This window comes from Nostoc sp. LEGE 12447, from assembly GCF_015206985.1.
Classification (GTDB): Bacteria; Cyanobacteriota; Cyanobacteriia; order Cyanobacteriales; family Nostocaceae; genus Nostoc.
The window spans coordinates 1-53,878 of the sequence record NZ_JADEXT010000047.1; the positions used below are offsets into that span (position 1 = coordinate 1).

At 42.4% G+C, this 53,878-nt stretch carries 47 protein-coding genes, 3 tRNA genes and 1 pseudogene; 27 read left to right on the forward strand and 24 right to left on the reverse strand.

What is annotated here, in order from left to right:
* The 4 genes and pseudogenes from IQ274_RS30115 to IQ274_RS30130 all read right to left on the reverse strand — a co-directional run.
* Positions 1-117, reverse strand: a pseudogene (locus IQ274_RS30115) (photosystem II q(b) protein); the annotation flags it as partial.
* Positions 118-852: 735 nt separating this feature from the next.
* The gene (locus IQ274_RS30120; protein WP_194144429.1) at positions 853-1,530 is read right to left on the reverse strand and encodes a DUF2834 domain-containing protein; all 678 of its coding nucleotides are present in this window, start codon (positions 1,528-1,530) and stop codon (positions 853-855) included.
* 113 nt (positions 1,531-1,643) lie between these two features.
* Entirely contained in the window at positions 1,644-2,774 is a 1,131-nt protein-coding gene (gene hrcA, locus IQ274_RS30125; protein ID WP_194144430.1) for a heat-inducible transcriptional repressor HrcA, read from the reverse strand.
* A gap of 446 nt (positions 2,775-3,220) precedes the next feature.
* A complete protein-coding gene (locus IQ274_RS30130; protein ID WP_012411996.1) occupies positions 3,221-3,553 on the reverse strand; it encodes a rhodanese-like domain-containing protein in 333 nt (110 codons plus the stop codon).
* 157 nt (positions 3,554-3,710) lie between these two features.
* Here IQ274_RS30130 and IQ274_RS30135 point away from each other — a divergent pair, with 157 nt between their 5' ends.
* From IQ274_RS30135 to cysE, 3 genes are all read left to right on the forward strand, one after another.
* Positions 3,711-5,369 carry a DUF3352 domain-containing protein gene (locus IQ274_RS30135; protein ID WP_194144431.1) on the forward strand — a complete coding sequence of 553 codons (1,659 nt, stop codon included), beginning with the start codon at positions 3,711-3,713 and terminating at the stop codon, positions 5,367-5,369.
* Positions 5,370-5,725: 356 nt separating this feature from the next.
* Positions 5,726-6,220 (forward strand): hypothetical protein, encoded by a 495-nt coding sequence (locus IQ274_RS30140; protein WP_163926625.1) that lies wholly within the window; start codon positions 5,726-5,728, stop codon positions 6,218-6,220.
* A 137-nt stretch (positions 6,221-6,357) separates the two neighbouring features.
* On the forward strand, positions 6,358-7,122 hold the full coding sequence (gene cysE / locus IQ274_RS30145) for a serine O-acetyltransferase (RefSeq protein WP_194144432.1): 765 nt from the start codon (positions 6,358-6,360) through the stop codon (positions 7,120-7,122).
* A gap of 45 nt (positions 7,123-7,167) precedes the next feature.
* Here the strand turns inward: cysE and IQ274_RS30150 are convergent, their stop codons facing one another.
* Positions 7,168-7,752 carry an Npun_F5749 family FMN-dependent PPOX-type flavoprotein gene (locus tag IQ274_RS30150; protein WP_163926623.1) on the reverse strand — a complete coding sequence of 195 codons (585 nt, stop codon included), beginning with the start codon at positions 7,750-7,752 and terminating at the stop codon, positions 7,168-7,170.
* A gap of 206 nt (positions 7,753-7,958) precedes the next feature.
* Between IQ274_RS30150 and IQ274_RS30155 the strand changes: the two genes are divergently transcribed.
* Together IQ274_RS30155 and IQ274_RS30160 are read left to right on the forward strand one after the other, a co-directional pair.
* The gene (locus tag IQ274_RS30155) at positions 7,959-8,285 is read left to right on the forward strand and encodes a hypothetical protein (protein WP_194144433.1); all 327 of its coding nucleotides are present in this window, start codon (positions 7,959-7,961) and stop codon (positions 8,283-8,285) included.
* Positions 8,286-12,743: a tetratricopeptide repeat protein gene (locus IQ274_RS30160; protein ID WP_194144434.1), complete on the forward strand. Its 4,458-nt coding sequence runs from the start codon at positions 8,286-8,288 to the stop codon at positions 12,741-12,743.
* A 376-nt stretch (positions 12,744-13,119) separates the two neighbouring features.
* On the opposite strand, the gene IQ274_RS30165 is transcribed toward IQ274_RS30160, so the two are convergent.
* Together IQ274_RS30165 and IQ274_RS30170 are read right to left on the reverse strand one after the other, a co-directional pair.
* Positions 13,120-13,962 carry a tetratricopeptide repeat protein gene (locus IQ274_RS30165; protein WP_194144435.1) on the reverse strand — a complete coding sequence of 281 codons (843 nt, stop codon included), beginning with the start codon at positions 13,960-13,962 and terminating at the stop codon, positions 13,120-13,122.
* 367 nt (positions 13,963-14,329) lie between these two features.
* Positions 14,330-15,250 (reverse strand): ribonuclease D, encoded by a 921-nt coding sequence (locus tag IQ274_RS30170; RefSeq protein WP_163926617.1) that lies wholly within the window; start codon positions 15,248-15,250, stop codon positions 14,330-14,332.
* Positions 15,251-15,715: 465 nt separating this feature from the next.
* Here IQ274_RS30170 and IQ274_RS30175 point away from each other — a divergent pair, with 465 nt between their 5' ends.
* The 4 genes from IQ274_RS30175 (at position 15,716) to IQ274_RS37545 (ending at position 21,569) form a co-directional block, all read left to right on the forward strand.
* Entirely contained in the window at positions 15,716-16,174 is a 459-nt protein-coding gene (locus tag IQ274_RS30175) for a BON domain-containing protein (protein ID WP_163926616.1), read from the forward strand.
* Positions 16,175-16,508: 334 nt separating this feature from the next.
* Positions 16,509-20,168, forward strand: coding sequence for a chromosome segregation protein SMC (gene smc / locus IQ274_RS30180; RefSeq protein WP_194144436.1), 3,660 nt, complete (start codon positions 16,509-16,511; stop codon positions 20,166-20,168).
* Between the two features lie 58 nt (positions 20,169-20,226).
* A complete protein-coding gene (locus IQ274_RS30185) occupies positions 20,227-21,222 on the forward strand; it encodes a PRC-barrel domain-containing protein (protein ID WP_194144437.1) in 996 nt (331 codons plus the stop codon).
* Positions 21,223-21,440: 218 nt separating this feature from the next.
* Positions 21,441-21,569, forward strand: coding sequence for a hypothetical protein (locus IQ274_RS37545; protein ID WP_265578582.1), 129 nt, complete (start codon positions 21,441-21,443; stop codon positions 21,567-21,569).
* On the opposite strand, the gene IQ274_RS30190 is transcribed toward IQ274_RS37545, so the two are convergent.
* The gene (locus tag IQ274_RS30190) at positions 21,558-21,710 is read right to left on the reverse strand and encodes a hypothetical protein (RefSeq protein ID WP_194144438.1); all 153 of its coding nucleotides are present in this window, start codon (positions 21,708-21,710) and stop codon (positions 21,558-21,560) included. The genes IQ274_RS37545 and IQ274_RS30190 overlap by 12 nt on opposite strands.
* A gap of 81 nt (positions 21,711-21,791) precedes the next feature.
* Here IQ274_RS30190 and IQ274_RS30195 point away from each other — a divergent pair, with 81 nt between their 5' ends.
* Together IQ274_RS30195 and IQ274_RS30200 are read left to right on the forward strand one after the other, a co-directional pair.
* Positions 21,792-23,516 carry an ABC transporter ATP-binding protein gene (locus IQ274_RS30195; RefSeq protein WP_194144439.1) on the forward strand — a complete coding sequence of 575 codons (1,725 nt, stop codon included), beginning with the start codon at positions 21,792-21,794 and terminating at the stop codon, positions 23,514-23,516.
* A gap of 166 nt (positions 23,517-23,682) precedes the next feature.
* On the forward strand, positions 23,683-24,321 hold the full coding sequence (locus IQ274_RS30200) for a histidine phosphatase family protein (protein WP_163926612.1): 639 nt from the start codon (positions 23,683-23,685) through the stop codon (positions 24,319-24,321).
* 237 nt (positions 24,322-24,558) lie between these two features.
* Here the strand turns inward: IQ274_RS30200 and IQ274_RS30205 are convergent, their stop codons facing one another.
* Complete coding sequence (locus IQ274_RS30205; RefSeq protein WP_228058451.1) at positions 24,559-25,389, reverse strand: toll/interleukin-1 receptor domain-containing protein; 831 nt, start codon at positions 25,387-25,389, stop codon at positions 24,559-24,561.
* Between the two features lie 47 nt (positions 25,390-25,436).
* Here IQ274_RS30205 and IQ274_RS30210 point away from each other — a divergent pair, with 47 nt between their 5' ends.
* On the forward strand, positions 25,437-25,589 hold the full coding sequence (locus IQ274_RS30210) for a hypothetical protein (protein ID WP_194144440.1): 153 nt from the start codon (positions 25,437-25,439) through the stop codon (positions 25,587-25,589).
* A gap of 307 nt (positions 25,590-25,896) precedes the next feature.
* On the opposite strand, the gene IQ274_RS30215 is transcribed toward IQ274_RS30210, so the two are convergent.
* On the reverse strand, positions 25,897-27,354 hold the full coding sequence (locus IQ274_RS30215; RefSeq protein ID WP_163926610.1) for a protein adenylyltransferase SelO: 1,458 nt from the start codon (positions 27,352-27,354) through the stop codon (positions 25,897-25,899).
* Positions 27,355-27,476: 122 nt separating this feature from the next.
* Between IQ274_RS30215 and IQ274_RS30220 the strand changes: the two genes are divergently transcribed.
* The gene (locus tag IQ274_RS30220) at positions 27,477-28,136 is read left to right on the forward strand and encodes an SMI1/KNR4 family protein (RefSeq protein ID WP_163926609.1); all 660 of its coding nucleotides are present in this window, start codon (positions 27,477-27,479) and stop codon (positions 28,134-28,136) included.
* A 25-nt stretch (positions 28,137-28,161) separates the two neighbouring features.
* Here IQ274_RS30220 and IQ274_RS30225 read toward each other — a convergent pair whose 3' ends face one another.
* Both IQ274_RS30225 and IQ274_RS30230 read right to left on the reverse strand, forming a co-directional pair.
* On the reverse strand, positions 28,162-28,647 hold the full coding sequence (locus tag IQ274_RS30225; RefSeq protein WP_194144441.1) for a hypothetical protein: 486 nt from the start codon (positions 28,645-28,647) through the stop codon (positions 28,162-28,164).
* A 244-nt stretch (positions 28,648-28,891) separates the two neighbouring features.
* Positions 28,892-29,467 carry a GNAT family N-acetyltransferase gene (locus tag IQ274_RS30230; RefSeq protein WP_179073324.1) on the reverse strand — a complete coding sequence of 192 codons (576 nt, stop codon included), beginning with the start codon at positions 29,465-29,467 and terminating at the stop codon, positions 28,892-28,894.
* Between the two features lie 326 nt (positions 29,468-29,793).
* On the opposite strand from IQ274_RS30230, the gene bioB reads away from it, so the two are divergent.
* Positions 29,794-30,801 (forward strand): biotin synthase BioB, encoded by a 1,008-nt coding sequence (gene bioB / locus IQ274_RS30235; RefSeq protein WP_194144442.1) that lies wholly within the window; start codon positions 29,794-29,796, stop codon positions 30,799-30,801.
* Between the two features lie 77 nt (positions 30,802-30,878).
* Here bioB and IQ274_RS30240 read toward each other — a convergent pair whose 3' ends face one another.
* On the reverse strand, positions 30,879-30,974 hold the full coding sequence (locus tag IQ274_RS30240) for a cytochrome b6-f complex subunit PetL (RefSeq protein ID WP_094332720.1): 96 nt from the start codon (positions 30,972-30,974) through the stop codon (positions 30,879-30,881).
* 164 nt (positions 30,975-31,138) lie between these two features.
* Here IQ274_RS30240 and aroB point away from each other — a divergent pair, with 164 nt between their 5' ends.
* Both aroB and IQ274_RS30250 read left to right on the forward strand, forming a co-directional pair.
* Positions 31,139-32,230 carry a 3-dehydroquinate synthase gene (gene aroB, locus IQ274_RS30245; RefSeq protein WP_163926606.1) on the forward strand — a complete coding sequence of 364 codons (1,092 nt, stop codon included), beginning with the start codon at positions 31,139-31,141 and terminating at the stop codon, positions 32,228-32,230.
* Between the two features lie 87 nt (positions 32,231-32,317).
* Positions 32,318-32,896: a Uma2 family endonuclease gene (locus tag IQ274_RS30250; protein WP_163926605.1), complete on the forward strand. Its 579-nt coding sequence runs from the start codon at positions 32,318-32,320 to the stop codon at positions 32,894-32,896.
* Here the strand turns inward: IQ274_RS30250 and IQ274_RS30255 are convergent.
* The 3 genes from IQ274_RS30255 to IQ274_RS30265 all read right to left on the reverse strand — a co-directional run bounded on the left by IQ274_RS30255 (position 32,882) and on the right by IQ274_RS30265 (position 34,237).
* On the reverse strand, positions 32,882-33,403 hold the full coding sequence (locus IQ274_RS30255) for an NUDIX hydrolase (protein WP_194144453.1): 522 nt from the start codon (positions 33,401-33,403) through the stop codon (positions 32,882-32,884). The two genes, IQ274_RS30250 and IQ274_RS30255, sit on opposite strands and share 15 nt — an antisense overlap.
* Positions 33,404-33,446: 43 nt before the next feature.
* The gene (locus tag IQ274_RS30260) at positions 33,447-33,737 is read right to left on the reverse strand and encodes an S-layer protein (RefSeq protein WP_194144443.1); all 291 of its coding nucleotides are present in this window, start codon (positions 33,735-33,737) and stop codon (positions 33,447-33,449) included.
* Between the two features lie 362 nt (positions 33,738-34,099).
* Positions 34,100-34,237 (reverse strand): hypothetical protein, encoded by a 138-nt coding sequence (locus IQ274_RS30265; protein ID WP_167306164.1) that lies wholly within the window; start codon positions 34,235-34,237, stop codon positions 34,100-34,102.
* Positions 34,238-34,667: 430 nt separating this feature from the next.
* Here IQ274_RS30265 and IQ274_RS30270 point away from each other — a divergent pair, with 430 nt between their 5' ends.
* Together IQ274_RS30270 and IQ274_RS30275 are read left to right on the forward strand one after the other, a co-directional pair.
* On the forward strand, positions 34,668-34,907 hold the full coding sequence (locus IQ274_RS30270; protein ID WP_194144444.1) for a hypothetical protein: 240 nt from the start codon (positions 34,668-34,670) through the stop codon (positions 34,905-34,907).
* 92 nt (positions 34,908-34,999) lie between these two features.
* Positions 35,000-36,403, forward strand: coding sequence for a tyrosine phenol-lyase (locus tag IQ274_RS30275; protein ID WP_194144445.1), 1,404 nt, complete (start codon positions 35,000-35,002; stop codon positions 36,401-36,403).
* Between the two features lie 73 nt (positions 36,404-36,476).
* On the opposite strand, the gene IQ274_RS30280 is transcribed toward IQ274_RS30275, so the two are convergent.
* Both IQ274_RS30280 and IQ274_RS30285 read right to left on the reverse strand, forming a co-directional pair.
* Positions 36,477-37,328 carry a CmcJ/NvfI family oxidoreductase gene (locus tag IQ274_RS30280; RefSeq protein WP_194144446.1) on the reverse strand — a complete coding sequence of 284 codons (852 nt, stop codon included), beginning with the start codon at positions 37,326-37,328 and terminating at the stop codon, positions 36,477-36,479.
* Between the two features lie 66 nt (positions 37,329-37,394).
* A complete protein-coding gene (locus tag IQ274_RS30285) occupies positions 37,395-38,078 on the reverse strand; it encodes a glutathione S-transferase family protein (protein WP_194144447.1) in 684 nt (227 codons plus the stop codon).
* A gap of 53 nt (positions 38,079-38,131) precedes the next feature.
* Here IQ274_RS30285 and IQ274_RS37825 point away from each other — a divergent pair, with 53 nt between their 5' ends.
* Positions 38,132-38,674, forward strand: coding sequence for a hypothetical protein (locus IQ274_RS37825; RefSeq protein ID WP_322745375.1), 543 nt, complete (start codon positions 38,132-38,134; stop codon positions 38,672-38,674).
* 24 nt (positions 38,675-38,698) lie between these two features.
* Here the strand turns inward: IQ274_RS37825 and IQ274_RS30295 are convergent, their stop codons facing one another.
* Positions 38,699-39,487: a TrmH family RNA methyltransferase gene (locus IQ274_RS30295; protein WP_194144448.1), complete on the reverse strand. Its 789-nt coding sequence runs from the start codon at positions 39,485-39,487 to the stop codon at positions 38,699-38,701.
* A gap of 79 nt (positions 39,488-39,566) precedes the next feature.
* Positions 39,567-39,648, reverse strand: a tRNA-Leu gene (locus IQ274_RS30300).
* A 409-nt stretch (positions 39,649-40,057) separates the two neighbouring features.
* Between IQ274_RS30300 and murA the strand changes: the two genes are divergently transcribed.
* The 7 genes from murA (at position 40,058) to IQ274_RS30335 (ending at position 46,355) form a co-directional block, all read left to right on the forward strand.
* Positions 40,058-41,425 (forward strand): UDP-N-acetylglucosamine 1-carboxyvinyltransferase, encoded by a 1,368-nt coding sequence (gene murA / locus IQ274_RS30305; protein ID WP_114084512.1) that lies wholly within the window; start codon positions 40,058-40,060, stop codon positions 41,423-41,425.
* 580 nt (positions 41,426-42,005) lie between these two features.
* Positions 42,006-42,884, forward strand: coding sequence for a M48 family metallopeptidase (locus IQ274_RS30310; protein WP_163926597.1), 879 nt, complete (start codon positions 42,006-42,008; stop codon positions 42,882-42,884).
* A gap of 115 nt (positions 42,885-42,999) precedes the next feature.
* Positions 43,000-44,121: an alpha-hydroxy acid oxidase gene (locus tag IQ274_RS30315; protein WP_194144449.1), complete on the forward strand. Its 1,122-nt coding sequence runs from the start codon at positions 43,000-43,002 to the stop codon at positions 44,119-44,121.
* 109 nt (positions 44,122-44,230) lie between these two features.
* Positions 44,231-44,314: transfer RNA gene (locus IQ274_RS30320), tRNA-Leu, on the forward strand.
* Between the two features lie 39 nt (positions 44,315-44,353).
* Positions 44,354-44,614 (forward strand): hypothetical protein, encoded by a 261-nt coding sequence (locus tag IQ274_RS30325; RefSeq protein ID WP_228058452.1) that lies wholly within the window; start codon positions 44,354-44,356, stop codon positions 44,612-44,614.
* Between the two features lie 350 nt (positions 44,615-44,964).
* Positions 44,965-45,762 carry a WecB/TagA/CpsF family glycosyltransferase gene (locus IQ274_RS30330; RefSeq protein WP_163926595.1) on the forward strand — a complete coding sequence of 266 codons (798 nt, stop codon included), beginning with the start codon at positions 44,965-44,967 and terminating at the stop codon, positions 45,760-45,762.
* A gap of 521 nt (positions 45,763-46,283) precedes the next feature.
* Positions 46,284-46,355: transfer RNA gene (locus IQ274_RS30335), tRNA-Gln, on the forward strand.
* A 90-nt stretch (positions 46,356-46,445) separates the two neighbouring features.
* Here IQ274_RS30335 and IQ274_RS30340 read toward each other — a convergent pair.
* On the reverse strand, positions 46,446-46,925 hold the full coding sequence (locus tag IQ274_RS30340) for a hypothetical protein (RefSeq protein ID WP_012411525.1): 480 nt from the start codon (positions 46,923-46,925) through the stop codon (positions 46,446-46,448).
* Positions 46,926-47,141: 216 nt separating this feature from the next.
* On the opposite strand from IQ274_RS30340, the gene IQ274_RS30345 reads away from it, so the two are divergent.
* On the forward strand, positions 47,142-48,440 hold the full coding sequence (locus tag IQ274_RS30345; RefSeq protein WP_194144450.1) for a hypothetical protein: 1,299 nt from the start codon (positions 47,142-47,144) through the stop codon (positions 48,438-48,440).
* A gap of 83 nt (positions 48,441-48,523) precedes the next feature.
* Here the strand turns inward: IQ274_RS30345 and IQ274_RS30350 are convergent, their stop codons facing one another.
* The 3 genes from IQ274_RS30350 to IQ274_RS30360 form a co-directional block, all read right to left on the reverse strand.
* Positions 48,524-49,669, reverse strand: coding sequence for a SpoIID/LytB domain-containing protein (locus IQ274_RS30350; protein ID WP_163926593.1), 1,146 nt, complete (start codon positions 49,667-49,669; stop codon positions 48,524-48,526).
* A gap of 228 nt (positions 49,670-49,897) precedes the next feature.
* Positions 49,898-52,114 carry a GumC family protein gene (locus IQ274_RS30355; RefSeq protein WP_194144451.1) on the reverse strand — a complete coding sequence of 739 codons (2,217 nt, stop codon included), beginning with the start codon at positions 52,112-52,114 and terminating at the stop codon, positions 49,898-49,900.
* A 561-nt stretch (positions 52,115-52,675) separates the two neighbouring features.
* Positions 52,676-53,635, reverse strand: a complete 960-nt coding sequence (locus tag IQ274_RS30360) for a ribonuclease Z (protein WP_163926592.1) — start codon at positions 53,633-53,635, stop codon at positions 52,676-52,678.
* Positions 53,636-53,878: the final 243 nt, after the last annotated feature.

The following is a 53,878-nucleotide window of genomic DNA, read 5'->3' on the forward strand; positions in this document are numbered from 1 at the left end:
GGGGATCATGACTACGCCGAACCAGCCGATGTAGATACGGTTGTTGGTGCTGGTGATCCACTCACAGAATCGATCCCATACGTTGGCGCTTGAGCGCTGTTGTAAGGTTGTTGTCATTGTTTTATAAATGCGATTATTTGCGGATGAATTAGGTAGGTTTGACTACCTGTTACACATCTTAAAGAATTTATTGCGTTTTGTAAAGTACTTTCAGAAGAAACTTTCTCTTGGAATTAGGACTAACGCAAAATTCACGTAATTGCGTCATTACAAGCGATAGCGACGTATTCACCTAAAACTCTGGCATTGCTTCCCACAATACGTTTCGGTCGCAATGACAAATTTTGCTTGCGTAAGTCCTGAGAATTTACGCGCCCTGCGTGGAAAATCCCTAACTCATTGAAAAATAGCTTGCTTAAAATATTAAGTAAGTTAACGTAAATAATTGTCGTTGGGATAAGGCAATAGGTATAAGGGTTTTAGGCTAGTTCATTTTTCTTTACATAGTTTGATTTTATTGTGCCAACTTACTTAACGCCCTGTGCAACTTTGTCTCAAACCTAACCCCCAACCCCTTGACTTGTGTGTACACCGTAGCCCTGTGGGCGAGAGGAATGGAAATGGGGTTCTAAAAATAAGTTGCACATTGCGTTACTTAGATTAGTCAAAACTAGGCGTAAGCGCCATTGAGAGATTAAGGCTTACACCCAACAAATATGGGCTTTATCTTCTTAAATTGACACTAATGGACAATGCCTACCCCTACGAGAAATCTATATATATCAGGATTTTCGTGAGAATTAGTCTAAATCTCCGGCTGAAACTTTCTTTAATTACGAATTAAAAAGTGGTTTAATTTGCAGCTTGCTGCTGACTGGGTATTGCCTCTATGCCCACTTCTGGTAAAGGTGGACGCACACACAAATAAATCAATGGCCCGAATAGCGGTATCAACGCTATTAACCAGAATATCTGTGGATTTTTCCAACTGCGACGCGCCATATCATCCCCTAGTAATGCAGGAAATAAGAGACAAAGCAGGGAAAAATCTAAACTCATTACATTGATAAAGCGGTTTGTTTGCCACTGTTGCACAAAATTGCCCCAATCTCCTCCTTTTAAACCGTAGGAAACTAGAAGAACTGTAGCTACAGTCAACACAATCCCAGTCACACGAGAATCTAGCAGCTTGAGTAAGATGTTCTTTTTACCAACAAACTGATTATTTGGTTCTCTAAGGGCTAAGTAGGGTAACAAGGCAAATATCCCGACTCCGAAAGAGGCAGTAGCAAATAACCAAGCAGGTATTTTTTGCCTTCTACCATCAATAAATACTACTGCACTGTAGATGAGAGGCCAGATACCCATGAGGTTGAATAGTGCTATTACTAATGGGTTAACGCCTTGCCACTTTCCAGTCGAAAGGTTTTTAATTAAATCGAATGTACCAGGTTGCTCAGGAGGTGCGAGGAAAAAAGCATAAATAACGAATCCTAACCACAGGAAGCCAAAGGCAATTTTTCTAACCATGAAATATTTAAGTAGGATTAATTATTAATTTTGCCACTACAAATTGGGCTATCTACCTGCGATCGCACTATTCATTCGTCTAGACTCGTAGCAGCTTATCCCTAAACCTTACCTTAAGGATTGAAATAACTGAAGGCTTCTGAGAGGTAATCAGCAGCAGATGCCACAACTGCGATCGCACTTTCATAATCTAAGCGCGTTGGCCCCAAAACTCCCACACTTCCTACTGGTATTGAACCTCGGCGATAGGTGGAAGAAATCAAAGTGCAGGTGCGTATCGGTTCTAATGGATTTTCTGCGCCAATGCGAACCGTTACCCTTGACTTACCAGCATCCTCCGGTTCTGGTTCCTCAAATATTAATCGCCATAGTTGGTCTTGTTCTTCTTCCAGCAGGTGGATAATCGTTTGTACCTGCTGTAACTGGGAAAATTCTGGCTGGCGCAAAACTTCTGACACACCCCGAACCATAATTTGTGTGGTAGTCGGCGCAAGAGTGCGACGAGTCAATTCGGCAACTGAATTTTTCAAGAATTCTCCGTAGCGTTGGAATTCCTGATCAAGTTCGCTCCAGTTGAGGTTGGCTAATTCCAACAGACTTCGCCCCCGCAAGTGGGTGTTCAAAAAGTTAGAAACAATCTGCAACTCGCGATCGACTACCTCTGAATCTCGTTGTGTCTCTTCTGGTATTGGCGACAAATCCATTAACTTGGAATGTGTCTCATAACCATCGGTAACAACTATTAACATGATCCGCCCAGCTTCAATTTGCACTAATTGCAGATGTCGCAATAGCGCTGTTGTAGTTTGCGGCATAGTTATCAAGCTAATGCAACCACTCAAGGTTGCTAAAATTTGCGCGGCTCCTTGCAGTAGGGTTTCTAAACTCCGATCTTCCCACTGGAGATGCTTTTGTAATGCCACCTCTATTTCTCGCCCTAAAGTTTCTGTCCGCGTAGCGTCTGTCTGCGACACGCTGCGCGAACGCAGAGAAGGTGTAATTAGCTGGTCAACATAAATGCGATAGCCTGAATCTGAAGGTACACGTCCAGCAGAAGCGTGTGGTTGGTAGAGTAATCCAGATTTTTCTAAAACGCCCATCACATTGCGAATTGTGGCTGAACTTACACCCAGGTCGTACTCTTCGCCCAAAGCCTTTGAACCAACAGGCTCTGCCGTAGCAATGTAGTGACGTACCGTTGCCCAAAGTATATGCTGTTGCCGATTTGTTAACTGGACTTCCATAGGATATGTTTTGCTAGAGGCAAATTTTAATCAAAGTCTGGAGAAATTTCTGGATTTGATTTAAACAAGGAATATTAATAATTTATTAAGATAACAAATTATACAATTATATTGTGATAATTAATTTTAAGGTTCGTGTACACCATTATTGAAAAGTGCGCTCTCAATAGAATCTAGGCTTTGCATCAAAAGCTAAGAGTTTGAATTTACAACATTCTTTTCTGCCTTATTTTTGCATAATTCTACACTTATAAAAGTATTGTTGTATACGTATTTTTGCGGCTATTGCAGCTAAGATTAGGGTCGAAAAGTTGCGTAAGTTGTGTAGCCAGTGGAGAAAGTTACAAACTTTTCTGGCGAGTCCCTAAACTAATTTAGTGCTATTTTCACAATAGCAAAAGCCAGATGGAATTAAGTTCCATCTGAGTAATGCACCCAAACACAAGCTAATATTGGGGAATTGAATGGTCTACTAAGATGGAGTAAGCATCAATACCACCCGAAATATTTTGCACATTTGTAAAACCTTGAGCAATTAACCACTGACACATTTGGGCAGAGCGAATACCGTGGTGGCATAGCACAAGGGTTTCAGCTTGAGGATTGAAGAGGGTAGGTATTTCATGTCCCCATTCGGCAAATTGACTCAAGGGTAGGTTGACAAAGCCCTCAATGTTAGCGATCGCCAATTCTTCTGGTTCTCGGACATCTACTAGCTGTATACTTCCATCACCAGAGGAAAGACGTTGTGCCAGTTCTTCTACACTAATCTGGTTCATGGGTTGACTAAAAGAATTCCCTATAAACAGTCCTAATCTTATTTATGGTGACAGAAAATCTCTGCCTTTGCATGAGTATCGATTCTCAAGAAGGCTGATAAATTCTGGTAGGCTTTCTGCTTAAATGGCTGTAAACCGTCTTTTTTAAAGGTTTAATGTGAATAGGCAACGTTCATTTATTGGTTTTATCGTAGCAGGTGCGATCGCATTGCTAATTGCGATCGCTGGCTTTTACTGGTTTTTCACCAAAAGTCCGGCTAACCTCATTGCTTCTACCTCTGAGCCTGGTGCAGCCATATTCGTATCAAAACTTTCGCCAGCAATGGTTTCACTGCTGACAAATCCCGATCGGTTGCAGGCGTTGGAACGTGAAGAGGAACTATCTAAACTCAAAACCAGTTTATTCGCCAAAAGTGGCATAGATTATAAACAAGACGTTCAACCCTGGTTAGGGAATGAAATTACATTAGCTATCACCACCTTAGATATTGATCGCGATCCAGAAAACGGACAGCAGCCAGGGTATCTGTTAGCACTAGCAACTAAGCAACCTGAGAAAAGCCGCGAGTTTGTTGAATTGTTGTTTTCCAAACGGGCCTTATCTGGAGCAACTTTAGATGTTGAAGAATATAAAGGTGTAAAGCTGATTTATGATAATTCTCAACCAGAGAAGGATTTGCTTGCAGGTGCGGTTGTTGGTGAAGGCTTTGTGTTGTTTGCCAACGATCCGAAAGTGTTGAAAGACGCGATTAATAACGTCCAAGCGCCCGATCTGAATTTGACTAGCTCCCCCGAATACCAAAAAGCTACTAAAGAACTGCCCAAAGGGGGTTTAGCTGTAGCGTTCTTAAATCTTCCTGTTGTAGCAAAATGGCAAGGCTTAGAGTTGTCAGAACAACTTTATAACAGTGAAATTATTTCTCTGGCGTTGAATCCCAAAGGATTGCTAGCAGAAACTACATTTTTGACTTCATCAGAAATTCTCACTCCATCTACAACACTATCTAAACCTGTGGAAGCATTGCAGTATGTTCCAGCATCGGCAGGTTTGGTAATTTCTGGCTCAAATTTGAGTAATTTGGGTGAGAGCGATTTAGCCAAACTCTGGAAACAAGCAACAGCTACTATATATGGTTCTGGGGAAGATGTAGTTTCTCGGTTAGCCAAACCTTTAGTAGATGTTCAAAAACGGTGGGGTATAAACTTACCAGAGGATATTTTTAGTTGGGTACAGGGAGAATATGCGATCGCATTGTTACCTGAGAAAGAGCAAACAACCCCTCATTGGATTTTTGTGGTGGAAAAATCTGAGAGTGTAGAACAAGGTATTGCGCGTTTAGATGCGATCGCATCATCCAATGGACTCAGCATTAATCCTCTGACTATAGATAAGCAAAAAGTCTCTGCTTGGACAGAGTTAACTACGGCGGCTAAAAAAAGTGATGCTAAAGAAGGAGCATCTTTCAGTATTGAAACAAAAGTGCGGGGATTGCATACAACTTTAGGAAATTACGAAATTTTCACTTCTGACTTAGAAACGATAAATGAAATTCTCACAACTAAGGATAATTCCTTAATTGACAATCCCAATTTTCAAGATAGTATTGCTGCAATTCCCTTACCAAACCAAGGCTATATATATCTTGACTGGACAAAGAGTCAGAATTTGTTAGAGCGTCAAGTACCGATTCTCAAACTAGTGGAAGTTTTAGGGAAACCATTTTTTGATAATCTGCGATCGCTCACAGTTAGCAGTTATGGAACTGACACGCGATCGCTCAAAGGTGGCGTTTTCTTCCAACTCAAGAATTCATGAAATTTTCATAAAAGCTCAAGTGCAGAAGGTGAAAAATTATTTTATCTTCTGCCTTTTTCTGTTAAGTAAGATTTTCGTAAATTTACTGTATTATTTGCTATTTAAATCGTCCGTTAAGGGTTTTCTTTAAGAGATAAGATCCTGCGTTCAACAGAGGTAATCACATCCAAATCATCAGTTGAAGAATGGTCGCTGCTGCTTATATCAATAGACAGCCTAGCAATTAGCTGTTTGCTTTCAAAAGCCTTAATTGTGGCACATTTTAATGTGGCACAACCAACTGAAATTTCACTGGAATTTTTTCATTAGAATATGTATATATCATTACTAATTTAACAGCCTGTTGGAGGGCTACTATGAAATTTTGTCGCCCCCGACTTGAGTTTAGCGGCGGCTGGTTGTTGGCTATACTTGCCACCATCACAGCTACACCTGTAATAGCAGAGACAGCAGCGAATTTTGGTACTTTTACCGTGTCAACAAACTCTAATCCAGCACCAGGAACAGTGCAGGGGTTTACAGGTGGTTCTTACTCATTGTCTGCCATAAGTAACCGCGATCGCGATCAAAAAGCCTGTATTGGTTTTGCCGATCCTAATCCAGATCACATTATGGTTTTGGAAAATGACTTTTCTCAGCTAACAATCAAAGTCGATAGCAACAATACCGACACGACTTTACTCATTCAAGGCCCAGATCAAAATACGATTCGCTGCGGCGATGATACTGGCAAAAGAAAAGATGCTAGCGTTAGCGATCGCAACTGGAAAAGAGGTACTTATCGGATTTGGGTAGGTACATTTAATTCTGGGGTCAAGCGTGATTATACTCTGGCAGTAGAGCAGCAGTAATAGAGAGTGGGAAGTTAGGAGTGAAGAATGAATAACTAATTCCCAATTTCCCATTCCCCATTCCCAATTTTTATGTGTAACACCTGAGACGATAATATGGGAGAGTAGCTTGTTGTGCTTTCCGAGGGTGCTATCTCGTGCTATCTATACTGCGTGCTGACTTTCGTATCATATTTGAACGTGACCCAGCTGCCCGTAACTGGTTGGAAGTTTTATTTTGTTACCCTGGTTTGCAAGCCCTGCTATTCCATAGGCTGGCTCACTGGCTGTATACGCTTGGTCTTCCTTTCATTCCTCGCCTGATTTCTCACTTGGCACGGTTTTTGACTGGAATTGAAATCCACCCTGGTGCAGTAATTGGAAAAAGTGTGTTTATTGACCACGGAATGGGTGTAGTAATTGGTGAAACTGCGATCGTGGGAGACTATGCCCTAATTTATCAAGGTGTTACCCTTGGGGGTACTGGTAAAGAATGTGGTAAACGCCATCCAACTGTGGGTGAAAACGTCGTAGTCGGGGCTGGAGCAAAGGTACTGGGCAATATCCAAATTGGTAATAATGTTCGTATTGGCGCTGGGTCTGTTGTTCTAAGGGATGTACCTTCAGACTGTACTGTGGTAGGGGTGCCTGGGCGCATCATGTATCGTTCTGGAGTTCGGGTTTCACCTCTTGAACACAATAACTTACCAGATTCGGAAGCTCAAGTAATTCGTGCTTTAGTAGACCGGATTGAGGCGTTGGAAGAACAAATACAAACTCTTCAGCGCACTAATTCTTCAGAAAAAACTCCTGTTTTAGTGGGTTGTTTAGCCACCAAAGAGGATGAGCCAACCAACGATACTCGCTGGTGCAACCTCAAAGATAAGACCATCCAGCAATTTCTAGATGGTGCTGGCATTTAGTTAAAAGTCAAGGGTTAAGGGTCAATCTTTTGACTCTTGACTAAATCACGGATTAATTGCTTCGCTAGACCACTCTTGCTGTTGATTACGGTGGTAAAGCCATCGATTTTGTGGTTCGCCGCGTAATTCTAAATGGTCTACTTGCACCGGATCGAGTAGCAGGAGACAAAAATTAGGGAGTGGCTCAATAGGATCGGCTGGTGATGGCTCAAAAGCTCCTGCTTCTGTGATTCTGGGTTTACCAGGATAGGGCCAACCAAACTGTAAACGCGCCGCATCACTTAATTCTTGCCACATTGCTATCCGGGCTGGTTGTAAATCTTGGTGAGAATCATCACTGCTGATTAGGGTCAAATCGCCAGCGATGCGGAATTGTTCTCGTGTATTGGGGAAGTACCAGCAAACTTCTGCCCAAGGTTGTTGCTGTATCTGGTCAGCTTTGGCGCTACGAGTATCGGTGATAAATCTTAGCTGGTTTGTATCTTCTAGGAAGCCGCGAAAGACTAGAGTACGATTAGCGGGGCGGCCATTGGGTTGCACTGTTGCTAGTTGCAGGTAGCGGGCATAAACAAGGCTGCGGTTGCGATGGAGTGCATGAGCGATCGCACCTCGCCAAGGAGCAAGAGACATATCAATTAAAAATTAAAAATTAAAAGTTAAAAATGAAGAAAGTCAGATTAAATCTGGGTTTCCAGGTTGGGGTCTGTTGCCTTATTTTAGACAATTGGTACAACACTAAGTAAATAAGTTTGCAATTGTCTCTGTGTCTTTGCGTGAATATTATCCTCAATTCAACGCAGAATATACAGTATGTTGTATAAATTCGCAGATGAGCTATGGCAGAAATTCAAGTTGGAATTGAAGGAGAAGGCGCACCAGCCGCAGCCGAGGCTTTGCTAGAAATTCCTGGAATATCGGGAAGCTATGAAGTTCCGACGCAGAGAGAGGGAACTTTGGCGGCGATCGCTACTATTATTGGCATTGTGGGTGGTGTGGCGGCTTTAGCTGAACAAATTCGCAAATGGTACCAAGAATGGCATAAATCTCATCCAGGGAAGCAATTTGATGTAGTAATTCTTGACCCTGATACTGGAAACAGGATTTTACTCGAAGAGGCTACCATAGAGGAAATCACGGAAATCCTCAAATCTATTAGCAAATAAGTGCAAACTATCCGCATTCAACTTCGGGAAAGTACGCAAGAAACAGTTGAACTCAGGTATTGGCTACCTCAAAAAAATCACTATGAATCACGTCGCCTGAAATTAGCAGAAATCGCTGATTTCCTCAAGCAAGGCGATCGCGATTATTATAAACTGCTGCCCAATTTACCAGGAATCGGGAAGCAGTTATTTTTTTGGTTGGATGGCGATGGACGGTGGTTGAGTCGGGGAATTGCTAACTGTCGCGGTGAGGGGTTGGTAATTGCCATTGATACCGATCAAAAATTGGCACATCTACCTTGGGAAGTGCTGCATGATGATGAGGATTTTTTGGTCAAGCGGGTTAATCCAGTGGTGTTACCTCTGCGCTGGATTGAAAAAGAAACGGAACCGTTTTCTGTGGAAGCACGACAATTGCGAGTATTGTTTATGGCAACCGACCCGGAAGATGTAGAACCAAAGTTAGAGTTTGAACAGGAAGAAGCGAGAATTCTGGCTGATACGCGAGATTTTGCTGTAGATTTGCGGGTGGAAGAAAGCGGTTGCGTTAGCGAGTTGGGTAGGGTGTGGAGTCGCTATCTTGATGACTTTGATGTGTTTCACCTCACAGGACACGCCTCAATTAAAGATGAAGCACCTTACACGCCTTACTTTATTACTGAGACGGAAATCGGCGATCGCCACGAAACCACTGCCGCAGAACTGGCCGAAGTCTTCCGGTTTCGCTTTCCCAAGTTGGTGTTTTTATCTGGGTGTCGGACTGGACAAGCACCAGATAAAGGGGCTGTCCCTTCAATGGCTGAGGCACTTATTGCCCAAGGTGCTAGGGCGGTTTTAAGTTGGGGGCGGCCTGTGGAAGATCGGACAGCTACAGCCGCCGCCGCGCACCTCTACGGGAAATTGGCAGCCGGATATCAATTAGCTGAAGCACTCGCTAGCACTTACCAGCAGTTGTTTAAACAGAATGTGCGTGACTGGCATTTATTGCGGTTATATGTCCAGGGAGAATGTCCCGGTGCGTTGGTGGAAGTTTTGGGAGATTTGCCACCCTCAGCGCCGGAACCTGCTTATCAACAGTTTTTAGATCCCGATACCCAACTGGTGCGGGTGGCGAAACCCTCTGAGTTTGTTGGGAGACGGCGGACTTTGCAACGTTGTCTTAAAGCAATTCGCACTTCATTAGGGGTACTAATTCACGGACTGGGGGGTGTGGGTAAGAGTACTGTGACGGCGCGACTTCTGGAAAGGATGGTTGGCTATGACAGGCTGGTGAACTTTCGGCAACTGGATGAGGACAAACTACTCAAAACCCTTGCTGAACAATGTACCTCAGAACGGGGGCATGAAATTCTCAATGGCAAGTTACCTTTGATGCAGCGCCTCACCAAGTTTTTCACTGAAGGACTGAATACCAAAGAACAGCGCTTTGCCTTTGTGCTGGATGACTTTGAGGCTAATTTGGATTTACGAAATGGGGTTTATGTCTTGCAACCACAAGTTGTGGATGTACTGCTGGCGTTGCTGAAGGCGATGCAAAATTCCCAACTTCCCCACAAGGTAATTATTACCTGTCGCTACAATTTCACCTTGTCGGAACTGAATCATCGTCTGTACCGCGAACCTCTGGGGGCTTTGGGTGGGGCAGATTTAATTAAAAAGTATAATCGTCTGGATTCGTTTAATGGCAGTTGGCAATTTCAGCCAGATTTGCCGGAACGTGCCAAACAAGCAGCAGATGGAAATCCTCGGCTGTTGGAATGGTTAGATAAGATTTTGCAAAATTCCCCGAACCCCACCCCGCCTACGGCACCCTTCCCCGCAAGCGAGGAGGGGTATATGAGGGGAGTTGAGATGATTCTGCAAAAGATGGCAGATAAGGAAAAGGAATTTCGTGAGGATATTTTGGCTGAGGAATTGCTGAAGCAGCAAACTCCAGCTTTGCGTCTTATGCTGGGGAAGTTGTTGGTGTATGAGTTACCTGTTCCTCAAGCTGCTATTTCTCCGATTTGTGAGGATATCTCAAGTTGGGAAAGTCATATTCAACGCGCTGAAATTTTGGGTTTGTTGGAAGTGACACTTACCAACAACACAGAGAGGTTGTATCGTGTTCCCCGGATTTTGTCACCGTTGCTATTTCCAGAAAACCCTAAGGGTGAAGAGTTGTATAAACAAGCTGCACAAATTTTGTATCGCCTGTGGTGGGAAGAGTGGGAAACTGCTACGGAAGCACAAAGTTTAGAAATTCATCGTTTAGCGTTGTTGGGGAAAGATGAAGAAATCGCGGCGAAAATAGCTAGTTTATTGGTTAACTACTTGTTGCATCAAAGTCGATTTCGGGAAGTAATACATCTATGCAAATCAACCTTAGAAATTACTAAAAACCATATTTTTCTCAGAGAAATTGCTTATTGTGAACGCCAAATCGGTGAGGTTGATCAAGCACTAAACCATTACCAACAAGCTTTAAATCTTTGTCCCGCAGAAGACGAACAAGAATTAGCATCAATTTATCATGATTTAGGGGTACTAAAAGCCAGCAAAGGGGAAGTAGATGAAGCGTTCGCACTCTACAATCAGTCTTTGGAAATAACTCAACGCATTGGTGATGTCCAAGGTAAAGCGGCGACGTTGCATGAACTGGCAATTTTCTACGAGAACAAAGGGGAAGTGGATGAAGCGATCGCACTTTTCAATCAGTCTTTGGAAATAAAAGAACGCATTGGAAATGTAGTAGGCAAAGCGGCAACGTTGCACCGACTGGGAATGATCCACACCAATAAAGGGGAAGTGGATGAAGCGATCGCACTCTACAATCAATCTTTGGAAATAAATCAACGCATTGGAAATGTCCAAGGCAAAGCCGCGACGTTGAACAATCTGGGACGTATCCACGCCAATAAAGGGGAAGTAGATGAAGCGATCGCGCTCTACAACCAGTCTTTGGAGATAACTCAACGCATTGGTGATGTCCAAACCAAAGCGGCGACGTTGAACAATCTGGCAGATATCTACGCCGACAAAGGGGAAGTGGATGAAGCGATCGCACTCTATAATCAGTGCTTGGAAGTTTTTGAACGTATTGGTGATGCCTATTGGAAAGCACTAACGTTGAACAAACTGGCAAGTATCTACGCCAAGAAAGGGGAAGTGGATGAAGCGATCGCACTCTACAATCAGTCTTTGGAAATTGATGAGCGCATTAATATCGAAGGTAAAGCGGCAACTTTGAACAAACTGGCAAGTATCTACGCCAAGAAAGGGGAAGTGGATGAAGCGATCGCACTCTACAATCAGTCTTTGGAAATAAATGAACGCATTGGAAATGTTCAAGGCAAAGCAGCGACGTTGGACTTGCTGGGACGTATCTACACCAACCAAGGGGAAGTGGAGCAAGCGATCGCGCTCTACAATCAGTCTTTGGAGATAAATGAACGCATTGGAGATGTTCAAGGTAAAGCGACGACGTTGCACCAGCTGGGAATTCTCTCCGCCAACAAAGGGGAAGTGGATGAAGCGATCGCACTCTACAATATGTCTTTGGAAATAAATGAGCGCATTGGTAATGCCCAAGGCAAAGCGGCGACGTTACACTGTCTGGGATTTATCTACGCCAACAAAGGGAATTTGGAAGAAGCGATCGCGCTCTACAATCAGTCTTTGGAAATAAGTGAACGCACTGGTAATGTCCAAGACAAAGCGACGACGTTGCACAATCTCGCAGATATTTACGCCAACCAAGGGAAAGTAGATGAAGCGATGGTACTCTATAGTCAGTCTTTGTCAATAAAAGAACACATTGGTGATGTCCAAGGCAAAGCGGCGACGTTGCACTCTCTGGGACGTATCTACGCCAACAAAGGGGAAGTCGAGCAAGCGATCGCACTTTTCGAGCAGTCTTTGAAAATAAGTGAACGCGCTGGGAATGTCCAAGGCAAAGCGGCAACGTTGCACGAACTTGCCGGTATATATACCAACAAAGGGGAAGTCGAGCAAGCGATCGCACTCTATAATCGAGTCCTTGAAATTGATGAACGCGCTGGGAATGTCCAAGGCAAAGCGGCAACGTTAAACCAATTGGCAAGTATCTACGCCAACAAAGGGGATGTGGATCAAGCGAGCGCACTTTTCAATCAGTCTTTGGAAATAAAAGAACGCATTGGAGATGTCCAAGGCAAAGCGGGGACGTTGCACCAACTGGGAATTCTCTACGCCAACAAAGGGGAAGTGGATCAAGCGAGCGCACTTTTCAATCAGTCTTTGGAAATAAAAGAACGCATTGGAAATTTCCAAGGCAAAGCAATGACTCTGTGGTGGTTAGGACATTTGGCAGAACAGCAGGGTGAATACACTAAAGCGATATCCTATTTGCAACCAGCTTTAGAGATTTTGCAGCGATTGAAGTCACCGGATGCTGAAGGTGTAAGTGCAAGTCTTGCTAGGGTAATGCGTAATTCGTAATTCGTAATTCGTAATTACTGAAAGATTTTTGTCTCACGCAGAGGAGAATACAAGAGTGGGATTTTAGTAAATGAAAACTGCTGTAATGAGTCTTTGAACTCCATTAATGAGTCTTTGAACTCCATTAATGAGTCTTTGAACTCCATTAATGAGGCTTTGAACTCCATTAATGAACCTCGGAGCTTCGTTAATGAGGCTTTGAACTCCATTAATGAACCTCGGAGCTTCGTTAATGAGTGTTTACGGCAATTCAGGTGAGAGAATCAGGATCTATGCCGAGCGATCGCAACACCTTGTTTGCCTTGCTGGGGTTGTTGAGCTTATTTCATCTTTGCTTTTGGTGTTAAAAACCTACACCTGCCCCCTGTCTTTTTACCTACTGTCTCAGTTCTTTGATGTTTTTCATCACTTGTTGGTATAAATCGTTGTTACCCTGACTTTGAAAAATGCTCGCTGCTTTTTCTAAATCCTTGAGTGCCCCCTGTCTATCTCCATTGGTGGCGCGGGCATTTCCTCGGTTATTGTAGGCAGGGGCAAAGTTAGGGTTGAGGCGAATGGCTTGATTGTAATCTGCGATCGCACCCGTTGGATCTCCATTGGCAGCACGGGCATTTCCTCGGTTATTATAGGCGATCGCATATCTGGGGTTAAGGCGAATCGCTTGACTGAGATCGTCTATCGCCCCTTTTCTGTCTCCATTGGCGGCGCGGGCATTTCCCCGGTTGTTGTAGGCTTCGGCGTAATTGGGATTAAGGCGAATCGCTTCACTGTAATCTTTAACCGCTTCTCTGTTACCTTCTAGTGAGGCGCGGGCATTGCCCAGGTTATTGTAAGCTTCAGCGTCGTTAGGGTTGATGCGGAGGGCTTGATTGTAATCTGCGATCGCTTTTTCCTTGTCTCCCAAATCAAAATAGGCTAATCCCCGGCCGTTATAAGCAGCGCCATATTGAGAGTTTTGACTAATTGCCTTACTATAGGAAGCGATCGCAGCTTGTAAATCGCCGTTTAAATGCTGATTCTTTCCCTGAAGATAGAATTCTCCACCTCTCGATGCTGTAGCTGAACGACGGCTAGGTGTACTAACTCCTATTTCTGTCACCAAAACACTGTCATTCTTGCTACAAGAAACACTGCTAATTGCTGTCAATGTAGTAAAAATAGCTATAGTAAATACTTGATTTACCTTTGTTCGCTTTTGTCTAAATAAACGCGGTCTCATAATTTAATATAAACTGCCATAACACCTGAACGTAATTAGTACCAAAATCTAGATTTTAATTCTTTAACTCAATGGTTATTCTAACTTTTGATAGACGTTTCAAGTCAATTAACAAATTTACCAGATATTCAATATATTTATTTAATAGTTATATTAAGGGAAAAACATGAATTATAAAGTATAAAAATTGTCAATTCGGCTCTTTGTTATTGTCATCTCTTTACTTCTTGACAATGGATTTCTGAGCAGAAAGCTACTGTAGCTCATGTTTTTTAAGATACTTTTTGAAAAAAATATATTTGAAATCTTAAGATTTGCTATAAACAATAACTCCATAAATTCTGACATTGGTAGCCTTATGGACAATTTACTCATCTTCTTTTTCACTCTCTTGAGCTTTCGGAGTTAGCCGCCAAGAGGTAGTTTTTTCAATATCTACAGACAGTTGTTCTAGATTTGGGCCTAAATCTTTTTGGAGTTTCTGAGTTAGTGTGATGGGAAAATCTAAATCAATATCTTGGGTTTGTGCTAGCCTGGCCAATTCTGAAAAAGTAGCTTTGACTGTAGTGCGATCGTAACTAGTCAGCTTATGATAATAAGTTTCAGATATATTCTGAGCTTGCATCGCTTTTTTCATACGTTCTTGCAAATGCTCAAATTCTGAATTCAACAACTTCCATTGTTGCTCAAGTTGTGAGTATCTAGTACTTAGTGATATTAAATCTTCCGTTGTGGGTTCTGGGTTGGCTTTGGCTTGTAAACCTAATAAATTTGAGTGGATTTGAGCAAGATAAATACAATCTAGATAAGCATACTCTATCTGTTCTTCAGTCAGGGGGCGTTTTCCCCAATCGCTGGTTTGCTCTTGTTTATCGATATTGTTAAAGCTACAAAGTGCTGTAGCTATGGTTTTGAGTTGATAGTTAGGTAATGGCAAAATATGGTAGGGAATTTTTTTTGCCATTTCTAAAGTGCAAGTAATATTTTTAGCTTTCTTGTTACCGAGAAATTTTAGATCATAACTGGCATTGTGAAAAACTTTTTCAATGGCAGAATTTATCATAATTTTTTCAATAAACTCAGCTATGATATTAGGTTTATCTAGCACATCTAAAAGATAGACGCGATCGCCACTCATATCTTGGGGATTATCTAACACCTGAATCAGCGATAATCTAGGATTACGACTTTTATAGTCAGCTACTTCTGTATCTATCCACAGTGTTTTGACATTGGTGTATTCAGCGACAATAGCACTAATTTCGCTGGCAGAAGTGAGGTAGGGCATTGGCTGATATTTCCTGAATATTTAGGGCATTTTAAGTAAGCCATAGTTTTCTAAAGTAACATTTTGTTGGTAATTTTGCTGGCACAGTATTGCAAAAAGATGAAGTTTTGAGCTGCATAGGCGTAGACATCGCCAAACTGACCCAAATCTGATAACATCGATTCACTACTTTAAGGCTGCATAGTTTATCATTGGAAAAGTTCCTCAGCATCTACATTAAATTCATAGGAGCTACAGGCCGTATAAAGAGGTATCTTGGTAAGCAACCGTCAATAAAATTGAATTGGTGCTTCTCAAAATGGCTGCAAAATCTTAGCCTAAACAAATCGTTCAAGTTCCAATTTCCAGTAACCTGAGTAATTGCTTGGACACTTTTGCTACTTCACATTTAATTGCTTTTTAACATCTGCTCCTCACCATGACACACAAATTAATTGCTTCCAGTAATCAATTCGGAGATAGATAATGAAAAAGCTAATTCTATTAATCGTTAGTAGCATTTTGGTAGTTGGTACTTTTGGCTGCCAAGAGGCTCCTAAAACTGGTTCGGAAACTCCTAGCACTACTAATGAAGCTGCTCAAGTACCAGCAAAACCTGCTTCTCAGACAAATGAAACTGCCAAAGTTCCAGGAATACAAACAACTCCTTTAGCAACTAGCACAGATACTAAAGTTAAAACCGATTCTGAAAAAACGGCAGCAACAAAAGTTAAAAGCGACTTAAAAACTGAAGTTAGCGCCAAGTTGAACAAAGGCTTACCAGGCAATAAGTTACAGGTTGAGAACAAAGAGGGTGAAATTATCCTCAAAGGCACAGCGACTTCTGCTGAAGAACTCAAGAAAGCTGAAACTTTGGCTAAGGAAGTTCAAGGTGTGAAGACTGTGAAGGTGGAAGCAAAAGTTGAAACTGTGAAAAAGCCATAAAAGAATAACTGGAGTTCTCAGTTAACATCGGCATGAAAGCCAAACAGGGACTTACACAAATGTAAGTCCCTGTTTTTTATTTGCTCAATTTTAAGTCACACCACTCTATTAGTTTGTCAAGGAAGTTCGTAGTAAAGACTAAACTCCTTCGAATATTGTGCTTTTCTTTGAAATAAGATTTTCCTTACCCCCTCTGCGTTCTTTGCGGCTCTGTGGTAGCCTTGCAACAAGCTGTTACGCGTCTACGATAATCCTGAATTCTCTCCCCTACCCTCTTGCGAATTTTTAATTAGTTGATACACTTGTTCTTCATTAGCCCAGTTAACCAGCGCCTATGGTTCATATCAAGCGCGTGGAACTTACCAACTTCAAATCCTTCGGCGGTACTACTTCAGTCCCTTTGCTGCCGGGGTGTACTGTCATATCTGGGCCAAATGGTTCAGGTAAATCTAATATTCTCGATGCACTGCTATTTTGCCTCGGACTCTCCAGTTCTAAGGGAATGCGAGCCGATCGCTTACCAGATTTGGTAAATAACACCCAAACGTCTAAAGGACGCGCTTCTATTGAAGCTAGTGTCACTGTGACGTTTGATTTGTCAGATGAAATCTCACACAAAGACACAAAGGCGCAAAGGGAGGAAGTAGAGGAGGCAGGGGAGGCAGAGGGAGCAGGGGAAGCAGGGGAAGCAGGGGAAGAAAATCCAAAATCCAAAATCCAAAATCCAAAATCGGCAGAGTGGAGTGTTACTAGAAGGCTGCGAGTCACCCACCAAGGAAGTTACACGTCGAATTACTATATCAATGGTGAAGCTTGCACATTGACAGAATTACATCAGCAACTAAGTAACCTGCGGGTTTATCCTGAAGGCTACAACGTGGTGCTGCAAGGGGATGTCACCAGTATTATCTCGATGAATGCGCGGGAACGGCGGGAAATTATTGATGAATTGGCTGGGGTGGCGGCGTTCGATCGCAAAATCATTCAAGCCAAATCAACTTTAGATGAGGTGAAGGAAAAGGAAGATAGCTGTCGGATTATTGAGACAGAATTAACTGCACAACGCGATCGCCTTTCCCAAGATCGTGCTAAAGCTGAGAAATATCAAAAACTCCGCACGGAATTTCTAGCGAAACAATCTTGGGAAGCTGTTTTATCATGGCGATCGCTACAAGCACAACAAGAAAAGTTAGTTCACGAAATTCAAACAGGCGATCGCAATTCTACTGAACTCTCAACCCAACTCACAAATCTAAATTCCGAAATTGTCCAAAAAACTGCTGAACTTGAACAACTCAATGCCCATGTCAAAGCATTGGGAGAAGATGAACTTTTGGCGGTACAATCTACCCTCGCCACCCAAGAAGCGGAACGTAAACAACTCCAGCGTCAACTAACGGAATTAGAAACAGCTTCCCAAGAAACTGCTAAACGTCTGCTTCAAACTCAGCAAGAAATTCAAAAACACCGACATTCCCTAGAAGAAATTGCCGAAACCCAAATTGTAGAGACGCGATTCATCGCGTCTTCCCAACACCAAAGGAATGAAGCCCACCAATCTCTAGAAACCTCCCGCGAAGCAGCCGCAGAAATCGCCTCAGCTTCGGAAGCCTGGGTGCAGCAACAAACGGCATTCAACCGTCAAATTGAAACTTTGCTGCAAACTTTAGAACCGCAACGCACAGAAAAAGCACAACTCACAGAACGGAATAATCAGTTACAGCAATTAATTTCCGAGCAAACACAGTTAATTGAACGCGACGAACCGCTATTAGCCCAAAAACAAACTGAGTGTAATCAAGTTGAAACGGAATTTAACGCCTCTAGCGAACCCATCCAGAATTTAGCCCAAAATCTCTCAGCCACAGAACAAGAATTGCAAATCCAACAGGAAACCCAAAAACGGTTACTTTTTGAACAACGAGAAAAACAACGCCAGTTGGATAAAATCGAAGCGCAAACCCAGGCACAGCAAGAAGTCCAAGGAACCCAAGCAAGTAAAGTCATTTTACAATCGGGAATGCCTGGACTTTGTGGCTTAGTTGTGCAGTTGGGAAAGGTGGAACCCCGCCATCAGCTAGCTTTAGAAATGGCTGCCGGTGGACGGTTGGGACATATTGTGGTGGAAGATGATAGTGTAGCCGCAGCCGGGATTGAATTGCTCAAACAGAAACGTGCCGGGAGAGCGACTTTTTTACCACTAAATAAAATTCATGCTCCTAAATTTACTCAAGATGCAACGCTGCGTTTCGCTAGCGGCTTCGTTAACTATGCTGTGAACTTAGTCGATTGCGATCGCCGTTACAAAGATGTATTCAGCTATGTTTTTGGTAACACAGTAGTATTTGCCAGCCTCGAGGCGGCGCGGAAAAATTTAGGTTTATATCGCATCGTCACCTTAGACGGAGAATTATTGGAAACTAGCGGTGCAATGACTGGTGGTAGTAACAGCAATCGTTCAGCGTTGCGCTTTGGTACGGGTGAAGCAGCGGAATCTGATGAAGCGATCGCTTTAAAAACTCGTTTGGTGGATATTGAGCGGGTTTTAGAGCGTTGTACTGAGGCGATCGCAACTTTGTCAACTAGAGCCAAAAAACTGACGCAAGAACTCACAGAAGCGCGTCAAGCGCGGCGCGAACAGCAATTGCAATTGGAACAGTTGCAGAAAGACATTAAGAGTTTAACAGTGCAATTACAGGGGACGCGATCGCAACTCACCCAAAACAGCGAAAAGTTAGCCACTGCTCAATCCCGATTAGAAATCTTGGAGCGGGAATTACCGGGACAAGAAACTCAACTGCAACAATTGCGACACGCTTTAGCAGAGTTAGAAGCATCCCAAACCCCCAGTGAATGGCAACAAATCCAGGCAACCATTAAAATTCAAGAGCAACAATTGCAACAGCGTGAAACAGCGTTACGGGAAGCTGAACAAAGATTAAAAAATTTAGAAAATCAGCAACAACGTTTGCAAGAAAAAATCCAAGAAGCAGAAACGCGAATTACCGAATACGAAACCCAACAAATCTCTTGTAGAGACGCGATTCATCGCGTCTCCACACAAATCACAACGATAAACGACCAAATCACCCAAACCCGTTTATCGTTGAGCCAAATGGAACAGAATTTGGGAGAAGAGAAACAAAAACGCGACACTACAGAATTGGAAGTGCGATCGCACCTTTTGCGCCAACAACAATTGCAATGGGAAATCGAAAAACTCAAAGAAACCCAAGAGAAGCGGCGGGAGGAACTAATTGCACTGCAAAGCCAGTTGCGGGATATGGGAGCAGAATTACCAAATCCCCTGCCGGAAGTTCCAGATAAGGTAGATTTGGAAGAATTGCAAAAAGAATTGCGATCGCTTACCAAACGCTTACAAGCGATGGAACCGGTTAACATGCTGGCGTTGGAAGAATACGAACGTACCCAAAACCGCCTCCAAGAACTGACGCAAAAATTAGAGACACTAGAAGGGGAACGCACCGAACTACTTTTGCGGATTGAAAACTTTACCACATTGCGGCAACTTGCTTTTAAAGAAGCGTTTGATGCTGTCAATGAAAACTTTCAATCAATTTTTGCCATTCTTTCAGACGGCGACGGCTTCTTGCAACTTGAGAATCCCGAAGATCCCTTTAGTAGTGGATTAAATTTAGTCGCGCACCCCAAAGGCAAACCCGTACAGCGCCTGGCTTCCATGTCTGGGGGAGAAAAATCACTTACAGCTTTGAGCTTTATCTTTGCTCTTCAACGCTACCGCCCATCGCCCTTTTACGCCTTTGACGAAGTGGATATGTTCTTAGATGGGGCAAACGTAGAACGATTAGCTAAAATGATTAAGCAACAGTCACAACAAGCGCAATTTATAGTTGTGAGTTTGCGTCGTCCGATGATAGAATCAGCCGAACGCACAATTGGCGTTACTCAAGCACGAGGAGCCTACACTCAAGTTTTGGGGATTAAATTACAATCATCCAATACATCTGCTTGAGTTTTTGTTAATAATAGTGTATAGACAAACCGGATTCGAGATCAGGACTCGGTATAGAATGACCTCCGAACAGATAATTAGACGTTCCGATATATTAAACACCCAGGTGATTACCCGCGACAATGGCAAGCGGCTAGGCATCATCAGTCAAGTATGGGTTGATATTGATCAACGAGAGGTTGTGGCTCTTGGTTTGCGAGACAGCCTGATCTCCATTTCGGGCATACCGCGCTACATGTACCTCAACAACATCAGCCAGATTGGTGATGTCATCTTAGTTGATAACGAAGATGTAATAGAAGATATCGAAGTTGAATCTCTCAGCAATCTGATTAACTGGGAAGTAATTACAGAAACAGGTGAAGTATTAGGCAAAGTCCGGGGCTTCAAGTTCAACGGCGAAACCGGGAAGCTTAACTCTATAGTCATCGCTTCTTTAGGATTACCCCAAATTCCCGACCAATTTTTGAGTACTTACGAGTTCTCAGTAGATGAAATTGTCAGTACTGGCCCCAATCGGTTGATTGTGTTTGAGGGAGCCGAAGAACGGGTGAATCAGTTGACAACTGGTTTACTAGAGCGTTTGGGTATCGGCAAAGCACCGTGGGAGAGGGATGCAGAAGAAGAATATGGCTATACTCCACCACGCCAAGTTGCACCAGGTAATCAACTGCCTAGCGGAGTGCCATTGCAGCCACCCAGACAAAAAGTTCGCGCCCCCGAACCCGTAGCGCGGGAAGAAGAATGGAATGAAGATTATGTGGAAGAAGAAAGGCCACAGCGTCAGGTAATGAAGGCGCGGCAGTATGAGTCTATTCAATACGAAGAAGACGAGGAAGAAGATAACTGGAGTGAAGCAACAGGCAACGACAGGTATCAACAACCGCAACCGCTAAAGTATGAAGCCAAGCCTTACAGCAAGCCTTATGTTGATGAATACGATGATTATGACGACGTAGACGGCGATGCTTGGGAAGATGAGCCGAAGCCTGTGAATATTCCCAAGAAAGTCAAGGAAAGACAGCCAGAATACGAAGAAGAAGGCGGATATTAAGTAATTCGTAATTCGTAATGACGCGACGCTCCTGTGTGTCGCTAACGCTTCGCTATCGCGGACTCGCTACCGCTACGCTAACGTAGTTCGTAATTCAACAGGAAAATTACGAATTATTTCTCAGATAAGTTTAGTCCTCTCCTTACTTACAAGGAGAGGGCTAATTTTTTAGGATAAGTGAGGTGTGGAAGCAATACTTGGTTCGGTTAAGGTTTTTGATGAAAATTCTAGATCGCAAAGACGTGATGAATGCTCATAAAGACGCGATAAATCGCCGTCTCTACAATAATCAGTCCTTTGTAGAGACGGCGATTCATCGCGTCTCTTGTATTAACCTATTGGTTTAGAGGTAGATATTCAATTCGATCCTGGTATTCATCCTCAAACGAATCTTCAACAATTTGTCCAATGCTTTGGTTTGCATCTATGGTGAAAATTCCAGGAATATGGCGACCTGAAGCTAAATGGTGAGCCAAATGTCTAGGCATCGACTTACGGTTATTGTTCAGAAACTCCCCAAAAGCTGCTAGCGTCAAACAAAGGAAAAATATCGTTGTGGACTTTCGAGCTTGAAAACGCGTTCTAATTACTGGCAACTACTGCCTTATATCCGACTCCAGTGGAAAACCATCACCAAGGGACTTACTGGTATCTTGGGATACGTGCTGGCGACATTAGTGTTGATAAATCTTGCCGGTAAATTGGCAATTCCCTTTGCAGAGGGTAATGTAGTAGCGATCGCTCAAATAACTGGCAGTTGTGCCTTAGTCTTTCTTGTCAGAGGCTTGTTTCAGTCTATACAAGATATGTACATGGCGAAAGCTTCTTTGAGAGTTGCTTTTTATCTCCGTCAGCAAGTCTACGCCCATCTGCAAAAGCTAAATCTCAGCTATTTTGAAACCGCAAAAGCAGGTGATTTATCTTACCGCCTCACGGAAGATGTTGACCGCATTGGCGAAGTGGTAAATAAAGGATTTCACGACTTTATCCCCTGCATTTTGCAGTTGCTAGCAATTCCGATTTACATGATTTACCTGAATTGGCAACTGACATTAGCAACGGTGATAGTTGCACCGTTGATGGGTATTTTAGTTGGCTGGTTTGGTGAACGTTTACGCAAGTATTCCTTAAAAAGTCAAAATCGCGTGTCGGGTTTATCAGCCATTCTCGCGGAAGTTTTCAACGGTATTCGTTTGGTACAGGCTTTTGCTGCTGAAAATTACGAAATCGCCCGCTTTGGCCATGAAGCAGAACGCAGTCTTAAAGCTAAATATTCAGCCGAACGCCTGAAAGCGATTCAGATTCCCATAGTGGGATTTCTGGAAGCCTTAAGTGCATTATCGTTACTGATTGTGGGAGCGTGGCAAATTTCCCAAGGTAACTTGACAGTGGCGAATTTTTTCAGCTACCTGGCGGCGGCGGCGCTGTTAATTGATCCCATTGGTCACACTACTAACAACTACAACGAATTTAAGCAGGGTGAAGCATCTGTTGACCGCGTTTTTGAATTAATGGCAATTCAGCCGACGGTGATAGAAAAGATCAATGCGATCGCTCTGGCTCCAGTCAAGGGCAAAATAGAATATCGTCATATTTCCTTTGCCTATAAGCCTGGTGAACCCGTATTGAAAGATATCAGTTTATTGGTATCACCAGGTGAAGCAATCGCTCTTGTGGGTGCTTCGGGTGCAGGTAAAACCACATTTGTCAATCTCCTCCCCCGTTTTTACGACCCGGAAGTTGGTCAAATTTTCATTGACGATGTTGATATTCGGGATGTGAAGCTGCATAGTCTGCGGCGACAAATTGGGATTGTTCCGCAAGAAACCATCATGTTTTCGGGGACAATTGCCCAAAATATCGCTTTTGGACAAGATGTTTTTGACATGGAAGCAGTGAAAGAGGCGGCGAAAATTGCTAATGCTCATCAGTTCATTAGCCAACTACCAGAGGGTTATCAGACCTGGGTAGGCGAACGTGGGGTAAACTTATCAGGAGGACAAAGACAAAGAATTGCGATCGCTCGTGCGGTTCTCCTCAATCCCCAAATCTTGATTCTTGATGAGGCGACATCAGCATTAGACTCTGAATCAGAAGCACTGGTACAGGAAGCGCTGGAAAGACTGATGCAAAAACGCACAGTATTTATTATTGCTCACCGTTTATCAACCGTGAGACGGTGCGATCGTATTTTAGTTCTCGAACAGGGACAAATTGTTGAATCAGGAACCCATGAAGAATTATTAGCTCTAGAGCATCGCTACGCGCGGTTTTATGCCCAGCAATTTAGTTAGCAGTACAGAATACACAGAGGCTTAGAGAAAAGTAGAACTTTTCAAAAGTTTGTGTTGGATTGACTTTTTTGGTTGATTACTTTGTCCTGGTGTCACATAATCGATTCCGAGATTGATGGTACTTTGTTTTTGCACCAACTCCTTTATCCCAATCGCGATATAAGCCATGACACTCAATTTATATTTACTGCGACATGGAGAAACTACTTTTAGTCAAAGTGGTAATTTCTGCGGTGAAACTGATGCGGAGTTGACAACAGAAGGGATGCAGATGGCATCCGGTTTTGCCGATGTTTATCAAAAATTGAAGTGGGAAGCTGTTTATGTTAGCCCGATGAAGCGCACAATTGCAACTGCCAAGCCATTTTGTGATGCTATCGGTATGGATATGCAGTTGCGTGACGGACTTAGAGAAGGTAGTTACGGCGAATGGGAAAGGAAGAGTAAATCGTTTGCTCAAGAGAATTACGCAGAAAACTATGTAAAATGGTTGACAGAACCCGCTTGGAATGCACCACTAGGTGGAGAAACTGCGGTAGATATTGCTAACCGTTCTATGCCTGTAATTGCTGAAATTCAAGAAAAACATCACCAAGGTAATGTTTTAGTGGTTTCCCATAAAGCCACGATTCGGATTATGCTTTGCAGTTTACTGGGAATTGATTTGGGGCGCTATCGCTATCGGGTGAATATTTTGGTCGCGTCGGTAAGTATGGTTAAATTTGACGTTAATGGCCCTTTGTTAGAAATATTAGGCGATCGCCATCATATACCCGATCATATTCGCTCTCGTCCGGGAACATAAACTTGAGAATCCTAGTTTTGTAGGTTGGGTGCAGCGATAGCGTAACCCAACATAAAATTTGGTGGTAATGTTGGGTTGCGTTTCACTCCACCCAACCTACATAAATATATCTTTTAAAAAACTCTAGGTTTCAACATAAATGAGGTTTAATTAGCAAAAACTTTTGTTATGAGTGGGATGCAAGCCGGGTTTGACATGACTTGTCAAGAAGGGATAGCAGCCTTTCAAAATACCAAATTAGATGAGCTTACCCTGGGTATTTAGCATAGTTTTTGCAAAAATAATTTCGTTAACGATGTCCATAACATCATTGACTACATCTTCTGCTGTTGAAGGGTCATTGATATATTGATTTAGTGACTTAAATTTTTCCGGTGAGATATTTCCCATTAATTTACTATCCCAATTTGCCAGCATTTCATCGAATACTTTTTTGGCATCGCCATCAAAAAATCCTGTTCCTGCAACTAAAATACTCTTTTTGCTTCTGAGTTTAACAGCATCATTTTTAATAGCATCAGTAAGCTGATTGATAAATCCATTAAAGTTTTGAGACGGATCAATGCTTAATTTATCCGAGATAAAAAACATGAATTCATCAATCTTCTGGGAAATTTCCATAATTTTTTCAGCAACATTATACATTGCAGAATCTTCATGAGCAGATAGTTCTGAACCCATAAGTTGTTTTAGTGTTTCACTCTGTTGCTTCCAATATTTTATATACTCAGTCTTACCTTCTTTGGTATAAACATTAGCATCCTGTAAAACCACAGGAAAAACTTTTTGTTCATAATCCTTGCGCTTCATGATTTCAACAGCTTCAAACATACAGTATTCAGAGCGCAAATATTTGTCGCTGACAACGACAATTACATAGTTTCCGCGCCCGATTTCCTGCATGAAGTCGTGTATACTCTTACCTAGCGTTAAATAGTTGCGATCGCGAATTAAGTTGTAACGTTCAGAAATAAGTGCGGTGCAAATTTTATCGACTAATTCTTCGCGCTGACTACCTAATTCACTCTTGTTATCTTTCCATGCATAAGATATGTATATCTGATTCATTTTTTTAAGATTTTCTGAGATGCGATAGAGAATTTTGGAATCAATAAGTGAATAAAATTCGTTGCTACCTAAACTATGGTTTACCTACGTGGGCTGAAAAAATAACCCACGCAGGCAAAAATAATTCTGAGGTAGGTTTTAGAGCATCAGAACTTTGGAGTTTAGTCTATGTAGCCGTGATTTCTAATCACCAAGGTTGAATCAAATTTTACTTTTATATTTGATAACCGACCTACGTATTTTCTCGCAATTCAATTAAGATTACTATAGGACTCATATCTGATTTTTGAATAAGATTTCAGATAAAACCCTTAAAAAACAGGTTTTTCAGTTTGAGTATGTTTTCAGAAATCAAATCCGAGTCCTATATATCTATACAATTTAGTTAAAAATTTTTGTAGAGACGTTGCATTGCAACGTCTCTTATTAGATTATTCTTCGTGTAAATTACACCAGATATAATCTCAATCAGCTGTCCAGATTAAAAAGAAAATAGGTGTGATTTTACTATTTTCTAGACTGAATTGCCTGGATTAACTCATAAAAAGGTTGCCAATTATCTTCTTGAGCAATTGCTTCCCAAGTAGACTCAATCACAGGTCTTAATAGTGCCGTTTTAGGATTATGAACAGCTAGTGTTTGGCCAATTACATCGGTGCGATCGCTATCAAAATCATTCAACATTTTATGGTATAGTATGCACCAATCATCAAAAATTCCCGACGCACCCGGTACTGGCACAATATCTGAATTATTCATCACAAAACCTGGCTCATCTCGCCATTTTGATGAAAAAGTCCGAGCCATCTCATAAAAAAACTGGTGATAACCAACTTGGCTATCTTTCAAGAATTCAACCGTTAGATTCAACAATTCCGCAGCTTGTGGGTGTGACAATTCCACAAAACCTAACTTTTTCAACATCAAAGAACTGTATTCAGCTTGATAATACTCATCAAACCTTTCTAATGCCGCTTCCATTTCCTCCTTATCAAGAATCGCCTTTAAAGGTTCTTGGAGCATTTGTAAATTCAACTGACAAATACTTGGTTGATTGCCGTAACAATAGCGTCCATAATAATCAAAATATGCAGCTATAAAGGATGGGTTATAAGTTGGGATAAACGCGTAAGGGCCATAGTCAAAACTCTCTCCAGTGATTGACATATTGTCAGTATTTAGGACTGCATGACAAAAGCCAGCCGCCATCCACTGCGCTACTAGTTCTGCAACTCGTTTCACTAATTCGGCGTAAAACAAGACATATTTATCTTGTTCAGCGCTTAAGTGTCGATAATATTGCTCAATTACGTGGTCTAACAGCTTCTTAGTTAAATCTGGACGCTGAAAATAGTGCAGTCGCTCAAAAGTGCCAAACCGAATATGAGAACTGCTCATTCTAATCATCACAGATGAGCGGGTAGGTGAAGGTTCATCGCCCCGCCAGAGGGGTAAACCTGTTTCAATCATGCTCAAACAGCGCGAGGTACGTACACCCAAGTGGTGCAGTGCTTCCGCAGCCAGAACTTCCCGCACCCCACCTTTGAGCGTGAGCATCCCATCGCCTCCACGGGAGTAGGGCGTTCTCCCAGAGCCTTTTGTACCAAAATCGTATAATTCGCCATCAGTGGCGCGGACTTGTCCATAGAGAAAGCCTCTACCATCACCCAGCTGTCCGTTATATTCACCAAATTGATAGCCGTGGTAACGTAGTGCTAACAAGGGTTTGCGCCCCTGAAACTGGCCAAAAGCTGTGATGAAATCTTCGTCTTTAACTACTTGAGGGTCTAAACCCAAACGAGGTAGTAGTGCATCGTTACGCCAACGCAAGAGGTGTTGGGGAAATTCTGCTGCTGCCACCTCATCATAGTAGTCATCACCTAGAGATTCTAAGGCGCTTTCGTAGTTGAGGGAGAGAAGAGGATTGCTAGAATTTTTGTAGTTTGGAGTTTCAGCCAGAGTCATTACGAGCAAAGCTTAATTCATTCTTCCCTTAATACTACCTCTGGCTTCAACATCAGCATAGATACAAAAAGCGACCCATATCTAAAATATGGCAGCGCCACCATCAAAATCTAGAGTGCATAATGAATAAAGTTTTGCAATTAAAGAAAAAATTAACTCAATTAGCTATTTTAGACGCTACATTTGAGGTTTTTGGTTCAGAATCACACCAATATCAATTAAAACCTTGCTTGAGTAACAAAGATATTCAACTGTTTGAATCCAGATGCAATATTAGTTTACCAAGTGAATATAAAAACTTTCTGTTAGAAATTGGCAATGGTGGTGCGGGGCCAGGATACGGCTTATCTGGACTATCGGGAATTGAATATGAAGATGTCATCGCAGAAAAACTATACCAAGAGAAGTACGAAATTCTCTCTAAACCATTTCCTTTAACAGAAGCGTGGAATGATTTAGATTTGATTGTCAACAATAGAAATGATGCTTACTTTGACAATAAGTTTATCCAGGGGACTCTCACCATTACAACTTATGGTTGTGGAATTGATGCAATATTAGTCATTACCGGGGAGCAGTCAGGCAAAATCTGGATAGATGACCGTACTAATGATAATGGAATATATCCTGCTTCTTTGGATTTTTGTAGTTTTTTCCATGATACCGACCCTGATGACTCTCATCCAAATAGCGACCAGGGGCAGCCTTTAAGTTTTTATGATTGGTATGAAGACTGGCTTAACCGAAGTTTGCATCAAATCCGCCAGTCTTCGGAAACTTAAGCTTAATTAAATCAAACTGAGTTTTTTACTTTTTAATTAGTTGCGATACTGGTTGAGTAGTTCCTACTGGATTTGATGTTGGTGAAGTAATTCCTACTGAGTTTGATGTTGGTTGTGATGCCTGTGAAGATAGAATTTGTTTTACTTGCTGGTTATAAGTTTGCAAAATTGATTGAACCTGTTTTTGTTGATCTTGATTCAGATCCAAAGATTTTAACACTATTCTAATTCTCTGACGGGATTGCAACGCTGCCTTAAATTTAGTGGCTTGAGACGGGTTTAATAGAGTTTCAATATTCTTATCTCTTTGCTGGCGAGCAAGCTGGATTTGTAAGCGCTGTTGCTTTGTAATATTAAGTTTTTGGTGTGCTGTAGGACTATTCTGAGTTGTTAAACCTTTTGTAGTGTGGGAAGTTGGAACTGGTGCTGCCAAAACAACTCCGTGCAATATGGTAGTAAAAGCGAAGATAGTAGAAAATACAGATAAACGCTTTATAGAATTAATAGACATTTTGAAAAACTCCTCAATCATCTAAAAGAAATTCATCCATTGGCTCATTAGCCAGATGGTGAACAAATATTACTCTTGCATTTTCTTGTGGAGTTATTGTGTATTTATTATGGATTTACTATGAATTTATAGATATTGCAAGCTAATGTCTCAATGTTGTTAATTAGCTGTGTATAAATATAATACAGAGATACTGAATTTATTTAATAAGCTCGGTATCTCTACACTACTAGAAAATAGCTGTTTAAAATTTTGGTGCTTGCCAATTAGTATTTGTAAGACTTGTCATAATATGATCTTCCCATTGTCCATTAATTAACAAATAGTCTCTAGCGTATCCTTCAATGACAAATCCGAGTCTTTTTAAGACATTGCCACTGCGCCGATTATGAGGCATGTAATTAGCCATAACTCGGTGAAAATTTAACTCTTGGAATAAATATTGAGTTGCGGCTTTTAGCCCTTCTGTCATATATCCTTTACCTTGTTTACTTTCAGCAAGACTATATCCCACGTAGCAAAAATGAGCGGCTCCTCTTACAAAATTGCTAAAATTTACGGTTCCAATAACTACAGTAGGATTTTTTTTTGTAAAAATAAATAGCTTTAATGATTGCCCATTAATAAATTCGAGAAAACTATTCTCTATCTGATATTGCCAATATTCTTCAGTGAAAAAACCATCAGCCCATAGAGGGTAGAATGGGGTGAGATAAGTTTTGTTATAAATGAAGTATTTAAGAATTTGGGGTATATCTTCATGAATCGCCGCTCGTAATAATAGGCGATCGCTAGTAATTAGTGGCAGTTCTGATATCATAAATCGACGGGATCTCTTCCCAGCACATTCTCTAAATTTTATAAATTCTCTCATACCTACGGTTTAGCAGCAGCAGTGAGAACTGTTTTGCCCAATCCCCTTTAAAACAGACAGAGTGAGTATTTTTGCTGGTAATCTGCCATTCCACCAAAATCTTGATAAGCTGATGTCTAATATCTAGAGCGCAAGGATTGAGAGCCAATGGGTGATAAAGCACAGTACGGGGCATAACTTCGATAAAATCGCTTTGCCCAAACGCTGTACCGCAGGAAATTCAACCAAAAGACAGTTCAAGATTCAACCCAGTCTACAAGAAGGATAGTGATGTGGTGGGAATACGCTACGATTGGCAGGAATTAGAGATTCGGGCGATATACAATATGCCATTGCTAGAGCTTATTTATCAAGCTGCTAGCGTGCATCGCCAATATCATGACCCAACAAAAATACAAGTTTGTAAGCTTATATCTATTAAAACGGGAGGTTGTCCAGAAGATTGTAGCTACTGCGCCCAATCTTCGCGCTATAAAACAGAGGTAAAGGCGCAAGCACTTCTGGAAAAGGAAACCGTTGTTAACATCGCCCAGAAAGCTAAAGAAACTGGTGTTAGTCGCATCTGCATGGGTGCTGCTTGGCGCGAAGTCCGGGATAACTCACAATTTGAGGAAGTCCTGGAAATGGTCAAGGATGTAACCGCAATGGGTTTAGAAGTGTGCTGCACTCTGGGTATGTTGACGGCGAATCAGGCCAGAAAATTAGAAGAAGCGGGACTTTACGCCTACAACCATAACTTAGATACCTCGCAGGAATATTACAACACAATTATTACCACGAGAACTTATAGCGATCGCTTGAATACAATTGAGAATGTCCGTCAGACAAATGTTACTGTATGTTCTGGCGGTATCCTGGGTTTAGGCGAAACTGTCGATGACCGAGTTGGGATGTTACAAACTCTGGCAAATTTACATCCGCATCCAGAGTCAGTGCCAATTAATATTCTTTCACAAGTACCGGGCACACCCTTAGAAAATCAACCTGATGTCCCCATTTGGGATATTGTGCGAATGATTGCCACAGCCAGAATTTTAATGCCAGGTTCCGATGTGCGTCTGAGTGCTGGTAGGGCTAGACTTTCTCAAGTTGAACAAGCTTTCTGCTTTATGGCAGGAGCCAATTCTATCTTTTCTAGCGACGACAACAAAATGTTGACGGTGACAACTCCCTGTCCAGATTACGATACTGACCGAGAAATGCTCAATTTACTTGGTTTGGGGATGCGTCCACCTTCCCAAAGACAGGAGAAGGTAGCAAGTCCAGCAGTTGTAGGATAAATATCTTCTTGTGGGATGGGTGTCTCACCCGTCCCTAACTAAGGGCAGGCAAGATGCCAGCCCCACAAGAGTTTTAGTTAAATTATCTTCGCAGTCCGCAGACCGAACAACAGACCGACAGATAAACCGAAGAACAAAGCTAAAAAGCCGATGTAAGCTGCAATTGCAAACATTTATTTTTCTCCACAATACTTCCTAAATATATTGAATCATTAGTTATTAGTCATTTGTCATTTGTCATTTGTCATTGGGGCATGGTTATTCTTGTCTGCCTCATCTCCCCCACTCCCAGATTGCGATAGAATACAGCCCACGGGCGCTTGTTTGGGGTTGAGCAATGACTTCTTTAATTAATGTAAATTTACCAGAGCAGTCTTATGAGATTGCGATCGCACCTTCGAGTTTAGATCAACTGGGTCAACAGATGGCTAATCTGAAACTAGGCAAGAAAGTACTGCTAGTTTCTAATCCAACGATTTTTAAGCATTATGGGGAAAGAGCAATTACATCCCTGACATCTGCGGGATTTGAAGTCGCTAGCTGCACCCTACCGCCTGGTGAACGCTACAAAACCCTTAATTCTATCCAAAAACTCTATGATGTCGCCTTAGAAAACCGCCTAGAACGTTCTGCGACGATGGTGGCTTTGGGCGGAGGTGTGATTGGCGATATGACTGGCTTTGCCGCCGCAACTTGGCTGCGCGGTATTAATGTTGTCCAAGTGCCTACAACTCTTTTGGCGATGGTAGATTCGGCAATTGGTGGCAAAACTGGCGTAAATCATCCCCACGGTAAAAACTTGATTGGGGCATTCCATCAGCCGCGTTTGGTTTTGATTGACCCAGATGTTTTAAAAACTCTTCCGATGCGCGAGTTTCGGGCAGGGATGGCAGAAGTTATTAAGTACGGTGTAATTTGGGATGCTGAATTGTTTGCCCAGCTGGAAGCAAGTAAACGGCTCGACCAACTCCGCTATGTAAAACCTGAGCTAATAAGCAGCATATTAACGCGCTCTTGTCAAGCTAAAGCTGACGTTGTTAGCAAAGATGAGAAAGAAGGCGGATTACGCGCAATTCTCAACTATGGGCATACCATCGGCCATGCAGTGGAAAGCTTGACTGGTTATCGTTTAGTGAATCACGGTGAAGCAGTGGCTATTGGTATGGTAGCAGCCGGTCAAATTGCTGTGGAATTGGGAATGTGGCAAAAGGAAGACACAGAACGTCAAAATGCTTTAATTCAAAAAACAGGTTTACCGACTCAGTTACCATCTGGGTTGGATATTGAAGGAATTATAGAGGCGTTGCAACTAGATAAAAAAGTTAAAGCAGGAAAAGTGCGGTTTGTTTTACCAACGCAGATTGGTGTAGTTACAGTTACCGATGAAGTGCCATCTGATATTATTCGGCAAGTTTTGCGGGGAATGTGAACAGTTTGCAGAAGAATTCAGGAGTCAGAATAAAAATTAGTTACTCTATCCTTCAATTACGAATTACGAATTACGAATTAATGAGCCATGATACTCCAAGCCAAGAATCAATTAACTTTGCAAGAGTTCCTAAATCTTCCACCCGGCGAGGGAGATATCACCTATGAATTTGTTGATGGTCATGCAAGTCCTAAAATGTCACCAAAAAAATTTCACTCTAAACTTACCCGTGCCCTCCTCAATTTGATTGAGCAATGCTGTCAAGGTAAAGGAGAAGTTTGTCCAGAATTAGCTATCGCCTTAACCCGTCGAGGGCAAGATTGGATGCCAATACCGGATATTTTGTATATTTCCAATGAACGTTTACCCCCGGATTGGGAACAAGAAGGAGTATGTTCTGTTCCTCCCGATTTGGTAATTGAAATTATTTCACCCGGACAAACCTTTGGACAAATGGCAGCTAAAGCCAAAGACTATTTGGATGCTAAGGTGCTGCGAGTGTGGGTGGTAGATAGTAAAGCCAGAAGTATTACTGTTTTTTATCCAGATGCAGCACCACAAACTTATATGGGAGACGAATTACTTACAGATTCCCTATTTGAGGGACTCGAATTTACTGTTGAGCAGGTGTTTCAAAAGGCGAAAATACCATTAAATGTTGAATAGCACACTTTTTGCGTCTAGCACAATTTGACGCATATCATTTTTATTACCTGCTTGATATTGAGAAATGAATTCATCAATATCTATAATGTTTCTTCCCATACTTTCATGTGTACATAAGCTTAGACAGTCGTAGCCATTGTTAGAGATTATTTCCTCAACAAATCCAGTCATGACCACAAGGTATGTAAGCTGCTCAGGTTGACTACCGTAAAAATCAGACTGGATAAATTTCACAAGTTTTAATTCTCCTAGAGTTACTTTTACCTCCTCCATAACTTCTCGTCTTGCAGTTTCCTCACAAGTAAATTCGCCTATCTGCACATGTCCCCCAGGGAGGTCAATACCACGGTCAAGGAGAGCGCATACAATTAAACCATCCTTGGTAAAAGGTACGACTAGAACACTCGTTATCTTTTCAAAGGCAGGCAAAAATGAACTGCCAATATCTACAAAATTGACTTTTTGGCCTGTTTGGATGACAGTCTTTCTGCAATCCTTCTCACTCATTGGCTTCATTTCTGCTATTTAATATAGTTATAAGACTCCTATTTTATTTTTCAAACTGCGATTCTTTCTGCGGTTGCTGCTGGCTATTTGTTGGTTGCAATTTATTAAATAAAGCTGGTGGCGTAGCTTTACGGAATGCACCGCAATAGTGCATAGTCATAACTGCTTTAAAAGCCCAATGGTCTTTTGGCACATCACTAAAGGGATTCGGCAAAGTTTCTGCTTGATTTTGGATACAAGCATTCAAAACTTGATTCGATTTTGCTGGTGTGTCGGTAGTAGGTTCTTGAGATTTAACAGGAGTAACAAAGCTAGTAGTAGCTATAGGAATCATATTTGATTTCTGAAAAAATCTTGATAGTCTTGTAATGGACTGTCTAGGCTAAAATGTTGCAAAAAAATTGTAGGTTGGGGAGCCACTGCGTTGCGCGGGTTCCCCGCGTTGTAGCAAGTGGGGTTGGAGGCTTTGCGTAACCCAACATCCTGATATATGTTGGGTTGCGCTCCGCTCCACCCAACCTACGTCTAATGCACTATTTTGTGTAGACAGTCCACTACGTGCATTTCAAAAATCAAATACTAGTCCTATAGCACTACGACTGTTATCAAAAGTTTGCAGTTCATAACTTTAGTTTTCTAGGGATGAAAGTCTCCCAGATGTTAGTTCCTGGGCTGTTGCCCAGAAACTAGAATAACCTAAGCGTTAGAAAACATGGTAAGCATTACTAATAGAACAACTAATCCACTGATCCAAAGAGCTAACGAACCCCAACTAACTGAATCTTGTTGTACTCTTTGCCAGAAATTGTTAACTAAGTTATTTCGAATTGCCATTTTATAACCTCCAATTTTTATTAAACTTGCACTTACTCAAGGTATGAAGCCTGTATTGAGCAAAGAAAAGTTCATCTTTAGGAATATCAGCCTTGATTTGCTAATTCCCAAAGACTAATCAACAGAGATTTAAATTAATCCGTTTAGGGATGTTTACGATAAAGCGTGTGTCTTAACGCATTACCGATCTAATAAACAAAAATTTACAAAAAGATATTTGTTGATGCTTAACTTTATTTTCCCATACGTAACTGTTTACACTTAGAAATTTGGCAATTTTGAGAGAATTCTTAACGTTGCCTTAACCATGTGTAAAAACTAGTATTTTTTTAACCAAAAACTACTTAAATACTGATTATGTTTCACTTTCACTCGTGATTTATCTAGACTTTAAAATAGATACAACTAATAGTGAAATGGTAAGTAAATAATGGTGCAACAAATAAGACATAATGAACCGCAATATATATGTATTATTCCAGTTGAGAAAATTACAGCTAATCAAGACGAAGAAATTATGACCTTTGGTATATCAGCCGAGGATGCCAAAAAACAAGGTGAGGAATTATTAACATCTACCTATAGTTGTAATAAATCACAAGTTTTGGAATTGATCCAGCAAGCACGAATTGAACCAATAGCTCAGTGGTGTGCCCCTAAAGAACGCTAAAAGTACTTATGACGGTCTTGGCAACAGCAACTATTAGCACCCAAAATGGTATGCAAATATTTGCCTTACCTGCATGAAGGAGCAATGAATCTATGACCGATGCCAAGCAAACGTCTCCGCGCCGCCGTCGCTCTTGGGCAGAGCCATATAAAATTAAGGTAGTTGAGCCATTAAAAATCACTACTCGCGCTGAACGCGAACAAGCGATCGCACAAGCGGGTTACAATACTTTTCTACTACGTTCTGAAGATGTCTATATTGATTTGCTCACTGATAGCGGCACTTCAGCCATGAGCGATTATCAGTGGGCAGGGATGATGCTGGGTGATGAAGCTTATGCCGGCAGCAAAAATTTTTACAATTTAGAAGCAAGTATCCAAAAGTATTACGGCTATCGCCATATTGTACCCACTCATCAAGGGCGTGGTGCGGAAAACATTCTTTCTCAAATACTGATTAAACCAGGTGACTACGTACCTGGCAATATGTATTTCACCACAACCAGGCTGCATCAGGAGTTAGCTGGTGGCACTTTTGTAGATGTGATTATTGACGAAGCCCACGATGCCCAATCACTGCATCCATTCAAGGGTAATGTAGACTTACAAAAGCTTACAGACCTAATTGAGCGAGTTGGAGCAGAACGTATTCCCTATATCAGCGTCGCCGGAACCGTGAATATGGCTGGCGGACAGCCAATTTCTATGGCTAACCTGCGGGGGGTACATCAGTTAGCCCAAACTTACGGTATCCGGATTATTCTTGATGCCACCCGCGCTGTGGAAAACGCTCACTTTATCCAGCAGAGGGAAGATGGTTATTCTAATAAGGCGATCGCTACCATCTTACGCGAATTTTGCTCCTATACCGACGGTTGCACCATGAGCGGCAAGAAAGATGCATTAGTTAACATTGGCGGTTGGCTGGCTCTCAATGACTATAATCTTTACGAAGAAGCACGTAACCTAATCGTAATTTATGAAGGTTTACATACTTACGGTGGTATGGCTGGCCGGGATATGGAAGCTATGGCACGGGGTATAGAAGAATCAGTTCAAGACGATCATATTCGTGCCCGTATCGGTCAGGTTGAATACCTCGGACAAAAGCTTTTAGATTGGGATATTCCAATTGTTGTGCCGATTGGCGGTCATGCCATTTATTTAGATGCCAAACGCTTTTTACCACAAATCCCCCAAGACCAATTTCCGGCACAACGTCTAGCAGCAGAACTATATCTAGAGGAAGGCATTCGGGCAATGGAACGGGGCATCGTTTCCGCAGGGCGCAATAAAGAAACAGGCGATAATTATTATCCAGAGTTAGAACTAGTCCGTTTGACTATTCCACGCCGTGTTTACACCCAGGCTCACATGGATCTGACTGCTGAAGCAGTTGAAGAAGTTTATCATAATCGCGATCGCCTACGCGGACTCAAAATGATTTATGAGCCGAAGTATCTCCGCTTCTTTCAAGCAAGATTTGAATTGCAGTAATAGGAGAATTGGGCTGAAGAGGCAGGGGTGCAGAGGAGAGGAATTTTCCCCTTGCTCCCTGCTCCCCTGCTCCTTATGCGGCATAAAAAACCAACGTCCGCAACTCGATACTCTCACGTGGTGGGGCATCTGGCTGGCTTGTTGGATCGTCGAATGCGGTGTGGGCGGCGAACCGCGCCAAACCTTCTTCCTCTGAGTCAAAACACTTGATAAGTAGCGCTTCGTCCCGTTGCATTTGTGGAAAGTAGAACCACCGATGTTTTGGATTGTACGTGACTGCGTAGGTTTCGCCAACGCGATCGCGATATACAAGATCGGTAGCCACGAGATCATTCGGTGCGATACTTTGGGCATCACACACCGCTAATGGAGACTCTTGAACTGGTCCTGCGATTGATCGCCAGAGGTTAACTACACTAAATCTGTGCCGCAGAAGCTCATCAGGATGTTCAGTACCGATTGCTTCCAACACGGTACGGGCGCGACTATAACCAGACTTGGCGGTGAAGTCGTTGTGTACGCCCCTGACTGGTGTCTTTATGCCTTGTTCGCCCTGCTTCGCTCGTTCGGCATTACGCAGGTTGTGATCGAACACTATCACCCTTTGGGCACCTGTCAAATCCTTGAGAAATTCCTCGGCTTCAGGGTAGTAAACACGGCGCACCTCATCGCGATCGTAAAAGTCTTTAACAGTGCTGTGCTGTTCGACCAAGGCGAATCCCTGCTGATCTAAGGACACATTTTCTGCGATCGCCCGAGCATCGTAGATTGGGAGTGTATGTACCTCATACTTCCCACTTCGCTGTGGAATACCTGGTGGTGGTTCGTAAGTGTAGTTAACAGGTTTTTCTGCTGTCGGGGTGAGGTAATGGAGTTCTCCCTCAACGTGCGGTATATCTTTGAATAATTGACTGTTTAAGCTCATGGGTTAATCTCCCAGTGAATTCAACAATGTTTTAGTGATGGCGGATAGGGGACTGTAACCTATTAACTATTTTTGAGCAGAAGCAACGGGAGTGGGCGCACCAAGAATCTTGGCAAATCTTTCTAAATAGAAGCTTGTAGGATTTTCCACAGCCCGAATTGACTCGCGATCGCGCAGGGTATTCCACCATTTCTGCAAACGAGGGGTTTCTGTTGGTAAGGTGAAATTGCGGAAGTGTTCTAGGAGGGGTAAGCGTTCAAACCAAGGATAGAAGCTGATATCAACTAAACTCAATTGCTCCCCTAACCAGTAAGGGCCATTACCAGAAAGCTTACCTAGTCCTTCTTGCTCAATGTACAATAATGCTTCCAAAAACTCTCTTTGTCCTTGTCCCTGTTCTTGAGCATCTTTACCACGCAGGAATTTGTTAAAGGCGGGTACAAAGCGAGTGTTGGCATAATCGATCCAGATCCGAGCGATCGCTTTAGCTCCTGGATCGCGGGGTAATAAAGGTGGTTCTGGAAAGACTTCATCAAGATATTCGTTGATGATGGCAGACTCATAAATTTCGATATCCCCATGTTTGATCGCAGGGACTTTGCCGTAGCGCGAAATCTGTGTATAGCCATCTGGTTTGTTTTGTAAGTCAATTTCAGTGCTGCTAAAGTCAATTCCTTTTTCTAGTAAAACCACACGGGTTCTTTGAGAAAAGGTGGAGGCTTTGGCAAAGTAAAGTTGTATGTTGCTCATAAAATACTTTCCTTGTAAATGCGTAGACGCGCAGTACTACTAAATACCAACTATTGGGGACGCAAGAGTGCAATCGCATACTGAATATTATACTACGGTTTGTCGGTCGAATTAAAGTACAAATTTCTGGGATTATCCACAGTCTTTACAAAAATACAAGTACTAACAATTGGAGACGACTTGGCAAAAGTGACCAAAGCCAAGTATCGATATTATTGATAACCACTGCTAAAGTTGATACAGCACACAACTATGATGTTATAAGTGCAAAATTTAAATCTGTAGAAACTGCAATCACAATTAGGTCAGTAAATCAGGATTTTCAAGTCAATATTATGGAGCCAATTCAGCCACAACAGCGCCGCGTCGCCGATCAAGTGTTTCAGCAATCCCTCGATCAGTTGGAGGATATCTTACAAGAAATTTCAACTGAGGAAGAAGAAATTCCACAACTCCCGCAACTGCATACTACTAATCTCAGTGAAGTCGAAGTCGATCAAGATTTGATCGCTATTGATTTAGCGGCCCTTGAGGACGCAGTTGCTGATATTGAACAATATCTTGAAGAAAAGACAAAAACTCAAGAAAAGTTATGAGTTTTAATTCCTGTACAGAGGCGATTAATCGCGTCTCTGACTCATTTGCCGCCGAGCTTCGTACAACATTAAAGCAGCTGCGATCGCTACATTCAAAGATTCTACCCCAGGACTCAAAGGAATTCTGACTTGTTGATCTGCGATCGCTGCTAAATCTGCCGACAATCCAGCCCCCTCATTTCCCAATAAAATCAGACTGGGTTTGCGCCAGTCCACATCCCAATAAGTTAAAGTCGCACTGGGTAAGGTTGCCACTACCTGCATTCCTGCTTGCTGACTTTGTTGAACTGTTGCTTTTAAATCTTCGGTTACGGACATTGCTAGGCGAAACCATTGCCCTGCGGAAGCCCGGAGAACTTTTGGGCTGTCTAAATCTACACTATCTTCACTTACCCACAAACCTGATGCTCCCACCGCCGCCGCAGTGCGAATCATCGTACCCAGGTTTCCTGGATCTTGTACTGTTTCTAAAGCTAAAACTAAACCAGTCAATGGTAGTTGAGTTTGGCTATCCCTTCGTTTTGCCGTTGCTACCACACCATCCGGTTGGACTGTAGTAGCGATCGCATTTAATACTTCTTCGCTGACAATCTCGGCGCGATCGCTTTTACTACAAGCCTCTTCCCAGAGTGATGAGTGCGCTGCTTGCCAATCTGGAGTACAACACACTGTTTCTAGTGGGTAATTTACCGCACAAGCCTCTTCCAACAGGTGCGTCCCTTCCAGTAAAAATAACTGCTGCTTGTGCCGCTCCTTGGTGGAGTGGAGTTTGCGAATTTGCTTAACTAAGGAATTTTGTAAACTGGTCAACATTTTTTAGTAGTGAGTGCTGAGTAGTGAGTGCTGAGTTTTTCCTTCTCAGCACTCACTACTCGGCACTCAGCACTGGTTATGCGGAACCCGGGACTTGAACCCGGAAGCCTTGCGGCACTAGAACCTGAATCTAGCGCGTCTGCCAATTCCGCCAGTTCCGCTGGCACTTGTCTTTATCGACAATTTCCTATTATTGCGTTATGTTTTACCTTTGTCAAGTGAGAACTTAATGCCTCCTTTAAGAGGCTCAGACTGGAAACGAATTTTTCAGGGGATTAGGTCGAATCAAAATATTAACTGAACAGTAGAGCATTGATTTTTAGAGAATACTTAAGTCATTTTACTGAGTATTTATTTTTGCTTAAAACTACTACTTATTCATTCTTTTTTATTAAATTTTTTAAAAGCTCAAAATAATTGCTATTGCTTGCTTTGAGCCATTATTTTTCACCAAAAAACAATTTTTTTATGCAATATGCTGTTCTAAAATGTGGACAATTTGAATCTTTACTGTAGAATCAAAACCAACTTCAAACATATAAAATACGTATTACTTTTGGAGGTAGGCTTATCAATCCTTCTACCAGCTTACCAGATGCCAAAATTGCTCCAGAAGCAGACTCCTCAGTCTTGCAAATTTGGGGTGGGCATCCTTTGCGAGGTCATGTGAAAATTAGCGGGGCAAAAAATGCAGCACTGGTAATCATGGCTGGAGCCTTGCTGTGTCCGGGCGATTGTCGTATCCGCAATGTCCCCTTATTGGCGGACGTAGACCGGATGGGTCAGGTGTTATCAGCTTTGGGTGTAAGCTTAACGCGGCAAGGCGATATTTTAGATATCAACGCCAGCGAAATTAAAACATCAAAAGCTCCCTACGAACTAGTTACCCAGCTAAGAGCAAGTTTTTTTGCCATTGGTGCCATTCTTGCAAGATTGGGAGTAGCACAGATGCCTTTACCAGGCGGTTGTGCTATTGGGGCAAGACCAGTTGACTTGCATGTGCGAGGACTGCAAGCAATGGGGGCTGAGGTGCAGATTGAGCATGGCATTTGTAATGCCTACGTCCCTGGCAGCAGCCGGAGATTAAAAGGTGCGAAGATTTACTTAGATATCGCCAGCGTTGGAGCGACGGAAAACTTGATGATGGCGGCTACCCTGGCAGAGGGCGAAACCATCATCGAAAATGCTGCCAGAGAACCGGAAGTAGTTGATTTAGCTAACTTCTGTAACGCGATGGGAGCCAAGATTAAGGGGGCGGGTACTAGCAGGATTATTGTTGAAGGAGTGCCCAAATTGCATTCTGTTGACTACAGTATCATTCCCGATCGCATTGAGGCCGGAACGTTTTTGCTGGCAGCAGCAATTACCCGTTCCGAACTTCTTCTCTCGCCAGTGGCTCCAGAACATCTCATACCAGTGATTGCCAAGCTGCGGGATATTGGGGTGACGATAATTGAGGACAAGCCTGAACACTTACGCATTCTGCCGGCAGAAACTCTCAAGGCAACGGATATTGAAACTCAATACCATCCGGGTTTCCCTACAGATATGCAAGCGCCGTTCATGTCTTTGCTGACATTGGCCGAAGGCGACAGCGTGATTAACGAATCCGTCTTTGAAAATCGCTTGCGTCATGCCTCAGAGTTGAATCGCTTGGGGGCAGACATTCGTGTTAAAGGCAACGCTGCTTTCGTTCGGGGAGTGCCAAAATTGTCTGGCGCACCAGTATTAGGCACAGACCTACGAGCATCAGCAGCGTTAGTCATCGCAGGACTGGCAGCAGAAGGAAAAACGACCATTCAAGGATTACAGCACCTTGATCGCGGCTATGATCGGCTCGATATGAAGTTGCAGCAATTGGGAGCTAAAATCCTTCGTGTGGGCGAAACATCAGCAGATGCCGAAATCGCTCCCAGCATCAGTAGCCTTTCAAGTTGAAATTGATAGGTTGAATAAGAGGAATTGCCGCAGGGGGCGGGGGACAAAGGGAAAGACTTGTTGCAAGTTCTCCCCATGCTCCCTCCCCCCTGCCTCTTCGTTGAGACTGAGGGAGACAAGCAAGCTAAAATTTTCTCCCCCCTGCTTTCCCTGCCCACCCTGGTTAACAAATTTCGCGGAATTCCCCATCCGTCTTACGGTGGGCATAGATTGCGAGTGAGGTGACGATTCTACCCCTGAACAAATTGATATGAGGAGATATCAACCGTCATGGAGTGGATGAGGAAAAGAACTCTCTTCCATTAGAATAGAGATATCTTGACCATCAATGCCATAAGCGAAAACCAAGCTAATAGGTATATGTTGCAAGGAAAAGTATGGGTCTTGGGAACCAGGACTCCTGCCCTTGGAGGGAATGTAAGACCAATAGAACTACGCAGTTTTGGAGGCAGTTCCCGTTGAATTGGGAAGCCCCATCCGCATAAGCGGTGGGGTAGTTCACATCGTTATACTAACTGTAGGTGACTGGTTTAAATGAACAGCCAGATTCCATAGTTGTGTTTTTATAGCTTGCTGTACTATGTCTTTCTTCAAAACCCCTCTGATTGGTTTAAAAGCTGACTCATTTCGTCATCCATTAGACCTGGAAGCTACTAAAACGCTCAAGCAAATACCAGGCATAGATATGTTGGTGCGAAATTGGCTTGGGCCAATGGCAGAGCAGGTTTTCTATGTAGAAAATATTGCTTCCAGCATTCTGGTGGGTGAAAAACAACTACCTGATTTATACAAGCTGTTGTTAGATGCTTGTGAAATTCTGGATATCGAGCCTCCCCAGTTATACGTCCGGCAACATCCGGCTCCCAACGCCTATACTTTTGCTGTGCGCGGTAAGCAGCCCTTTGTGGTGATACATACATCCCTAATTGATATCCTCACACCAGAGGAAATACAGGCAGTAATTGCCCACGAGTTGGGGCATCTCAAGTGTGACCATAGCGTTTACTTGACCCCAGTAAATTTACTAATATTAGCTGCGGCAATTGTGCCCAATGTCGGAACCTTTGTTGCTCAAGCGATACAGGCACAACTTTTAGAATGGGTACGCTGTGCTGAGTTTACCTGCGATCGCGCCGCGTTACTAGCAACCCAAGATCCCAAAGTTGTCATGTCAGTGTTAATGAAGCTGGCGGGTGGTTCCCCAATTTTAGCGCCACAACTGAATCTCGATGCTTTTGTTGCCCAAGCCCGCGCTTATGATGACATTAGCAAGACCGAATTAGGCGAAATGGTCAAAACCGCCCGCACAGCCCAATTAACCCATCCAGTGCCAGTGTTGCGGGCGCGAGAAATTGACCGTTGGGCAAGCAGCACAGAATACCAATCTTTAATTCAAAGTCATGGATTGAAATCTACAAGTAATGAAGTTGCATCCAAAGGCGGCTGGCGAAACTGGTAGAGTTACTAATGCGATCGCACTGTCAGTTCCTTTAAAAGAACTCAGTTACTAAAAAAATCGTTTAATCAGACAATCGGATTAAAAACATCCTATTGGTTAACCCACAGCCGCTACCATGACAGTTGTATCCAACGACCATCGCTTTCAACCCATAAATCTATTTGAGTACGAAAAGCTAGCAAAAGAGCATCTGTCTCAAATGACCCTTGATTACTATAGCAGTGGTGCTTGGGACGAAATCACATTACGAGATAATTGTGCTGCCTTTGAGCGAGTCAAGTTAAGACCTCGGATATTAGTCGATGTTAGCGATCGCAATTTAACTACCTCTATTTTAGGACAACCCCTGAAACTACCTTTGTTAATTGCGCCAATGGCTTTTCAATGTCTAGCCCATCCAGATGGAGAAGTGGCCACAGCTCTAGCTGCCGCATCAGCTGGTGTGGGGATGGTATTAAGTACAATGGCCACCAAGAGCATTGAAGAAGTAGCGACTGCATCTGATAAATTTCCAGATTCTCTGCGATGGTTCCAGCTTTATATCCATAAAGACCGGGGATTAACTCGTGCTTTAGTAGAAAAAGCTTATAAAGCAGGCTATAAAGCACTTTGTCTGACTGTAGATGCACCTGTTCTCGGACAACGCGAAAGAGATAAACGTAACGAGTTCGCCTTACCCACAGACTTACATCTGGCTAATCTGGCCACCATCTCAGGACTAGATATTTCCCACGAAAAAGGTGAATCTGGATTATTTACCTATTTTGCCCAACAGCTAAATCCAGCAGTAACTTGGGACGATTTGGCATGGTTGCAATCCTTATCTCCATTACCTTTAGTCATCAAAGGAGTTTTACGGGGAGATGATGCTGTGCGGGCTGTAGAATATGGGGCAAAAGCAATTGTTGTTTCCAATCATGGTGGCAGACAACTCGATGGTGCGATCGCTTCAATAGAAGCCCTAGTTGAAATAGTAGCAGCAGTGGATGGTAGAGTAGAAGTGCTGCTGGATGGAGGCATTCGTAGGGGCACAGACATTCTCAAAGCTCTGGCATTAGGAGCAAAAGCGGTACTGATTGGACGACCTATTTTGTGGGGACTAGCAGTCGCAGGACAAGTTGGTGTATCTCATGTTATCTCACTGCTACAAGATGAGCTAAATGTGGGGATGGCACTTAGTGGCTGTGCAAACCTAGAGGATATTAACCCTAGTTTATTGACCTTGCCACGCTTTTAAGCCTTAGATAATAGTTTAGACATCATTATTCCAGAAAAACTTTGATAATTAATTTTCAAACCTGTTACAAAATCGCTCATATATAGTACAATAGTTAAGTTGGATATAAGGGCGGGTGGCGAAATTGGTAGACGCACCACACTCAAAATGTGGCGACCTTGCGGTCATAGGAGTTCGATTCTCCTCCTGCCCACTACTAAATAAGTAAATAGAATAGAGAGGTTGAAAACTCATGCGCCTGAAAAGATGGGAATCTCCCCGTAAAGAAGGTAGGAATGACAAAGGTAGAGGCGGCTCTGCGAGGAAGCGGCAACTCAAAAAGCAACGCCAAATGTTACGTCAAAAACTCAAAGAAGCTAACAAGCCAGACAATAACAAAAATAATCGAACAGGGGAAGATAAACTTATCTTCCCCTTATTTTTTGGGCTTTTATCTCTTCAGCACATAATTACGTATCAAAATCGGCATCTGGTATTTCGTTTTTCTATGTAAACTAATTACGTAAAAAATACTACCTAGTAATAAAGTTTCTACTAGGAATTTATCGTAATTGTAATGCTTGCATGAACCAATCAAAAATTAATTATGAAGAAAGTATGAATTTTGTCAAGCAGCATCTAAAACCCCTATCTTAAAACAGTAAGCTAGGACACAATACCAAATACTTATAATATTACCGATTAAGCTAAAAGCATACTAAAAAAGCAATTGCACCTCCATGTGTTAACTTCCAACGATGACACAAGCCTATAAAAAGTCAGGAGTCATCCAATCCGAATTATTCAATATTCGGAATGGTCTAAGCAATCTATGGATTTTTTTCTTGGACATAGGAGTTATTGATGGTGGCAAGAGTGCTTCTACCTACTAAAAAAGTGCTTGATTTCCCTATTACTGCTTTACGTTTTGACGAGCAGATACAAACAATACTGAAGTGGGCGGGTAAGCGTGAGAGTAAAACTGTATACGTAGCTAATGTACACATGCTCATTGAAGCTCATTGGCATCCACAGTTTGCTACAGTATTACGAAATGCAGATATAGTTACTCCTGATGGTATGCCTCTTGTATGGATGATGCGAAAAATGGGGGCTATTTACCAAGACCGTGTGGCAGGGATGGATATTTTTTTGGCATTGTGTCAGCGAACTCAAACACAAAATCTCAGTATTTTCTTTTTAGGTTCCCAAACAGAAATTCTTTCTAGGATGCGAAAAAGGTTAGAGCAGGAATTTCCCCAAATGAAGATTGCGGCGATGGAACCTCTACCCTTTCGTCCCCTGACTGAAACTGAAGACGAAGCCTTGGTTCGAAAGATTAATTCTAGTGGTGCTAGCGCCGTCCTTGTATCTCTAGGATGTCCTAAGCAAGAAAATTGGATAGCTCAACATAAAGGTAAGATACAAGCTGTAATGATTGGACTGGGTGGAGTTTTCCCAGTTTATGCAGGAATTCACAAGCGGGCACCCCGCATAGTTAGAGACTTAGGACTTGAATGGCTGTATCGATGGATTCAAGAACCACGCCGACTTTGCGGCCGCTATGCTAAGACCATTCCACTATTTATATGGCTGGCTACCAAGCAACTACTATCATCAAGTCGGATTGCAGCAGTTTTTCTTCACGAGACTGGGGATTAAGGAAAAGGAAATAGGGCAAGATTGACTGGCGTGGGAAGAAATAATCTAGATGCTTCTGAAGGAATAGTTGGAACGATATTGGCGACATCAAGGAAATGTCGGGCATGAAACAGTTAAAAATTCTCCTTTGTGCGTATGCTTGTGAACCAGGAAAGGGTTCTAGCTAAATATGCTCCTGAAGCTAATTATCAGCAGTTGATGGCAATTTACAAACAAGTCATTAACAAGAAGAAATAGTGTCTCACTTGTAAGCAGGAACAGATGATAAACCGTTCATAATCAAATGAAGCAGATTTTAGATGCAAAAGGAATCGCGATCGCAATTCCTTTGCTCTTAAAGTGAGTTCGACGATACAGCCAAGTATCGATTCAAGGGTTCACCCCAAAGCCATGAAAAAGTCTAAGTGTAAGGATTTCGACCAATCAATGTCCTGCCGTAAAAATCCATTATCTGAAATAAACCATTAAAGTACTTGACACAAACCTAGGATTAACTGCTATATTAACTAGAGTAAAGTCGTTGGGGCGTAGCCAAGTGGTAAGGCAGCGGGTTTTGGTCCCGCCATCCCTAGGTTCGAATCCTAGCGCCCCAGTATATCTAAAGACAGGTTGTTACACCTGTCTTTTAGAGTTGTTATTCAATTAGCAAAAAATTCAACTCAATTTATCTGATTCTGTAGAGCTTACTTATCAGGCGATTTTAGAGCTTGGTCTAGAGTTTGCCGAGCCTGTTCTGCTTTAGATCGTGCTTCTTGATAACGTACATTAGCTTGGGCAAAATTTTTCAGGACTTTAAAACCTTCCTTGAGTCGAGTAATTTCCTCTTCAGTCACCGAATCGTCAGTGAAAAGAACATCAACCGCTTTGCGAATTTCTAACGCTTCAGCTCGTGACTCCTGAACTTTCAGCTTGAGTGTGGCCAGGTTACTTAAAACCTGGACAGCTTGTGTAATAGTATCCTCACCGCTAGCAGTGTCAATAGTTGACTCTTTAACCTCAATTAATTGTTGAGGGCCAAATCCTTCTTCCAGTTCCGTGGGTAGCTTACCTGCATCCATCAGTTCCATCAGCTGATCCATTGCTTTATCACGGGCTTTGGCTGAATCTTTTCCAGAAACAGTAAGGATAATTTCTGGACTTTGAGCGAGAGTATATTGAACCATATTTGAGCAGAAAATTTGCTGATTAACCAAGCTGAGGGAAATAATTATAACATGTTGTGTGTCAGGTCTTTTGTTGGTTTATCTATTTCACTGCTGGGTTGCTAAATTGACGTAATTTCCATAATTTCATTCTTCATTCTTAACCCTGCTAAATCGCTCAAAATAAAACTTTATACTTAATAAAACGGGAATAAGTTTCAACAGGAGGGGAGAGCAATGGCTCCCAATCCCACCATCATGCAAGCTGTCGAAAAACTGGGCTACCGTGTCACCGTTGGTGATGTGGCAACCCAGGCAGGATTGAACGTCGCTGAAGCTAATCAAAGCTTGTTAGCCCTGGCATCTGACGCTGGAGGACATTTGCAGGTAGCGGATTCAGGTGATATAGTTTTCCTTTTTCCACAAAACTTTCGAGCAATTTTGCGTAATAAATACTTCCGGCTACGATTGCAGGAATGGTGGAAAAAAATCTGGAGTGTTCTGTTTTACCTGATTCGGATTTCTTTTGGAATTTTCTTAACTGTTTCCATCGCCCTGATAACTGTTACCATCTTCCTAATTATTACTGCTGCCAATTCCGATCGCGACGGCGACAATCGGGGAAGTAATTCCGGCGGTGGGGGTTTCTTTTATTTTCCAAATTTATTCTGGTATCTTAGCCCAAATTATGACACCTACTACCAGGAACGGCGACGTGAAACCAGAGAAGAAAGCAATCTGAATTTCTTTGAAGCTGTCTTTTCGTTTTTGTTTGGTGATGGGAATCCTAACGCCAACTTAGACGAACGTCGCTGGCAAGAAATTGCTACGGTGATTCGGAGCAATCGTGGCGCAGTGGTAGCAGAACAAATTGCCCCATACTTGGATGATATCGGCGAGGGATATACAAGAGAGTACGAAGATTACATGCTGCCCGTTCTGACGCGATTTAATGGGCAACCGGCGGTAAGTCCAGAAGGTCAAATTGTTTATTACTTCCCAGAGTTACAGGTGAGTGCGGTTAAAAAGCGCCGTCATTCAATATCATCTTACTTAGAGGAATTGCCTTGGCGTTTTAGTGCCGCAAGCTCAGGGCAAATTATGTTGAGTGCGGGGTTGGGGGCACTAAATTTTGTTGGTGCTTTAGTACTAGGAAGTTTGTTGAGAGATGGCACTGTTGCTGCCCAATTAGGTGGACTAGTAGCTTTTGTGCAAGGAATTTATTGGCTGCTATTGGCTTACGGAGCAGGTTTCTTAGGCATACCGTTATTGCGTTACTTCTGGATTCGGTGGCGTAATCGCAAAATAGGCGATCGCAATCGCGATCGCCTTTCCCGATCGAGGCTATTGGCAAGCCCTGATGCACCTTTGCAACAAAAAATCGATTATGCTCAACAATTTGCCCAAGAAAAAGTCATTAGCAAGGAAGATTTAGTGTACTCTAGCGAAACTGACTTACTTGACCAGGAAGTTGAGCGTTCTGCACAAATTGATGCTGAATGGCAACGGCGCTTGGAACGTGGGAGTGAGGAATAGGAAGCAGAGGGGCAGAGGGGCAGGGGAGCAGAGGGAGAAGAATTAATAATCAAGTCCCCAATGCCCAATGCCCAATGCCCAAATTACTTCGCCTGAATTGGTGTTAGGGCTACACCTTGATAATAATGTCCCAAAATTTGCAGGTGGTTTACTCCTTGCCGAGCCAGATTGTACGCCCCCCACTGACTCATACCTAAAGCATGACCGTAGCCAAGCCCTTGGAGTACAAAACTACCATCGGCTCCCTTAGTAACGGTAAAGCGGGTACTTTTTAGCTTGAGGGCTGTTCGCACTTGCTCGCCCTGTAGCACCTTCGTACCCCTATTCCCAACAATTTTCAAGACTTTAACACTGCGAAAAGGTGAGTATGTCTCTGGAATCATGGCCGTCACACTGCCCATCTCAGGAAATTTGGCGCTAATTTCATTGGGTGAGAAGGTTTTCACCCAATTACACTCGCGGATATTTTGATCGTAGTCTTGAACAGCACGCAGGTAGGGTAAGGTATTTCCCCAAACATCTTCTACATTTTCGGTGTGTCCCCCAGAACAAGCATGGAAGACTGAGAGAATAATCCGGTTTTTGTAAGTTAATACCTGCCCTAGTGTGGAATCCACTGCGGCGTAAGTAGCGGGGGCTTCACTGATGACACCTTTGTAAATTTGCCAACGATCTGGGGTATTCCCTAAATCGTAAACTGGATTATTCCGTTGTTTTTCACGTTCGTAGAGAGCGTAGGTGCGAGCTGCGATCGCTTGGGCTTTTAAAGCTTCTTGGGGCCAGCTAGCATCCATTTCGCCACCAAGAACGCTGTAGAGATATTCTTGGTCATCAACCCAATTAACAGCCGTTAAGCCTTTTTCTGTGGGGACAACCAGAGTTCTACCCCGATACCAGCGATCGCCAATATAAACAAATCCTTTACCCGTTGGCTCAATCCAAAATAAACCAGACTGCCACTTATCTAAAGCAACTCCGCCAGGAATGGCTTGGGCATAATATGCACTCATCGCTGGTAACTGTCCGAGAGTGCGTCCGGTACTATCCTTGACGATCCCAGTGGTAGAACTGCCCACTTTTACCTGATTAACGCCCCTCTCAATTGCCACGCGCAGAATTACAGACGCTTGGGCTGGGGCAACCAAAGCAATCCATAAGAGGACACTCACCCACCAATGACGTACTTTAATCTGGGAAAATAAAAAGCCTAAGTAAAGTTGGAATTTCATGCTGGCCATCTAATCACACTAGTATCTAATTGACGCTCTGGATTATCACGTCTACTACTTTAAGATGAGACACTTCTCCAACGCAGGAGGTTGCCACCTCCTACTCATTATGCATTTTGCTTTAGCTATCAGCTAGAAATCAGGAGAAGAAGCCGGAAGGTAGTGAGAGAATTCCTCTTTTCTATCTATTTCCAATACCCAATTTCCAATTCCCAATGCTTCTTCAGCCTACGATGCCAATACCTTTTGGGAATTACTCACTTCATTAGCGATAATTCCAATTAAATTCAACTGACTCAAAATTTCTGTAGCTTGAGTCAGTTCAGTTCGGGTTACTTTGCCCATGCGCTCTACCATCACAATAGCATTGCAAAAAGATGCCACAATCCTGGCATCAACCGTACCTAAAATAGGTGGAGCATCTATCAGTACTAAGTCGTAACTTTGCTCAAATAACTCTATTAGTTCTTTCATTCGTTGAGAACTGAGCAACTTCACCGTGTCTTCTGGTTCCGGTCCAGCAGTCAAAATATCAATGGAAGGATGAATAGGCTGGATATAATCTTGAAAATCAGTAGTTGTCTCATCAACTAATAACAAAGATAGTCCCCAATCATTAGATAGTCCCAAGATTTTATGCAAGCTAGGATTGTGCAAATTAGCATCAATAACTAATACCCGTCGGTGCATCCGGGTAGCGCTAGCTACAAGCCCTAATACCAAGGTTGTCTTCCCTTCCCCTGGTAGTGCTGAAGTAAACATCAGCGACTTGAAAGGTAAGGGATATTTTAATATTTGAATATTTTGGTAGATCATATCCAGGTTCTCATGGACAGGCAATCTAGTAGTAGCTTCTATTACAGAGTCATTTGATCTGCGCCGCCCCTTCCAAGGCAGTCCCAACCACCGTTTTTTCGCACTATGCGACGGCAATTTTGGCACTGATCCGAGTATACGTAGATTCGTCAGTTTCTTCAAATCTCCCGCACAATAAATAGCGTCATTAAACTTTTCTAAAATCAAGGCTGCTAAAATACCTAAAATCGGTCCAATCAGAGTTCCTCCAACCAAAAGGAATAATCTGTTATTCCCCATATAAGTCCCTAGAGCAGGTTCTGTTAAAACTTGCCAATTATATCCTTCCTGAGCAATTTTTAGCCCTAAAGACTGTTGTACTTGAAGGAGTTGTTCAAGGGTTTTATGACTAGTTTCTACCTTTGGCAGTAAACGATTGTACTCTGCTATTAAGCTTGGGTATTTGTTTAGTTCAGAACGGAGACGCTGTTCTGATTCAGCTAGATTTTTTTCATTGGCAGTTAGTCCTAAAACAGTTGTCTGCACCAAAATAAACTCATCTATTAGCGTTGGATCAACCCCTATTATTTGCCCTTTTGAAAGCGGTTCTCCTTTACTGCTATTAGTAATAGATTTTACCTCTTGTCGTAATAGTGACAATTGACTCTGGCGTTGTTGCTTTAGCTTTTGTACCGATGGATAATCATCTCTATACCGCAGTCGCTCTTTAGCTAATGCTAGTTCGGTCTTTTGAATTTCACCCAATAATGTTTGATAACGGCTTGACTGATTTAAACGAGAAGAAATTAGTTCATTCTGCTGCGATGAAGACGCTATTTGTTGCTCTAGGTTATCGTAACGGGCGTTTGCATCTTGAAGGTTGGCACGAGTCGTTTGTAGCTGATTTTGAATATCGGCTAGAGATTCTAACAAGATTTTACTTTGAACTTCGGGATCTAGTAATTTATGTTTTTTGCGAAATTGTTCCAAATTTTTATCAGCTTTACTTACCTCTTTTTTGATCTCCGGTAAGCGAGCATTTACAAAAGCTAGCCCATGATTCAGGCGTTCTTTTTGTTGTTCTTTATTGTAACTTTGATAAACTTTTTGTAAAGCTTGCAGTAATTTTTGTGCTTTAACTGGATCTTCATCATTGAAAGAAACTTTAAATACTTGACTAAAAACTTTATTAGCTCCTATACCTCCCTCTTCTGGAGTTACTTCTAGAGGTGCCTTTTTGTTCTGTTTTGTTTGACCATTGATATCCGCTAAGGTAATATCAGGATAATCAGAATGAACTAAATCTACGGCTTTCTGGAGAAGCTTAGAACTCAGCAGAAGTTTCATCTGAGTAGTGGAATCAACAACTTGATAATTAGAATTAGTAACCTGAGTATCTGCCACGACTGGAATATTATTTGACTGTGCCTCTTGAGATAAATTGGAATTCACCAATATCTGCATACTGCTCTGGTAAGTAGGTTTGGCAATGACAGCCAAGAGGCTAGCAGCAGACATAACTACACAGGAAACCCCCAAGATCAAAAAGCGTCGGCGAAGCAAAATAGTAGATAGTTGTCTGATGTCAACTGCGCCTTGTGCTGAAGTAGTAGTAATTTGTTGCTCTTGATTCAGACTAATCTTAGCCACTATCAAACTCCTCTAATATCGAAACAATATATTTATTTGGAAGATTTATGAGAAATCTGAAATGTTTTTTACACCTATAGCCGCAATAGCACACTTAATTATTCTTCCAACAATGACAAGCTCACTTGGCACAATATTATGCCAACTCGTGCTTTCATGTTCATCAATTCATCCATATAAATTCTTAATCAGTGTTGGAAGAATAAATTTTCAATAAATATTTTATTGAAAGGATAAAAATCTTGACCAAAAATTAATTATTTTGTCTAAGTATTGAAGTAGAAAATCATCTAATTTACAACAATACTATAGAAATTAAAGTTCTTTTGATAACTTGTAGTATAAAAAACATTGAGAAAAATATTTAACCCATACTCTTTGGAGATTTTTTCTCCACTTAGATAACCATAAATTGTTGGTTAACTAGTTGACTTACTTGTAAAATCAAACTGCTGTTTATTTGCTGGGCGTTATAATTTGGAGTATTAAACTCCAAAATAGAGCCTGGTTAATTTTAGATTGTAAATTAGAAGGATTCAATAGAAAATCTAAAACCTAAAATTAAATGCCTACCTTGCTTAACTCTACTTCTCGCCGTCTGGGTACTTCATGAATCATGAAATCATAAGCCATGTCAGTGCGGGGAAAAATAGCACGGGCTTCTTTAAGGAGATCCTTCAACTCCAAGGTATTGCCAGGAGCATAACGGGGGCTGAAATGACTCATAATCAGTCGATGTGCCCCAGCAGCTAAAGCTGTTTGCGCTGCCATTGTGGTTGTGGAATGCAAGCGCTGAAAAGCCATATCTGCATCTTGATGGGCAAAGGTTGCCTCGTGAATTAATACATCTGCATCATGAGCTAATTCCACTGCACCATCACAATAAATTGTGTCTGTGCAATAGGCAATTTTCCGGCCAATTTCTGTAGGACCGCATAATTGGGTGCCATCAATCACCCGGCCGTCATCAAGAGTAACAGTTTCACCGCGTTTGAGTTGACCGTAAATACGGCCAGAAGGAATTTCCAACGCTTTGGCTTTTTCTACATCAAAGCGTCCTGTCCGGTCTTTTTCGGCTACGCGGTAGCCGAAAGCTGTAATTCTGTGATGCAAATTACCGCAGCTAACGGTGAAGTCATCGTCTTCATAAATTACCCCTGGACGGATGGCGTGAACTTTAATTGGGTAAGAAAAGTGTGTGTAGGAGTAACGTGAGGCGGATTGAATATAATCATTTAATCCAGGTGGTCCATAAATATCAATTCTTTCCACATTGCCAGCCAAGCCGCAAGTAGCAAGAAGTCCCATCAAGCCAAAGATGTGGTCGCCGTGCATGTGGGTGATAAAAATTCGGGAGAGTTGACTGATTTTCAGTTCACTCCGCATAATTTGATGCTGGGTGCCTTCACCACAATCGAATAACCACAGTTCTGCCCTTTGGGGTAATCTCAGGGCGACACTGGAAACATTACGCGATCGTGTGGGTACACCGGAACTCGTCCCTAAGAATGTTATCTGCACAGTGCTTTAGCCTTCCTATTGCTCAATATTGCAGCTCTATTTTCTATAGTGACACGGTTATTGACTTATTTTTTGATAGCCTTAATCAGAAAAACCAAAAACCCGATAGCTATTGAATAAGCTAGCGGGTTTTGTTTGTTAAGTATTATCCCTGGCACCGAGCTATTTTTGCGTAGGGCGACCCCTAAACTATCGTTGCCGCAACAGCGTTTCACCTCTGAGTTCGGGAAGGGATCAGTGTGG

Bases quoted from the DNA above. Each gene is read 5' to 3' on its own strand.
- IQ274_RS30165 (WP_194144435.1), bottom strand. From the start codon at position 13,962: ATGAGACCGCGTTTATTTAGACAAAAGCGAACAAAGGTAAATCAAGTA.
- IQ274_RS30170 (WP_163926617.1), bottom strand. From the start codon at position 15,250: ATGCCCTACCTCACTTCTGCCAGCGAAATTAGTGCTATTGTCGCTGAA.
- IQ274_RS30315 (WP_194144449.1), top strand. From the start codon at position 43,000: ATGACAGTTGTATCCAACGACCATCGCTTTCAACCCATAAATCTATTT.
- IQ274_RS30285 (WP_194144447.1), bottom strand. From the start codon at position 38,078: ATGAGCAACATACAACTTTACTTTGCCAAAGCCTCCACCTTTTCTCAA.
- aroB (WP_163926606.1), top strand. From the start codon at position 31,139: ATGACTTCTTTAATTAATGTAAATTTACCAGAGCAGTCTTATGAGATT.
- IQ274_RS30120 (WP_194144429.1), bottom strand. From the start codon at position 1,530: ATGGTTAGAAAAATTGCCTTTGGCTTCCTGTGGTTAGGATTCGTTATT.
- IQ274_RS30255 (WP_194144453.1), bottom strand. From the start codon at position 33,403: ATGAGTGAGAAGGATTGCAGAAAGACTGTCATCCAAACAGGCCAAAAA.
- IQ274_RS30190 (WP_194144438.1), bottom strand. From the start codon at position 21,710: ATGCCTAGACATTTGGCTCACCATTTAGCTTCAGGTCGCCATATTCCT.
- IQ274_RS30240 (WP_094332720.1), bottom strand. From the start codon at position 30,974: ATGTTTGCAATTGCAGCTTACATCGGCTTTTTAGCTTTGTTCTTCGGT.
- IQ274_RS37545 (WP_265578582.1), top strand. From the start codon at position 21,441: ATGAAAATTCTAGATCGCAAAGACGTGATGAATGCTCATAAAGACGCG.
- hrcA (WP_194144430.1), bottom strand. From the start codon at position 2,774: ATGGAAGTCCAGTTAACAAATCGGCAACAGCATATACTTTGGGCAACG.
- IQ274_RS30175 (WP_163926616.1), top strand. From the start codon at position 15,716: ATGAAAAAGCTAATTCTATTAATCGTTAGTAGCATTTTGGTAGTTGGT.
- IQ274_RS30220 (WP_163926609.1), top strand. From the start codon at position 27,477: ATGAATAAAGTTTTGCAATTAAAGAAAAAATTAACTCAATTAGCTATT.
- IQ274_RS30265 (WP_167306164.1), bottom strand. From the start codon at position 34,237: ATGGCAATTCGAAATAACTTAGTTAACAATTTCTGGCAAAGAGTACAA.
- IQ274_RS30205 (WP_228058451.1), bottom strand. From the start codon at position 25,389: ATGAATCAGATATACATATCTTATGCATGGAAAGATAACAAGAGTGAA.
- IQ274_RS30325 (WP_228058452.1), top strand. From the start codon at position 44,354: ATGCGCCTGAAAAGATGGGAATCTCCCCGTAAAGAAGGTAGGAATGAC.
- IQ274_RS30295 (WP_194144448.1), bottom strand. From the start codon at position 39,487: ATGTTGACCAGTTTACAAAATTCCTTAGTTAAGCAAATTCGCAAACTC.
- IQ274_RS30140 (WP_163926625.1), top strand. From the start codon at position 5,726: ATGAAATTTTGTCGCCCCCGACTTGAGTTTAGCGGCGGCTGGTTGTTG.
- IQ274_RS30275 (WP_194144445.1), top strand. From the start codon at position 35,000: ATGACCGATGCCAAGCAAACGTCTCCGCGCCGCCGTCGCTCTTGGGCA.
- IQ274_RS30260 (WP_194144443.1), bottom strand. From the start codon at position 33,737: ATGATTCCTATAGCTACTACTAGCTTTGTTACTCCTGTTAAATCTCAA.
- IQ274_RS30280 (WP_194144446.1), bottom strand. From the start codon at position 37,328: ATGAGCTTAAACAGTCAATTATTCAAAGATATACCGCACGTTGAGGGA.
- smc (WP_194144436.1), top strand. From the start codon at position 16,509: ATGGTTCATATCAAGCGCGTGGAACTTACCAACTTCAAATCCTTCGGC.
- IQ274_RS30310 (WP_163926597.1), top strand. From the start codon at position 42,006: ATGTCTTTCTTCAAAACCCCTCTGATTGGTTTAAAAGCTGACTCATTT.
- IQ274_RS30215 (WP_163926610.1), bottom strand. From the start codon at position 27,354: ATGACTCTGGCTGAAACTCCAAACTACAAAAATTCTAGCAATCCTCTT.
- IQ274_RS30155 (WP_194144433.1), top strand. From the start codon at position 7,959: ATGGCAGAAATTCAAGTTGGAATTGAAGGAGAAGGCGCACCAGCCGCA.
- IQ274_RS30200 (WP_163926612.1), top strand. From the start codon at position 23,683: ATGACACTCAATTTATATTTACTGCGACATGGAGAAACTACTTTTAGT.
- IQ274_RS30250 (WP_163926605.1), top strand. From the start codon at position 32,318: ATGATACTCCAAGCCAAGAATCAATTAACTTTGCAAGAGTTCCTAAAT.
- IQ274_RS30130 (WP_012411996.1), bottom strand. From the start codon at position 3,553: ATGAACCAGATTAGTGTAGAAGAACTGGCACAACGTCTTTCCTCTGGT.
- IQ274_RS30350 (WP_163926593.1), bottom strand. From the start codon at position 49,669: ATGAAATTCCAACTTTACTTAGGCTTTTTATTTTCCCAGATTAAAGTA.
- IQ274_RS30270 (WP_194144444.1), top strand. From the start codon at position 34,668: ATGGTGCAACAAATAAGACATAATGAACCGCAATATATATGTATTATT.
- IQ274_RS30225 (WP_194144441.1), bottom strand. From the start codon at position 28,647: ATGTCTATTAATTCTATAAAGCGTTTATCTGTATTTTCTACTATCTTC.
- IQ274_RS30345 (WP_194144450.1), top strand. From the start codon at position 47,142: ATGGCTCCCAATCCCACCATCATGCAAGCTGTCGAAAAACTGGGCTAC.
- IQ274_RS30150 (WP_163926623.1), bottom strand. From the start codon at position 7,752: ATGTCTCTTGCTCCTTGGCGAGGTGCGATCGCTCATGCACTCCATCGC.
- IQ274_RS30230 (WP_179073324.1), bottom strand. From the start codon at position 29,467: ATGATATCAGAACTGCCACTAATTACTAGCGATCGCCTATTATTACGA.
- IQ274_RS30330 (WP_163926595.1), top strand. From the start codon at position 44,965: ATGGTGGCAAGAGTGCTTCTACCTACTAAAAAAGTGCTTGATTTCCCT.
- IQ274_RS30340 (WP_012411525.1), bottom strand. From the start codon at position 46,925: ATGGTTCAATATACTCTCGCTCAAAGTCCAGAAATTATCCTTACTGTT.
- IQ274_RS30185 (WP_194144437.1), top strand. From the start codon at position 20,227: ATGACCTCCGAACAGATAATTAGACGTTCCGATATATTAAACACCCAG.